At 42.3% G+C, this 44,059-nt stretch carries 38 protein-coding genes (1 of these 38 running past the window's edge); 22 read left to right on the forward strand and 16 right to left on the reverse strand.

From position 1 onward, the window contains the following. Positions 1 to 1,172, reverse strand: the 5' portion of a protein-coding gene (locus U5J89_RS07255; protein ID WP_322574941.1) for an adenylate/guanylate cyclase domain-containing protein. The gene continues 802 nt to the left of window position 1, outside the view; only the first 1,172 of its 1,974 coding nucleotides appear in the window; its start codon is at positions 1,170 to 1,172; the stop codon falls past the left edge of the window. A gap of 137 nt (positions 1,173 to 1,309) precedes the next feature. Further along, a complete protein-coding gene (locus U5J89_RS07260) occupies positions 1,310 to 1,921 on the reverse strand; it encodes a TetR/AcrR family transcriptional regulator (protein WP_322574942.1) in 612 nt (203 codons plus the stop codon). A gap of 237 nt (positions 1,922 to 2,158) precedes the next feature. Here U5J89_RS07260 and U5J89_RS07265 point away from each other — a divergent pair, with 237 nt between their 5' ends. The 4 genes from U5J89_RS07265 to msrB all read left to right on the forward strand — a co-directional run bounded on the left by U5J89_RS07265 (position 2,159) and on the right by msrB (position 5,077). Continuing rightward, the gene (locus U5J89_RS07265) at positions 2,159 to 3,295 is read left to right on the forward strand and encodes a nodulation protein NfeD (protein WP_322574943.1); all 1,137 of its coding nucleotides are present in this window, start codon (positions 2,159 to 2,161) and stop codon (positions 3,293 to 3,295) included. Next, positions 3,201 to 3,497 carry an NfeD family protein gene (locus U5J89_RS07270; RefSeq protein WP_322574944.1) on the forward strand — a complete coding sequence of 99 codons (297 nt, stop codon included), beginning with the start codon at positions 3,201 to 3,203 and terminating at the stop codon, positions 3,495 to 3,497. Before U5J89_RS07265 ends, U5J89_RS07270 begins: the two co-directional genes overlap by 95 nt. A 41-nt stretch (positions 3,498 to 3,538) precedes the next feature. Further along, complete coding sequence (locus U5J89_RS07275) at positions 3,539 to 4,369, forward strand: slipin family protein (RefSeq protein WP_322574945.1); 831 nt, start codon at positions 3,539 to 3,541, stop codon at positions 4,367 to 4,369. A gap of 147 nt (positions 4,370 to 4,516) precedes the next feature. Next, positions 4,517 to 5,077 carry a peptide-methionine (R)-S-oxide reductase MsrB gene (gene msrB, locus U5J89_RS07280; RefSeq protein WP_322574946.1) on the forward strand — a complete coding sequence of 187 codons (561 nt, stop codon included), beginning with the start codon at positions 4,517 to 4,519 and terminating at the stop codon, positions 5,075 to 5,077. A 4-nt stretch (positions 5,078 to 5,081) separates the two neighbouring features. Here msrB and U5J89_RS07285 read toward each other — a convergent pair whose 3' ends face one another. The 3 genes from U5J89_RS07285 to U5J89_RS07295 all read right to left on the reverse strand — a co-directional run bounded on the left by U5J89_RS07285 (position 5,082) and on the right by U5J89_RS07295 (position 9,598). After that, complete coding sequence (locus U5J89_RS07285; protein ID WP_322574947.1) at positions 5,082 to 6,101, reverse strand: metal-dependent hydrolase; 1,020 nt, start codon at positions 6,099 to 6,101, stop codon at positions 5,082 to 5,084. Between the two features lie 134 nt (positions 6,102 to 6,235). Further along, entirely contained in the window at positions 6,236 to 8,902 is a 2,667-nt protein-coding gene (locus U5J89_RS07290; RefSeq protein WP_322574948.1) for a DUF5916 domain-containing protein, read from the reverse strand. Positions 8,903 to 9,232: 330 nt separating this feature from the next. After that, complete coding sequence (locus U5J89_RS07295; protein WP_322574949.1) at positions 9,233 to 9,598, reverse strand: DoxX family protein; 366 nt, start codon at positions 9,596 to 9,598, stop codon at positions 9,233 to 9,235. A 372-nt stretch (positions 9,599 to 9,970) separates the two neighbouring features. Between U5J89_RS07295 and U5J89_RS07300 the strand changes: the two genes are divergently transcribed. Continuing rightward, on the forward strand, positions 9,971 to 11,251 hold the full coding sequence (locus tag U5J89_RS07300) for a hypothetical protein (protein ID WP_322574950.1): 1,281 nt from the start codon (positions 9,971 to 9,973) through the stop codon (positions 11,249 to 11,251). 633 nt (positions 11,252 to 11,884) lie between these two features. Here the strand turns inward: U5J89_RS07300 and U5J89_RS07305 are convergent. Next, positions 11,885 to 12,253 (reverse strand): response regulator, encoded by a 369-nt coding sequence (locus U5J89_RS07305; protein ID WP_322574951.1) that lies wholly within the window; start codon positions 12,251 to 12,253, stop codon positions 11,885 to 11,887. 389 nt (positions 12,254 to 12,642) lie between these two features. Between U5J89_RS07305 and U5J89_RS07310 the strand changes: the two genes are divergently transcribed. Both U5J89_RS07310 and U5J89_RS07315 read left to right on the forward strand, forming a co-directional pair. Continuing rightward, complete coding sequence (locus U5J89_RS07310) at positions 12,643 to 13,245, forward strand: YceI family protein (protein WP_322574952.1); 603 nt, start codon at positions 12,643 to 12,645, stop codon at positions 13,243 to 13,245. A 136-nt stretch (positions 13,246 to 13,381) separates the two neighbouring features. Then, entirely contained in the window at positions 13,382 to 13,942 is a 561-nt protein-coding gene (locus U5J89_RS07315) for a YceI family protein (RefSeq protein WP_322574953.1), read from the forward strand. A 25-nt stretch (positions 13,943 to 13,967) separates the two neighbouring features. Here the strand turns inward: U5J89_RS07315 and U5J89_RS07320 are convergent, their stop codons facing one another. The 3 genes from U5J89_RS07320 to U5J89_RS07330 are packed head-to-tail and all read right to left on the reverse strand — an operon-like array spanning position 13,968 to position 17,152. Further along, a complete protein-coding gene (locus U5J89_RS07320) occupies positions 13,968 to 15,326 on the reverse strand; it encodes a sigma-54 dependent transcriptional regulator (RefSeq protein ID WP_322574954.1) in 1,359 nt (452 codons plus the stop codon). Positions 15,327 to 15,329: 3 nt separating this feature from the next. Continuing rightward, positions 15,330 to 16,634 (reverse strand): two-component system sensor histidine kinase NtrB, encoded by a 1,305-nt coding sequence (locus U5J89_RS07325; protein ID WP_322574955.1) that lies wholly within the window; start codon positions 16,632 to 16,634, stop codon positions 15,330 to 15,332. Between the two features lie 44 nt (positions 16,635 to 16,678). Further along, a complete protein-coding gene (locus U5J89_RS07330) occupies positions 16,679 to 17,152 on the reverse strand; it encodes a DinB family protein (protein ID WP_322574956.1) in 474 nt (157 codons plus the stop codon). 354 nt (positions 17,153 to 17,506) lie between these two features. Here U5J89_RS07330 and U5J89_RS07335 point away from each other — a divergent pair, with 354 nt between their 5' ends. The 3 genes from U5J89_RS07335 (at position 17,507) to U5J89_RS07345 (ending at position 18,306) form a co-directional block, all read left to right on the forward strand. After that, positions 17,507 to 17,740 carry a helix-turn-helix domain-containing protein gene (locus U5J89_RS07335; protein ID WP_322574957.1) on the forward strand — a complete coding sequence of 78 codons (234 nt, stop codon included), beginning with the start codon at positions 17,507 to 17,509 and terminating at the stop codon, positions 17,738 to 17,740. Then, a complete protein-coding gene (locus U5J89_RS07340; RefSeq protein ID WP_322574958.1) occupies positions 17,676 to 17,915 on the forward strand; it encodes a hypothetical protein in 240 nt (79 codons plus the stop codon). Before U5J89_RS07335 ends, U5J89_RS07340 begins: the two co-directional genes overlap by 65 nt. 97 nt (positions 17,916 to 18,012) lie before the next feature. After that, positions 18,013 to 18,306, forward strand: coding sequence for a hypothetical protein (locus tag U5J89_RS07345; protein WP_322574959.1), 294 nt, complete (start codon positions 18,013 to 18,015; stop codon positions 18,304 to 18,306). 570 nt (positions 18,307 to 18,876) lie between these two features. Here U5J89_RS07345 and U5J89_RS07350 read toward each other — a convergent pair. Further along, a complete protein-coding gene (locus tag U5J89_RS07350) occupies positions 18,877 to 19,449 on the reverse strand; it encodes an NUDIX hydrolase (protein ID WP_322574960.1) in 573 nt (190 codons plus the stop codon). Positions 19,450 to 19,527: 78 nt separating this feature from the next. On the opposite strand from U5J89_RS07350, the gene U5J89_RS07355 reads away from it, so the two are divergent. From U5J89_RS07355 to U5J89_RS07370, 4 genes are all read left to right on the forward strand, one after another. Beyond that, a complete protein-coding gene (locus U5J89_RS07355; RefSeq protein WP_322574961.1) occupies positions 19,528 to 20,118 on the forward strand; it encodes a CDP-alcohol phosphatidyltransferase family protein in 591 nt (196 codons plus the stop codon). A 164-nt stretch (positions 20,119 to 20,282) separates the two neighbouring features. Beyond that, positions 20,283 to 21,236, forward strand: a complete 954-nt coding sequence (gene ftsY / locus U5J89_RS07360) for a signal recognition particle-docking protein FtsY (RefSeq protein ID WP_322574962.1) — start codon at positions 20,283 to 20,285, stop codon at positions 21,234 to 21,236. A gap of 137 nt (positions 21,237 to 21,373) precedes the next feature. Further along, entirely contained in the window at positions 21,374 to 24,457 is a 3,084-nt protein-coding gene (locus U5J89_RS07365; RefSeq protein WP_322574963.1) for a CHAT domain-containing protein, read from the forward strand. Positions 24,458 to 24,841: 384 nt separating this feature from the next. Next, on the forward strand, positions 24,842 to 27,700 hold the full coding sequence (locus tag U5J89_RS07370) for a CHAT domain-containing protein (protein WP_322574964.1): 2,859 nt from the start codon (positions 24,842 to 24,844) through the stop codon (positions 27,698 to 27,700). A 133-nt stretch (positions 27,701 to 27,833) separates the two neighbouring features. Here the strand turns inward: U5J89_RS07370 and U5J89_RS07375 are convergent, their stop codons facing one another. Continuing rightward, entirely contained in the window at positions 27,834 to 29,546 is a 1,713-nt protein-coding gene (locus tag U5J89_RS07375; RefSeq protein ID WP_322574965.1) for a M28 family peptidase, read from the reverse strand. A gap of 20 nt (positions 29,547 to 29,566) precedes the next feature. After that, positions 29,567 to 30,325, reverse strand: a complete 759-nt coding sequence (locus U5J89_RS07380) for a segregation and condensation protein A (protein WP_322574966.1) — start codon at positions 30,323 to 30,325, stop codon at positions 29,567 to 29,569. A gap of 152 nt (positions 30,326 to 30,477) precedes the next feature. Between U5J89_RS07380 and U5J89_RS07385 the strand changes: the two genes are divergently transcribed. The 5 genes from U5J89_RS07385 to metK all read left to right on the forward strand — a co-directional run bounded on the left by U5J89_RS07385 (position 30,478) and on the right by metK (position 34,656). After that, positions 30,478 to 30,819 carry a hypothetical protein gene (locus tag U5J89_RS07385; protein WP_322574967.1) on the forward strand — a complete coding sequence of 114 codons (342 nt, stop codon included), beginning with the start codon at positions 30,478 to 30,480 and terminating at the stop codon, positions 30,817 to 30,819. After that, on the forward strand, positions 30,800 to 31,024 hold the full coding sequence (locus U5J89_RS07390; protein ID WP_322574968.1) for a hypothetical protein: 225 nt from the start codon (positions 30,800 to 30,802) through the stop codon (positions 31,022 to 31,024). The genes U5J89_RS07385 and U5J89_RS07390 overlap by 20 nt, the downstream gene beginning before the upstream one ends. A 103-nt stretch (positions 31,025 to 31,127) precedes the next feature. Next, entirely contained in the window at positions 31,128 to 31,946 is an 819-nt protein-coding gene (locus U5J89_RS07395) for a tetratricopeptide repeat protein (protein ID WP_322574969.1), read from the forward strand. Positions 31,947 to 32,018: 72 nt separating this feature from the next. Beyond that, positions 32,019 to 33,032 (forward strand): Holliday junction branch migration DNA helicase RuvB, encoded by a 1,014-nt coding sequence (gene ruvB / locus U5J89_RS07400; RefSeq protein WP_322574970.1) that lies wholly within the window; start codon positions 32,019 to 32,021, stop codon positions 33,030 to 33,032. 475 nt (positions 33,033 to 33,507) lie between these two features. After that, positions 33,508 to 34,656: a methionine adenosyltransferase gene (gene metK, locus U5J89_RS07405; RefSeq protein ID WP_322574971.1), complete on the forward strand. Its 1,149-nt coding sequence runs from the start codon at positions 33,508 to 33,510 to the stop codon at positions 34,654 to 34,656. Between the two features lie 90 nt (positions 34,657 to 34,746). Here the strand turns inward: metK and U5J89_RS07410 are convergent, their stop codons facing one another. The 3 genes from U5J89_RS07410 to U5J89_RS07420 form a co-directional block, all read right to left on the reverse strand. Continuing rightward, entirely contained in the window at positions 34,747 to 35,436 is a 690-nt protein-coding gene (locus U5J89_RS07410) for an AsmA family protein (RefSeq protein WP_322574972.1), read from the reverse strand. A 128-nt stretch (positions 35,437 to 35,564) separates the two neighbouring features. Beyond that, a complete protein-coding gene (locus tag U5J89_RS07415) occupies positions 35,565 to 38,177 on the reverse strand; it encodes a M14 family metallopeptidase (protein ID WP_322574973.1) in 2,613 nt (870 codons plus the stop codon). Between the two features lie 159 nt (positions 38,178 to 38,336). Continuing rightward, positions 38,337 to 39,476 carry a hypothetical protein gene (locus tag U5J89_RS07420; RefSeq protein ID WP_322574974.1) on the reverse strand — a complete coding sequence of 380 codons (1,140 nt, stop codon included), beginning with the start codon at positions 39,474 to 39,476 and terminating at the stop codon, positions 38,337 to 38,339. Positions 39,477 to 39,628: 152 nt separating this feature from the next. Here U5J89_RS07420 and U5J89_RS07425 point away from each other — a divergent pair, with 152 nt between their 5' ends. The 3 genes from U5J89_RS07425 (at position 39,629) to U5J89_RS07435 (ending at position 42,750) form a co-directional block, all read left to right on the forward strand. Continuing rightward, the gene (locus U5J89_RS07425; protein ID WP_322574975.1) at positions 39,629 to 40,813 is read left to right on the forward strand and encodes an RtcB family protein; all 1,185 of its coding nucleotides are present in this window, start codon (positions 39,629 to 39,631) and stop codon (positions 40,811 to 40,813) included. Positions 40,814 to 40,892: 79 nt separating this feature from the next. Further along, complete coding sequence (locus tag U5J89_RS07430) at positions 40,893 to 42,206, forward strand: Nramp family divalent metal transporter (RefSeq protein WP_322574976.1); 1,314 nt, start codon at positions 40,893 to 40,895, stop codon at positions 42,204 to 42,206. Beyond that, entirely contained in the window at positions 42,199 to 42,750 is a 552-nt protein-coding gene (locus tag U5J89_RS07435; RefSeq protein ID WP_322574977.1) for a DUF1697 domain-containing protein, read from the forward strand. Before U5J89_RS07430 ends, U5J89_RS07435 begins: the two co-directional genes overlap by 8 nt. An 18-nt stretch (positions 42,751 to 42,768) precedes the next feature. Here U5J89_RS07435 and U5J89_RS07440 read toward each other — a convergent pair whose 3' ends face one another. Beyond that, entirely contained in the window at positions 42,769 to 43,860 is a 1,092-nt protein-coding gene (locus U5J89_RS07440; RefSeq protein ID WP_322574978.1) for a Gfo/Idh/MocA family oxidoreductase, read from the reverse strand. Between the last annotated feature and the right edge of the window lie 199 nt (positions 43,861 to 44,059).

Consider the following 44,059-nt stretch of genomic DNA (forward strand, 5'->3'; position numbering starts at 1 on the left):
GCACGGCGGGGTTGCATCTGGCCGTAAATACCCAAAAACATGTAGCATTGGGCCAATCCAATGCTCGATTTTAGATGCGAAGAATCTTTCTCAATTGCCTGATTAAAACACTTCATTGCTTTTCGAACCGAGGTGAGCGAATGCTTTTGCAACTCAAAACGACCTTCCAAATAGCGTTCGTAAGCTCCCTTTTTATTACGGGATTTTTTTGCCTTTGGCTTGGGTCTTGACTCCTCACCTTCAAACCCTTTTTGAACTTTCTCTAATATCTCTTGAGAAATACCATCCTGTATTTCAAAAATATCCTTCAAATGGCGTTCATACGTTTCTGACCATAAATGAAACCCACCCCCGGTTTCAATAAGCTGTGCCGTAACACGAATCTTATCTTGATTTTTCCGTACGCTTCCCTCAAGGATGTGACTTACCATTAGGTCTTCGCCAATAGTTCGTATATCTATATTTTGCCCCTTATACGCAAATGCCGAAGTTCGGGAGGTTACATCGATGCCCTTCATCTTGGTTAACCCGTTAATAATTTCCTCGGTAAGCCCGTCACCAAAATACTCAAAGCCCCTCTCACTACTCATATTTACAAATGGCAACACAGCCAATCGGTTTTTAACCCTACCGCTTTTGGCTTTTACGTCACGAACCGTTGGTACGTTAATTCCGTCATTCGTAACGGCAAAAATCGAAAGGGGATATTTAACATTCTTCAGTTCAAAGGTGCCAAGCTCCTTTGTTTTTATATCACGATGATTGCTAATTTCATTCTGAACCTTCTCAGAAATCAATATGCCTCCGGAAATTCCGAGAGGTTCCAATCGAGAGGCAATATTTACGGCATCGCCATATACATCTTCATCATTGTAAGCGATATCACCCACATGTATCCCAATACGAAGCGGCAAATACGGATTGGCTATGTCGTTCTGAATTTTAATGCCACACATAACAGCATTATAAGCACTGTTAAAAATAGTAAGTGCTCCGTCGCCGTAGTAGTGAAGTATTTTGCCATCAAATGCTGTAGCTCTCTCGTTCAGCACCTGGCGATGCCGTTCCTTTTGTCTATTAGCATTATCTTCGTCTTCCTGCATCATAGCTGTATAACCGACAATGTCGGTAAACATAACAGCTGCAAGCAAACGCGTTGTTTGTGCTCCCATGATAGCCGTATTAAATTGCATTCTGAGGTATCAGGCCGAGCCTTACCCTACAGGGCATTTTGAAATATAAAAATACATAAACCTATGTATAAATGTCGGTTAGAGTGTATTAATTTTTTGATGGGCAGAACAGCATCTTAGGCCGTCAGCCAGTTTAGAATTGTATCCAAAATTACTCCCTTCCTTTTCTGTGAAAATCCTTTTTCTGATGCAGCATTCTCGATACCAAATAACGACTCGTGTATCGGACCCGCAACAACAGGATAGTAACAAAGCGAAAAAATATTCATAAGTAAATCCTGTACGCTGACAGAAGCTATTTCATAATTTGCCGCAGCGCCGCTTAGCTCTTCTTCAAATGTTGTAACCTGCAGTGATACCTGATCCTCAAAAATAGGCTGCAGCCAGTCTGGCTTTCTACTGATTTCCGTAATCACAAACGCCAAAACCCTCGGACTTTCATCTGCTTTTTCCAAACTGTTTTCGATCAACAACTCTATTTTTTTAAATAAGGGTACATCTTTCGAAAGAACATCATTCAGATCCTCAAAAATCACCTGCACCGATTGTTTATATACATGCTCGAAAAGTTCTTTTTTAGTATTAAAATAATAGTGTATCATCGCCTTGGTTACTCCAATATGATCGGCAATATTATGGAGACGTGTTCCCTCAAACCCATGCGTTAAAAACTCATTCCGAGCTGCCTCAATAATTTCTTGGCGGGTATTTTTAGACTGCTTACTCATAGAACTAAATAGTTAGTTAGGATGGTTACCTGAACCTAACTGTTACTTTTGTGAAGAGCAAGCATATTAATCGGAAGGTTAGCCTCATCAAATGTCAAAACGGAAATATACCGCCTGTCTCAACAAATATTTTTAGGCAAACCAAAATTCGTTTGAATATGGGTTACTTATTTTTGAACATAGTTATAAATTGTTTTCCGATGTTGTTTCCAATTTCCTTTTTGATACCTTTACAGTATGAAACAGCTAATCATTATCACATTACTTACTTTCTTCACGGGCGGTACTTCAGTTCAGCCTGATACAACCGTAACCGATTCTGTTCAACAATCAAACTCCCAACCGGTAGTAACAATGATTTCTGTAGAGGGAGCCATTTCTCCTACTACAACCAACTACATCAACAGGGGAATAAAGACCGCCAGCGAACAGGGTTCCGAAGCCCTTATTATTCAGCTGGATACTCCCGGCGGGCTGTTGGAATCCACAAAAAATATCGTGCAGTCCTTCCTTCAATCCGATGATTTACCCATTATCGTATATGTTGCCCCCGAAGGAGCTCGTGCGGCCAGCGCCGGAACGTTTATCACGATGGCCGCCCATATTGCAGCAATGGCTCCCACTACTACCATAGGAGCCGCATCTCCCGTACAGATGGGAGGCGGACAATCCGACTCTGTAATGCAGAAAAAGATTTTTAATTACTCCGAGAGTTTTATTGAGAGCATCGCCAACAGGCGCGACCGCAATGCGGAATGGGCACGGTCAGCGGTTCGAGATGGAGAGTCGATTACCGCTGAAGAAGCACTCGAGTTAAATGTGATCGACCTAATCGCCTCTGATACGGAGGAACTTTTACAAAAAATTGATGGACGCACATTCAATGGCGATACGCTGATTACAAATAACGCAACCATTAAAGAAGTGCCAACGAATTTTGCCGAACAATTCCTCGGTTTTATCATGCGACCCGAGGTGATGCTTATTTTAACGATGATTGCCATCTATGGAATTATTGGTGAGGTAACAAATCCGGGGGCCATCGTGCCCGGTGTAGCCGGTGTTATTGCCTTGGTGTTGGTACTTTATGCCTCTGCAGCCATGCCAATCAATATTGCAGGTTTTGCGCTAATTGGTCTAGCCATCATTTTATTTGTCGCTGAAGCTTTTACCCCCACCTTTGGATTACTCATTGCAGGGGGGTCCGTATCTTTCTTCCTCGGAGCACTTATGCTTTTCCAAGATTTACCCGAATCGATGGAGCTTTCATGGGCCTGGCTTGTTCCCGGCCACCATATTAACGGCGCTCTTTTTTGTCTGGATTGTAACCGAAGGAATTCGAGCTCAATTCACGGACAGCAAAACCGGTATTAGCTCAATGATCGGCAAACAGGCCGAAGTTGTTGACAAGATTGACAACAGTCACGGAAAGGTTTTTGTGAACGGTGAATACTGGGATGCCATTAGCGACGGAAGTACTATTGAAGAAGGTGAATTTTGCGAAATTACCGAGATTGAAGGACTTAAAATGAAAGTAAGGCCACTATCAGAAACATCAGATACAAATAACGTATAGCAAATTTTAACAGCCATTACTAATCCCTAAAAAAGAAGCTTATGGAAAGTTCGAACCAATTTTTTGATTTAATAACGTGGATCATCACTATTGCTGTGTTAACAGCAATACTGCTGCCTCAGATTTTTAAGATCCTTCGGGAATATGAACGTGCTGTTGTGTTTCGACTCGGTAAATTTCATAAGACCAAGGGACCGGGACTTATCATGCTGATTCCCTTTATCGATAAAATTGAGCGCGTTGACCTGCGAGTGTTAACAATCAACGTAGATCGACAGGAGGTTATCACCAAAGATAACGTAACGGTACACGTTGATGCTATTACCTTTTTCCGCGTTATCGACGCCGAAGCGGCAACCATACAGGTAGAGAAATATATCCACGCCACATCGATGTTAGCCCAAACAACCTTGCGCAGTATTGTAGGACAGGTGGAACTCGACGAGCTGCTGGCCGAGCGCGATAAAGTAAATAAAAACATCCAGGAAATTATTGACCGACAGACCGATCCATGGGGTATCAAGGTGGTTTCTGTAGAAGTACGCGATGTAGTACTTCCCGAGAATATGAAGCGTGCTATGGCACGTCAGGCTGAAACCGAGCGAGATCGTCGTGCGAAAGTAATTAACGCTGAAGGTGAATTCCAGGCCGCTGAACGATTAGTCGAAGCAGCCACCATGATGAGAGAAGCCCCAATAGCACTACAACTTCGTTTCCTGCAAACGATGAGCGACATCAGCGAAGAAAATACCACCTTTGCTTTCTTACCGTTACCTATGGAAATGCTCGAGGTATTCAAAAATATGTCGGGCGTAGATGTGCCACCGCAAATTAGCGATGACTCAAATGAATCAGATAATGAAGAATCATAGTTAATACATTGAATAGTAAATGAGGTTTTATTTGAGGTAATTAACTGGCGCAGGCCCTCAGGCATGCGCCAGTTTTTTGTATTACGAATGATCTATTAGCCTCTGATGTTATTTCTACATAACAAAAAACTTAGTTCCCGTGACCTTATGAGATTTTTATCAGTTCTATTAATCATTTTCTTCCTTCCCATTATAAGCTGTCAGGCGCAGCAAGAAAATAACCGCACTACTAATCCTGAGGTAGCTAAAAGCAGTTCGGAGATCAAACCTCATAATCCCTATTATTCCCGCACTGATACGGCAAAACTAAACCTCCCTGATTCGGTTTGGAAAAAAGTTCTCAAACCCAAAGTCTATCACATTGCCCGTGAAAAAGGAACCGAGCGAGAATATTCGGGCAAGTATTGGGATTACGAAGGCAAAGGTACTTATCATTGCGCAGTTTGTGGCAACAAACTTTTTGAATCGGAAGCAAAATATATGAGTCACTGCGGCTGGCCCAGCTTTTTTGAACCGGTTGGACTAAACAGCGTTAAATTTAAACCGGACAATTCATTTGGCATGCAGCGCACGGAAGTGCTTTGCGGACGCTGTAACTCGCATCTCGGTCATATCTTTAACGACGGGCCCCCTCCAACCGGCAAGCGCTACTGCATGAACTCAATTGTGTTGGATTTTGTACCGAACGACAGTACACAAACAAATTGAATTTTTAGTTTCCAATTACGCGATTGAGTAATCGGTCCCACATTTCAGCTCGCATATCAAAACTGGGCTCATATTGCTTGAAACCCGTAACCTTGGTCGAATCGCCATTAAATTCCAGTCTGTAATTCCAAACATAGGGCGCTGACTGTTCGGTAAGCCATAAGTCTGATCGACCAAATCGCAGGTCGTGAACAATGAGGCCTTCGGGCTTTTTCTCTGCAGCATAGTATCCACGAGAAAACCAAATAAGTCGCTCCACAGGAAGCTGATTTCGATACGGCTGCAACAGCTCCCCATTTTGAGGAACTGACTGGAAATCGATTTTATCATCTTCATCAAAAATAGAATACAATCCGGCATAAAGCGTGTCATTGGCCTCAGCATAACCCGTCCACAGAAGAATATTCAAAGGAGATGGGGTTGTCATATATCGCTCGGGGCTAATCTGCTGCCGATTAAAATTGTACTCAAACACATTATTTATATGAAATTTAACCCCAAAACCCAGCAACAGGTACAGGGAACTTATCCCAATACCCAACCAGTTTGCCCATCTGCGATGTTGTGATTGCCTGTTTAAAAATAGGGCGATCCCAATCCCGGCTAACAATGGCAGAGTATAAAAGGGATCAATAATAAAAATGGAATTAAAGCTGAGAGAGTAGTTACTAAATGGCTGAAAAACCTGGGTGCCGTAGCTCGTGCAGACATCAATAAAAATATGGGTGAGAAAAACCCAAAAAACCAGCCACGACCAGTCTCTCCATGTGGCATCATTCTTTTGATAACGCTGCAACAGCCATCCAAATAAAGGGGCAGCCACAACACAGAAAAATAGCGAATGCGTGATGCCGCGATGAATAGCCAAGGCCTGTACTTCTGATACAAAAGGTGAAGCGAGAACATCGAGGTCGGGCAGTACGCCAAATGCCGCACCCCACAAAGCGGCCTTATTGCCGATCTTCTTTCCCAGCAGAGCTTCCCCAACCGCTGCACCAAGCGTAATTTGTGTAATCGTATCCATGAAAACTTACATCTAATTCATTGGCGAAAAAAATTCTGCCTCGATCAACTCAAAACAATTATAATTGTAAATGGGAATAGAGAAAACCGGTTAGATTATATTCAATATCACACACGAATGATAACATCTCATTTCTAATTGGCCGAAAACCAGTACGTAAACTTGATTGCAAATAGATTATCCCCGGTTTCACCGAGCGCATTCACAAGATCTCCCAGTTCTACAAATCGATTTTCTTGTGTCCTCGCAAAACGATTTTGCTGCCATACCAGAAAGAAGGTACTTCCAGGCCGCCATTGATAACGTAATACAATACTACTTCTGAATGATTTAACAAGAAAATCATTATCAGGAACCGTAAACTGGGAAGAACCGTCACTAACTAAAAAATCATCGTTCGAATTCTTACCTAGCACATCATAATGATCTAATTGATACGACCTTGGACTTGGCAATTCTCCCGGCTTATAATAATTACCACTGGCCACAAAGGGTTCAGCATACATTTCGATAGTTAAATCCGGCGTAAAAGCATAATTGAGTCTCGTCTGCAGTGATAGTGTCGTGCGGTCGATGTTAGAGAATATATATCGCTTGCCGAATGTTTCACTTCTACCTCCGGATAAAGTAGTTATGTACTGACGGGTGCTGGTCTCTCGAGAAAACCGAGGAGAAAGCTGAAGCTCCCATTTTCCACCCGTGCGAACTTCAACTGATGGACGCATGCCCAATTCCCAACCACCAAATTCATCACTATCATAACTTATAAAAGCCTGACCAAATACATTGGCACTTCTATTTGTAAATATACCTGTTCTAAGACCATAGCTTGTCGGTGACCCCATTAACGGTCCACCTCTTGTCAGACGATCATCAAATGTTCTGGGACTATATTCAATATTCAGAAAGTTAAACCAGAAGTTTTTCCATTGAATACGCGTGCTCAATTCAATTTCCCTTTCCCGGAGAGTACCTCCATAGTTCCAGTTGCTACTTCCGCTAAGCTCAAAGCGGTAGGACTGATACCATGAGCTCGGTGTGTTTTCCCTGTATGTTATCTCTGCTCCGGTGGTAATTTCATCAGTAGTAAATAAAATACCGACATCATTTAGATCAAATCCCGGTGATTTAGTACTTGTCTCAATTTCCCAGAGCCAATGCTCTCCGCTATTCTTTGAAAATTCCAGTTTCCCCCGATATCCGGAAAGAGAAGTCTTAGTTGAATCTATATCAAGATGAGAAGCATCAGGCCGCTGAAGATAACGTGCGCTGGAACGCTGAGTTCTCATAATTGCTTCTGGTTCGCCCGAAATATAACTGAATCCCGCATCGCCAGAGAGCACATATTTACCCTCTTGGAACCGAATATTCCAGTCACTTCCTCCCGTTAGCGCCGAGCGATTAAGCATCTTTGCTAATTCCGTGCCTTCTTCAAGATTACGACTTACACCAGTTAATACTACACCCGCGGTCGATGCATTTTCTCCAATTTCTTGCTGTAGCCTCACCACACCATATCCCGTGAGTGGTTCAACCTTTACTTCATTAAAGGTATCAGTATCCACATTATATACTTCTGCATCTTCTCGCGCCGTTACAGCTGCTATTCCTCCCACGGATAATCCAGAAGGAAATCTACCAGATAGTTTAGAGGCACCCAATATGGATGTATTATCTGTCTGATCCACAAAATCAATATCATCGCCAGACGGACGCAATGAGGGAGCTGCCCCAATTCTGCGGGAATAAAAATATCTATCAGACCGGCCACCCCCACCTAACACGCTAAATAGCTGCTGGTTCTCGGTAAAAAATGGACGTTTTTCCTCAAAGAATGTTTCAAATGCTGAAAGGTTTACTTGAGCCGGATCAGCTTCAACCTGTCCAAAGTCGGGATTAATGGTACCATCCAGCTTCAAGTTTGATCCCAACCCAATTTTAAAGTCTCCACCTATTCTCCCTTCCATATTATACTTATCGTTAAAGGGATCCTGCGGATTCGGATTACCATCCAAAAACATATTTCCAGCAAGATAGGGAATCAATTCAATTTGCTGAACGTTGGGGATCTCACTTATGCCTTTCAAATAACCAAAGCGAGAGGCCCATCCGGTTTCATCTTGAGGAATCATAACCCAATATACATCCTCATTTTTATGCGGTAAAAACCTGTTAATATTTAATCCCCAAACCTGATTTTTTTTCTCGCTGTATCGTAACTGGGAAAATGGTACTCGCATTTCAGCAGTCCATCCTAGGGAATCAATATGACTTTTAGCTGTCCAGACGGGATCAAACGAATAATCTCTGCTCCGAAAATTCATTTCATCTTCAGGCTGAGTATAATCGGCTCTGACACTTGAGGCTGTAATAACAAAACTTCGAGCAGTACGCCGATCAAGATAGGCATCCAGAGAAACAACCAATCGCTCGGCATTACCCGTATTATCTCGGCGACTAAGCTGGGCCTGAATCTTTTTAGGCTTGGGGCTATACATTCGAGCGCCTATATAAAGCGCTTTATCATCATAGGCAAAAGCTACTTTAGTCTGTTCGGTAGCCTCTGCCCCTTCATTAGGTTCCCGCTGAATAAAGTCGGTAGCATAAGAGGTCTTTTCCCAAATATCCTCAGTTAGCTTTCCGTCTATGTTTATTTGGCTACCCTTGATTTGTTGAGCTGATATAGTTCGTCTTTCCTCAGTTTGAGCATGAGCATAAAGACTGATACTCAGTAAGAATATTAAGTTTATCAGAAAATAATTTTGGGGACATCTATTTAGGTTGAGTAAAAATGAAATCAAAAGATTGTTAAATAATTATTGTCAATTAATATTTTCTTTTTCAAAAGACTATAGTTCTAAAATACTTTTTTACCGGCTTTTCGTTTCACATATCCGTTATAACGGTGTAAAAACAGTTTTTAAAATGTAAAAACCTGATAATAACAAAATGAATACACCACAAGCTGGGGTAATAAATTTAATAACTGCATTACTTATTTAATGATTTATTATCAACCGGATATAACTTAACTACTGTGTTCAAATGAAATATCTTCCTACTTATTTAACAAAAAAAGACCCGCAATTATAGATTGCGGGTCTTTTCTACCAATATGTTGTGGTTTAACTTTAAATCTCGTCTGTCACTTCAGCTTCCGTTTGGCCGGCAATAAACCAAGCTCCACCTGCCAATGCTAAATCTTTAAGCAGGCTGGGCATACTGGATTGCATTTCACCACCAACTACAGCCGGCAGATGTATAGCTAACACAAAAACAAGCAACATTACACCCAGCAATATTGCTGCTAATCGTGCCTTCTTTCCAATAATCAGAGACACACAGGCAGCCAGCATAGCCAATCCCGTTAAGTACACCCAGAATACTCCTCCCGGAAGGGGTACCATTCCCGCCATTTGTCCTGCATTTACAAAGTGCAGAATTCCAAACACTCCAAATGGCAACGCATATAAATAACGACCTATCTTAGAAAACATAATAATGTATCCTTTTAATTAAGGTTGAAGTATACAAACTTATAAAAATATAGTTTAATGTTAAGGTTTTTAGTTTTGAAGCCTGCAATAATGAATAATAAAGAGATATTTTCAACCTTATGCACATCTGCAAGCATACCCATCATAACCTAATGCAATAATGCAATAGATTGATATTCTGCTTTTAGGACTCCTCTTTAATCCAAAAAAATATTTCTTATTTTAGCCCTTCATATCATTTAAACAGATATTTCACAAATCAATTAAAATAAAATTGAACTAAAATACTCTTTTGGAACAGAACTTGCAGGTACTATACATGAACAAACAACTATAAATCTTCACAATCATTAATTAACCAGAGGTTCTATTATGAAGACGTTACAACACATAACCAAGTCGTTAAGCTTGGTATTACTTTTAATCTTCGGGGCTGTCGGAATTGCTTCTGCTCAATTCGATCGGGATATGCAATATTATACCAATCCTGATCAAACGGGGCTAAACCAATTTGAGGCACCCTTTGAAACAGACGTCGAATTTGACGGACTAAATGTCCGGCTTGGCGGCGCCAATACGCTACAATTCCAGGGTATTTCCCATGACAATGATGCGGGATCCCTTCCGGAATTAGAAAGCAATTTTAACTTGGCTACTTCTAACTTAGATTTTGACGTAGCCCTTGCAAATGGCCTGCGCATGCACTTGCGAACATATCTATCCTCCCAGCACCATGAAGACGCTTGGGTAAAGGGTGGATATATACAGGTTGATCGTCTTGACTTCATCAGCGAAGGATTTGCTTCCGGCCTGATGGAAAATCTACGATTCAAGGTAGGACACATGGAATTAAACTATGGTGATGCTCACTTCCGACGAACGGATAACGCTGCTGCTATCCATAATCCATTCGTAGGCAACTACATTATGGACTCCTTTACAACGGAGGTTTCCGGTGAGGTTTATATCCACAGCAATGGCCTCTTTGGTATGCTAGGCTTAAGCAATGGAAAGCTAAACCAAAGCACTATGAAGTCAAATTCCAGTGTCACATTTTACACCAAGCTGGGTATTGACAAGCAAGTAAACGAAAATCTTCGTTACCGCTTAACAGGTTCATATTTAACCAGTGGTGAATCTGTATATCAATATCTATACCATGGAGACCGTGCTGGATCTCGCTACTACAACGTCATGGATGACGGTTTCACGAGCGGACGTTTCGCCCCCGGATTCACGGTATCCTCATTTGCTCCGAATGGACCGATTGCCGGTGAAATGTCTGCAATCATGATCAACCCCTTCATTAAGTTTGGTGGACTGGAATTCTTCGGACTGTTCGAAACCACTTCCGGTCAGCTGGCTACTGAATCCAGCGATCGTTCTTACAACCAATACGGTGCTGAACTGCTCTACAGATTCGGAGCCGAAGAGGATGTATATCTTGGAACCCGCTACAACCTTGTAGACGGATCTGATACCAATCAGGAAATTTCCCGATTCAACATAGGCGGCGGTTGGTTCTTAACCAAGAACGTTCTCGCTAAACTTGAGTATGTAACACAATCATACAGCGGTGACGGCTATGCCGGAACCAAGTATGAAGGTGGCGAATTTAACGGCGTAATGCTCGAAGCCGTAATTAGCTTCTAACAAGTATTTAACCATAGGAGCCTAGACTTATCCTTAAGTCTTAAGTTCCGATCCCCTGATGCGGTGTTGCCAGTGAAACGGCAACACCGTTTTTTATTTGTATTCGTTTGTGAAATAGCTATGTAACGTTCTTCAAACGATCATTAACAAAATAGTTGCCTATTGAGCCATTAATATTTACCTGCGGATAAAAGCAAGTACCAAAGAATCACCCGCGGATAAATCCGTGGGCTAAAATAGCCCTATTAAAGCTCACTTTAGTGAGCTTTCTGGGTTTGAACAATAGCCTGATGATTCATCTTCAGGCGTTGGGTTGGAAAGCTTTAAAAAGTACTTTCGGACCCGTTGATTTTATAAGAGGCCTTTCAAAACCCTACTTTCATCACCCCTTGTCCCGCCCATGCGGGAAATATAATGCAGCCTGCCTGCGCGGAGCCTTTCAGTATATGGCAATCGTGTTGAAAAATCTTCGGTCACTTACGCTTCATCGCACAGCCTACACCTGCGTGCCGAAGCACTTTAATGCATAGGTACGTAGCCAAGCTACTTTAGCGTAGTAGGGTTCGACATAACTACAGGGAAAAAATATGAACAGTTATCATACCTAAGTTAATTCGACTCAACTTACTTTCGTTATTGACGGATGGGAGAGAGGTGATAGTTGATCTTGTCGATCAGCTCTTTAAAATCAAGGGGCTTAATAACAAAGTCATGCGCTCCGTCGATAAGCGCCTTTTGAGTTACCTCAATCTCAACATACGAGCTCATCACAATTATCTTAACCGCTGGATATCTTGCCTGTAGAAAAGAGAATAATCCATTACGGTCGAGTAGCTGGCTGTCTACGATGATCAAATCAATAGTTTTGGTTGTCAATACCTTTTGAGCTTTTGATGCGTTACATGATGTATAACACCGAAAGCCCTCTTCGCTCAGGATAAGCTGCAAAGAGTCACGCACTACTTCTTGTTGATCAACAATAAGAATTGAATGAGGCTTCATGAAAAGCAAAGTGGTTGACATTACTACGTTATTCATTATTAGTAATGCAATTACAAGACCACTTTTGCTATCAACGGCAAATTGATTAATTATAGCCTTTAAATCATTTAAAGACGGGTTATTATATTTCAAAATAGCAGCCTGTCATAACAGTTTGCAATGCTGCAAGAAGGTTAATAAGGTACTTTGCATTACTGCAAGTATATGTGTTTTAAACACATGCATGAATTCTTTCTATATTGTTTTGAGCATAATAAAAGTGGGTATAGTAAGATCTAAGTACTCTTTTTTAGTAAAAGATAGCATAAATAAAAGTTTGGAACGATCGTTGCAGTATTAATTACTGACAATTTACAATAACCCATTAATCACAGTTAAAAGGGGCAACTATGAAATCTTTATTTACCAGTTTTTTAATCTTTTTATTCGCTATATCAGGCAATGTGCTGGCACAGTCTGATTCTTATGAAATACTTGAGAAAAGCACAATACAAGTTGAGGGAACTTCTACCCTACACGACTGGACATCCGACGTGGAAGAGTTTAGTTCGTACATTAAATTTAATACAGCTGCATTAGAAGGGGATACCTTAAGCAATCCAGTGAAATCACTTTCACTCACCATTCCGGTTAAAAGTATCGAGAGCGGGAAAGGAGGCATGAACCGAAGAACCTACGATGCACTTAAGTCTGATGATTTCCCCAACATAATGTTCCAAATGAGTTCTGCCGAGCTGATTAACGCCGACTCTGCTATGACATCTATAGAGCTTAATGTGGAAGGAAATCTGACTATTGCCGGAACAAGCAAAAAGATTTCGCTACCCGTTACTGGTACCAAGCAAGATGACGGTTCGTTTAAATTTACCGGCGAATATGAAATCAACATGAAAGATTACAATGTAGATCCACCATCAGCCATGCTCGGAACTATTAAAGCTGGAGAAGTGGTTACAATACCTTTTGAAATCTATGTAGCTAAATCCCAATAAAGACACATTAATGCGTCCCGCTACATCTTTAATGTCCTCCTCTATATTGGAACTTGTTAGATGGCAGTCTATGCTGCTGCTAACTCCTTTAATAATTCTTACTAATATATCCCCAAGCGGGGCGCAATCTTATCTTTTGGATAACGTCATCATTGAAGAAGGAGGAAAAGTTTGGATCGAAGGCGAAGCCGGCATGATAAGCTACCAATGCAATGCCGAAAACCTATCAGGAGTGGGTAAAGTCAACAATACTAATAGCTCCCTGGACAATATTACCCAAGACGACGAGCAAATTGAGATTTCAGTTTCCTTACCGGTCGAGTCCCTTAGTTGTGGCAAACGTGCTATGGACAAGGACATGTATGAGGCACTTAAGTCGAATAGTTATCCCAACATCAGTTACAAGCTTTTAAGTGCCCAACTGGCCGAGAATAATAGTGATACCACAGGATGGATGAACATTCATACCAGAGGTATTATGGAAATTGCAGGCGTGCAGGATACCACTTCTTTTATGGTGCAGGGAAAATTATTGAGTGAGAACAGGTTTCAGGTCAAAGGATCCAAGCACATCCATATGGATACTTACAATATTGAACGTCCCACAGCTATGCTGGGGCTTATCAAAGCCAGTAAAGATCTGAGCGTTCACTTTGATGTGATTGTGCAGCTTGAAGATACAACACAGACAAAATAGTTAATCAAGTGTTTTGTAAAGCCCTCTAATCATCAACGCCCAGCCGCTCCATTTTACGGTACAGGGTAGAGGGATCGATACCCAGCAGGCGTGCGGCCTCAGATTTATTCCCGTCCGTCCGTTTTAACACGCTTTGTATGTGATGTTTCTCAAAGACCTGAATGGCCTCATCCAACTTATCGCTATCCATTTGAAAGTCTTCACTATCTGATGATTCTTTAAATGAAGCCGGAAGGTCTTCAAGCGTTAGAAAATCACCATCACTTAACAGCACAGCCCGCTCAATTACATTTTCAAGCTCGCGTACCTGACCTTTCCACTGATAGGCCATCATGGCACCCATGGCCTCACTGGTAATCCCTTTGAGGTTGCGTTTAAGTTCTTTATTGTATTTCTGTAAAAAATGATGGGCCAGTAGCGGTATATCTTCACGCCGCTGCTCCAATAGTGGAAGAGAAATTTCAACCACATTTAACCGGTAGTACAAGTCGTCCCTGAAATTGCCCTCTTCAACCTCTTTCTGGATATCTTTATTCGTCGCTGCAATAATCCGGGTATCAAACGATACCATCTGATTGGAACCCACCGGCTTTACCTCTCGCTCCTGGATAACGCGCAGTAAATTTACTTGAAGATTTAGCGGAATCTCGGCTACCTCATCCAAAAAGACCGTGCCGCCATGTGCTGCTACAAATACACCGTCCTTATCAGCATTTGCTCCAGTAAAGGACCCTTTTTTATGACCAAATAGCTCTGACTCTACCAGATTTTCGGGAATCGCGCCGCAATTAATAGCTAAAAAAGGTTTGTTAGATCGGTCGCTATTGGAATGTATAGCCCGCGCAACCAACTCCTTCCCTGTACCGCTTTGCCCGGTAATCAACACGTTGCTTGTTGCTTGGCTAACGCGCTCCACCATTTTATACACTTTTTTCATGGCAGAACTCTCACCAATTATATGGTTAAAGTTATACTCCTTATCGATCTGCTCCCGCAAATATTTATTTTCCTGCGCCAGACTCTTCTGTTCCAGTAAGTTTTTTATCCGGATGAGCACTTCATCAAATTCCAGCGGCTTTAGAATATAATCTGCAGCCCCTTTGCGGAGTGCCTGAATAGCAGTTTCAATGGTACCATGAGCCGTAATAATAATGGTCAACGTATCCGAAGAATGCTTTAAGGCGTATTCGAGTACTTCAATACCGTTGGCTTTCGGCATTTTTAAGTCGGTGACAATTATATCATAGCTCGCCTTATCTATTGCATCAATAGCCTCACTGCCGTCTTTTACCGCTGTACAGTTATATCCTTCATCCTCCAGCACTATGGTCAGTGATTCCCTGATGCTGTCTTCATCGTCTGCAATTAAAATCGATCCGTTCATATATTAACTTTTAGTCGGTAGATTGATAATAAATGTTGTTCCTTCCCCGTAGTCCGATTCCACTTGAATCGAGCCGCCAATTTTGTTGATAATACCGTGACTGACCGAAAGCCCCAAACCGGTTCCACTTCCTACTTCCTTCGTTGTAAAAAATGGTTCAAAAATACGAGATTTATGTTTTTCTTTAATTCCTTTTCCAATATCCGATACCGTGAGTTTTGCCATTCCATCCTGTTCCTCGGTTACGATTGTCACCTTGGGATTTTCTTCGTCCTTCATGGCATCAACGGCATTCAACAAAAGATTTACTAATACTTGATGAATTTGATCAGGCACACAGGAAACCTGTGGCAATCCGGGGAAAAGATTCATCTCAAAATCCACATCGCGACAGCGGGCATCGTGTTTAAGTAACCCTACTGCCGACTCGATAATTTCATTAATCTGCACATTTTCGGCCTGCATACTCGAAGGACGCGAAAAGTCAACCAGGTCGCGTACAATTTTATTGATGCGCTGGATATGGTCACGCACTTTTTTTAGTTGATCTTGAATAAAATCATCATCCGTCTTTCGCTGGCAAACCTGGACAAGTGAAGAGATTGCCGTCAGCGGATTACCGACCTCGTGAGCCACGCCGGCAGCCATATGTCCCACCGTGGCAAGCCGCTCAGATTGCTGGATCTGTTCTTCTTTCATCTTTATATCCGTCAAGTCGCGTAAAATCTGGGAGCGCCCCACAATTTCATCGTCTTTATTGAGAATAAAAGATTCCGTCAAATTAACCAGCTTCTTTTCACCCGTTTTTGTTAGTCGTTCTGTCTCATAATTGGTGACATTCCCTTTGTACTTCATCCCAAATTCAATGCACTCCAGCTCCTGCATCTCAATAAGTTCATCGGGGATTATTTCGGTTATCTCTTTTCCAAGGATCTCTTCACGCTGCCAACCGAGCATATCCTCTGCTCCTCTATTCCAGGAGGTTATGGTATTATCCAGATCAATAGAAATAATGGCATCGGCCGAATGCTCAATGATATCACTGTAACGCATTTTCGTGGCTTCGAGCTGATCCTCGTAATACTCGCGGTAATTGTACACAGTCCATGCGGCCCAAACCATCAAAAAGAGAGAAACAATAACGCCTCGGCTAAAGTAGAGCCACTGCATGGTATCTTGAGACGTATTCTTAAATAAGGTTTGGTCAATAATTTCAAACGCACCAAATACAATCCCTATAATAATAAGAGAGGTAAAAAGCAGATATCCCATCCGCGCTTCGCGCAAAAAACGAATAATCTCTTTCATACCACACTCACTTTTATCTTTCTCATGGTCAATAAAACAATTAATTACCAGCTACCCAGTAAACGTCGAATGAGCACTATCTGACCAATATGATATGCATTGTGATCAACTATAAGAACGGCCTCTCGGAACAATGTCTGCCCGTCGCCATAGGAAAAGGGCTGTTGTACATTATTTTGGGAATCCCGTATCATCGCGCGCATCTCTTCAATGCCGTCTTGAACCGCCTGCACAGATGACTCAAACTGTTCTCTATTATCAGGCTTCGACTTTTCCGGCCAGTAATCATCGGGCCAGTCGAGCGCTTCATAGTCGGGATTTTTGCAAAACTCCAAGATGTCATTCTGTGCAATTCGAATATGCTCGATGAGCTCCCAGATCGTGTGGGGAACATCCTCAACACGAATACCCGCTTGCTTAAAGGTTAATCCCTGCACCGCTTGATTAAAATCAACATGCGCATTTTTGCCCTCAAGCTGCTCAAGTAATAATGTTTGTACTGTTTTATCTGATCCCATAATCTTATGCTCTGATCAAAATTCTTCAGACCTTTAATGTAATAACCGCAGATCAAAAGTCCTCATTCCGAAAATAGAAGACGCAGAAAATTGAAGAATGGAAATAGGAAAATAGTGCTGAGAATGGAGTTAAAATAATAAGAGCCCCGCATTTGCAGAGCTCTTTTTCAATCAACTGTTTACAATATAATGGAATTACCCCATACGGAACAAGTATTTCTGATATTTATAGATTAATATATAACTAATATATAATTAACAGTAAATAAACTTTATCCATTATATAATTGTTATTAGCTTTCATAGGGAATCAATGCTCATGTAATTCTAAACAATTAATATTTTTTGTGCTCTATGCCTAAACAAATCGGCAACCTTACACTTTATTCTGTTGATGACCTGCATGAACAGCTGGGACTCAGTAAAATGACGATCCGGGCCTATCTGAGGGAGGGGAAAATACGCGCCCGCAAACTGGGTGTTAAATGGTATGTAACCGAAGAGGCTTTACGGGAATATTTTAATGAATCCTCCGGGTGGATCCAGTCCCCAGAAAAAGAAACCCAAGAATTACCGTTATGTTGTTAAGGGGATTAACGATTTAGTCAGTGAGCAGGAAGAATGTGAAACGATCGACGAGACTATAGAATGTATTGAAGAGCAGGCTATCATAAGTCTGTTTCAAGTGGCCATTCTTGACAGGGAAACCGATGAAGTCGTGGAACTCATCAAAGCGCGCGATTTCCTGGATCGTCACAAATAATTTTCGTTGATCACTCAATCCCCTCAATGGGTATTTATCAAAAAGAGACTTATGTTAAGCTTCTCAGTAAAAAACTATTTTAAACTGACTACCTGCTATGCTTAAAAAAGACGATACTAAACTCGAAATTTTTGGATTCGGAGACGATGACAGCGAAGAAGATACCTTTTACTGTTTAGTAAATACTACCAAAAGCCCGGATGGGATAAACCTGGAAAAGCTTTCCAACGCCGATCCCCGAAAGTTTGACGAAGTACTCAACGAAATGGGCTGCATCTTGCTGTTGCGCGGCGATGAAGTAGAGGAGCTAATCAACCGCGGCGATATAACGGATACGAACTTACATAAATCGCTGTACGAACTGGCTGTTGAAGAGGACATTATCAGTTAATCCGAATTATCCCGGAGGTGGTATAATGTATAGGGAACTTTGCAAAATCCCATCATGTCATGATATCCCGATAAGATTTCGGAATCAGTATCTGTAATTATCGTCCTTTAAAGAGATTCTTATTTTAGACCCTGAACCAAATTCAAGGTGACACAGCATTTTGCAAAGCTCCCTATAACAGAAACGATTCAAAAAAATTTTAAGCTTTAAATCCCCAACGCCTAAAGATAAATCATCAGGCTATTGTGCCCCCGAAGCTCACTTAAGTGAGCTTTTATAAAAAAACTTTAGCCCACGGATTCATCCGTGGGTAACTATCTGAGATAGAGCCATCGGGGTATCTTAGCAGGAATCGAAGGTATACAAAATAGCTTTATTCGTGAATAACCAACCGCTTCGTCGCTGAACGCCTACTAGGCCGAAGCACTTGGCTGCGAAGGCCGTGCTATGAAACGTCGGCGACCTTTACTCCTTCCCAGAGGGAAAAATGACTTTTTTGCGAAACTCCATCGCTCATCTATTCCGACCATTAGGACTCAGGTACCTAGACCATTTATCCATTGAAAACTGCTAACTTTCCACTGAAAACGGCCCCTCTTGCTGCCACCAGTGCCAGGCACGCAGAATAGCAACCATTGTTTTTCCATCTGATATTTCGCCATTATGCACCATCTCTACAGCTGTTTGAAAGGGCAATCGCTCTTTAATTAAAAACTCATCGTCATCAACCTGCTGCTCAAATGAGGTGATATCCCAGGCGGTATAAAGATGAATGATTTCATCGGAATAGCCGATACCCGGATAATAATGTCCGATATATTGAAATTGCTGACACGTCAACCCCGCTTCTTCCTGCAGTTCGCGCCGAGCCGTGGGGCCGGCTTCTTCATCGGGGTCAATTTTACCGGCGGGCACTTCGTAAAAAATCTGCGCCATCGGATATCGAAACTGCTTAACCATCATCACGTCTCCATTTTCAAAAATGGGCACGACCGCCGAGGCTCCGGGATGCTTAATCCATTCCCGAGTTGAAGTAGTTCCGTCAGGCAGCTCCACTTCATCAAAATAAACATGAAGCAGGCGTCCGCTAAATACTTTTTGAGAATTAAGTCTACGTTCAACAAGTTTATCAGAATCGTACATAGAATTTTTTTTATGTATCTTTTAACTGTTCAATCAAGACGGTATAGGCGCGAATTATAACAAACAATTAGGTTTCCATTGTCAGAAACATTTAACATAGATCACAAACAGATAGACGTTAAACAGGACCTGTTTACATGGTCAAACCTGATTTCACTGTCTCGCATTTTAATTGTTGTACCCGTTGTTTACCTGCACTACACCAATGGCCAGCAAATTACCTGGCTCATTACTGCACTTGTAATATACGGTATTGTATCTGATTATTTGGATGGTTTTGTTGCCCGAATGACCAACCAAGTTTCGGAATGGGGTAAAATTCTCGATCCTGTTGCCGACAAATTTTGTGCTTTTTTCTTGTTTCTTTATGCCACCTACATCGATATTATTCCGCTCTGGTTTTTCCTGCTCGAAGTCGGTCGCGATGCCGTCATTGTAATCGGATCAGCATATATCCAGCACCTGCGCGGCAAAGTAGCCATGGCTGTTATGTCGGGCAAAATAAGCGTTAATGTATTGGGGCTATACTGGATGGCCGCCTTTTTCTTTCCACTGGAAATAGAGGTACATTTTATGCTTATGGGTGCTTCGGTAGCCCTTATGTTTTACTCCTTCTTTGATTATCTTTATCGTTTCAATCTTATTCGCAAAGGAGTGGAATTTAACTGAATTTATTATTGATTTTGATGTCATTTCGAATAGAGTTCTGTCGCATCTAACAGACAGAACGAAATGCTGAAATCTGATCTGGGCAAAAAAGATTTCTCGACTTCATCCGCAGCAAGCGGATTTCGTTCGAAATGACAATCTACTTTAAATTTATAAGAATAATTATGGGTTTTTTAGAAAAAATTGGTCTCAAGAAAAAGGAGAAAGTCGAAAAGGGGGTTGAAAAAAGCCGCTCCGGCATCATGAAAAAGATCGGCAAGGCCATTGCCGGCAAAGATACCGTAGATGCCGCCGTACTCGATGAACTGGAGGAGATCTTAATCACCTCTGACGTAGGTGTTTCTACCACCCTCGAAATTATCGATCGCATTGAAGCTCGCGTTGCTCAAGACAAATATCTCAACAGTGATGAGCTGCAGCGTATCCTGCGAGAAGAAATTATTGGACTTCTCAAAGATCATTCGCCCGATAAACCCGCTGCATTTGATGCTGAATTTCCCGAAAAGCCTCACATTGTAATGGTAGTAGGCGTTAATGGAGTTGGCAAAACGACCTCCATCGGCAAGCTGGCCCATCTTTATAAAAAGGCGGGCAAAAATGTAATGCTGGGCGCCGCCGATACATTTCGGGCAGCAGCCGTTGACCAGCTTAAAATATGGAGCGAACGCGCCGGAGTCCCCATCATTGAACAGGGACAAAATGCCGATCCCGCGGCCGTTGCTTATGACACCGTGGAATCGGCCAAGGCTAAAGACGCCGATATTGCGTTAGTGGATACCGCCGGACGTCTGCACAACAAAAAGTCACTAATGAACGAGCTGGCAAAAATTAAACGAGTAATGGGTAAAGTGGTCGAAGGGGCACCCCATGAGGTACTGCTGGTCCTAGACGCATCCACAGGACAAAATGCGATGCAACAAGCCAAAGCTTTTACCGATTTTGTAGACATTACCGGCCTTGTGCTCACCAAGCTGGATGGCACCGCAAAAGGTGGAATCGTTATTGGCATATCAAACGAACTGGATGTGCCCGTGAAGTATATTGGCGTGGGCGAAGAGATCGAAGACCTACAAGTATTTGATCGGGAGCTGTTTGTCAATTCCATGTTTAAGGACTAAAAGCTTCCTTTGCAAAAAATCGCGTATTCGTATCACTGTATAATTTCTTGATTTTTATTTTTCAACTTTTAGTGATACCCTTTGTCTGAAAGATCTTTTTTAGCCAATTCTTTTAGAATAGCTGGTATAAAACGGCAATGACTGCTTATCGCGGCATTTTTTTATCTCTTATTCTACTGCTAACTCCTTTGTTGGGATGGGGCCAAGAACGTATGAAGCATAGTCCTGCCGGTGAACCCCTCTTGCAAAAGGGAGATTCTTTGCAACATGCAGCCCGCTATGACTCTTCTACCCATTATTATCATCAGGCAGCTGATTTTTTTGAGGAGCATTCCGACATAAAGGGACAACGCGACGCGTTTTTCCAGATCAGCCTAAATAAGGCCGACCAAGACGATCTTATGGCCGCTGCAACATTTCTTGAAGAAGCCTGGGGGTTATCTGCTAAAAACTTTCCCGACGATAATATTTTCAAGCTCCGCTATTATCATCAAAAGGGAGTTTTAGCAGAGGCCAAAGCCGAGTATCAAACCGCACTTGATTGGTATCAAAAAGGGCTGGCACTCGCAGATTCGGTCGAGGATGGCACATTATTTAGAGTCCGAATGAATACCGGTATTGGAGAAGTATATTCATCAGAGGGAAACTACAAGCAGGCTATTACCCAATTTTCAGATGCCCAAAATACCTATCACCGCAGTGGACTTGAGGATCAAGCGTTGTTAAGCCGAATTTATAACGGGCGCGGTACGGCCCATCAAAAAATGGGACAAAATAAACAAGCACTTAAATTTTTTCGACTTGCTCTTGAGATAGATAAGGATCGACTTCCGGATCCCCATCCCGAACTGTCCATTCTATATAACAATATGTCACTGGTGTACTATTATCAAAGTGATTACCAGCGGGCACTTGAATACATGATGAATGCAACCAATGTGTTGGCCTCTTTTCATGGAAAAAACCACCGTCTGGTTGCGGCCGGATACAACAACATTGGAGTCGTCTATTCCCAAATGGGGGAGATGGAGCAGGCCGCCAAATACCTTGAGAAATCATTGGAAATAAAAGAAAAAGTACTTGGATCTAACCATCCTGAAGTCGCTGTCGGATACCAGAATCTGGGTGCCACATACTCAGATATCGAACAGTATGATAAAGCCATAACCTACTATCAAAAGTCAAAAAATATCTACCAAAAGCGTTTCCCCGATGGTCATCCTGAGCTGGCCAATGTTTATGCCAATCTGGGTCAGGCTTATGAAAAGAAAGAAGCTTATAACAAAGCGCTCGATTTTTACTTTCAAGACCTCGATATCAATCGTCGGATGCTTTCGCCCAATCATCCCTTTATTGGAGACACCTACTCTAAAATCGGCAAAACGTATGCCGGAATGGGAAATTATCAACAAGCACTTAATTATTACCGTCAGGCGATGAAAGTGCTTCTAACTAATTACAGATCAGAAACTCCATTCCAAGAACTCTCACTCGAAAATGTTGTTTATCCCGAACTGCTGCTTAACACTCTGCGATTTAAAGGGGAAGCGCTCTACGAGGCAGGCAATCAAAATGGAAACCCAAAACAACTCGAACAATCCCTGCAAACCTACCTGCAGGCCGTGGGTTTTATCGATGAACTTCAACGATCGCTGGACCGCGACAGATCAAAATTTTTACTTCGGGAGCGCACGGTTGATATCTACCGGAAGGGATTCAAGACTGCTCATACTCTCCTTCAACAAACTGGGGATACAGACTATAAGCATCACCTATTCCATTTTGCTCAGAAGAGCCGAAACCAGATTCTGCTGGAGCAAATACAGAAGCTTGATAATCAAAAATTTGCGCAGATTCCCGACTCACTTATTGAGCGAGAAAACAAATTGCGCGCATCCATTACAGATTTCCAACAACAGCTTTCGGGGTTTACAGTTCGGGGAATGGCCGGTGATTCCCTGACAAGGATATCTCTGCAGGATTCTCTTTTTCATGCTCAGAAATCATTACAAAATCACATTCAAAAGCTGGAAAGTAGCTACCCCAAATATTATGGACTGAAATTTAAACCACCTGTTGCCAAAATTTCAGAAATACAGCAAAACCATTTAACTCCCTCTCAAACGTTAGTCTCGTATTTCTTTGGGCAGGAATCTCTGTATGCGCTTGTAATCAGCAGGGAATCTTTTGAAATACAGGAGATCAACGCCGACTCACTGCTGGATAAAACCATTTCCAATTTTCGAAATACAATCCTCGAAACCACTTCGGTGGATACCTTTGCAAATCAAAGTCATAGGCTATATCAACAACTTATTGATCCTATAACAGATTATATTACAGGCCAAAACCTACTCATCATCCCCTCGGGTCCGTTACACTATTTGCCTTTTGAAACGTTACTTACCCAGCCGATATCAGATACTAAAAAGAAACGATTCCATAAGCTGCCATACCTGATCAATAAGTATAATATAAGTTATGCGCCTTCGGTGGGGTACCTGGAACTTCGTGCCCATCAGAAAATATCTCCCAAAAAGAAAACACTTGCAGCTTTCGCACCTGACTTTAAAAATATTACAGCTTCCCAACGCCGGGAAGTTTACCCCGGGAGTAGTCGTCCTATTTCTCCGCTTCTTTTTAACAAAATAGAATCACAATATTTGGAAAAGCTGTTTAACAGACCCGATGGATTCTTTTCTTTTCTCAAATCAAAAAAAGATGAGGCTGACTTATTTGTCGACGAAGAAGCCACCGAATCAACATTCAAACAGGCGTCTCTTAATCAGTATCGGTATATTCACTTAGCTACCCATGCCTTTCTGCAGGAGGAACAGCCCGAACAGTCCGGAATACTCTTTTCACCGGCCGACGAGCAGGAAGATGGTATGCTCTATGTCTCAGAGATTTATAACCTACAGCTACAGTCTGACCTTGTTACGCTTAGCGCCTGTAACACCGGCATGGGTAAACTTAAAAAAGGAGAGGGTGTCATAGGTTTAAGTCGCGCCTTCCTATATGCAGGAGCCCGAAACTTGCTGGTATCTCTTTGGAGGGTAAGCGACAGATCTACAGCACAATTAATGCGTAACTTTTACGCCCGGCATCATGATGGTGTTGCCATGCCCAAAGCATTACAAAAAGCCAAGCAAATGATGATCAATCAAGCTGAATATGCCCATCCTAAATACTGGGCACCGTTTGTTTTTATCGGTCAATAAAAAAGCCACGCCTCCGAAAAGACATGGCTAAAAAATAATTCCCTGGTTTACTTATATGACATTACTTGTATCTTCATCGTCATCATCTGTTGTATCATCTGCCGGATCGGGAATGGCCAATGAAAATTGGTAAAGTTCTGGATCAAACATAATAATCTCCTGATTATATTTTGGTTAATTGTGAATACCCCTCCTTATCGAAGAAGCACTTAAATATTTTATAATTCCCACTCAACCCCAAACTTTTTATCTTTTCATAGATTCTGTGTATATATTCATGGACTTAACTTTAGAAGTAAAACCATTGTGTTTTACACTGATTATTAGGGTATGAAACGGCTTCTCATTTGCCTTACATTTTTTATTTGCCTCCCTCTATCAGGTATGGGGCAAAGCATACAGCTTGCTGACTCTCTCTTCAAACAGGGTAAGGAATATGACAACAAAGGAAAAATGGCGGAGTCAGAATTCTATTATCGTGAAGCCTATAACTTATACCGGCAATTCCAGGATACGGCTTCTTGGCTGAAAGCCGGAAAAGAATATGCCAGCGCTATGGTCTATCGGTCTAAAAACGAGCAGGCTATGGAACTGTATAAGAAACTCTTAGAAGTTGACCATCCCGCCAATGACACATACAATCGAGGCGACCTTTACACTAGTATGGGGTGGTCGTCTAACAGAATGGGAAAGACAAATCAGGCCCAAAAATATTATGCCAAAGCTCTGCCACTAGCTCAAGAATCGGACGACAGCCTTTTAATCGGGACGGTCTATAATAATTTGGCAAGTGTCCACTCTCGCAGGGGTAACCATTCCAATGCCCTCAAAAACTATCAACAAGCCCTTAACTATTATACAAACAAACGATTCAGAGCCATTGCCTTATCCAATATCGGGGGCGTTTATGCTGAGCTCTCTCTCTATGACAAGGCCTTGGAATATTACCATAGAAGCCTGAATATACGCCAGGAAATTGATAGCGTGCATCTGCTTGCTAATATCTATAACCGTATTGGAGCGGCACAAAGAAACCTTGCCAATTACGACCAGGCATTGGTTTCTTACAAACAAGCGTTAGATAATAGCCGTCAGGCTTCCACCCCTCAACTTACTGCAACCATCCTTAATAACCTCGGAGTGCTTTATAAAAAGCTGAGTGAATACGATAAAGCCATCGATTATTACGAGCAGAGCCTGACGATGAAGAAGGAGATTTCCGGACCACTGGATATTGCTACAACGACCAATAACATAGGTCAACTTTATTGGGAAAAGGGTAACAAGAAAGTAGCTGCAGATTACTATCGCAAGGCGCTCAAGCTTCGGGAACAGGTTGGCAATCCTTATGATATAGCTACTTCTTTATCCACTATGCTCCGCTTAACTGTTGATCAAGAAGATTATAAGCAGGCTACTACCTTTGCCAGCCGACTGAAAGCCATGGGCGATTCCACCGACAGCTATGACATGCTGGAAAAGGCTACAACCTATTTAGGCAGAATTGATCGTGCCAAAGGTCGGGATCAAGAAGCACTGAACCATTTTAAAAAAGCATACAGCTACAGTCAATATTTACCAGGCAGAAGGCAGCTTACCCCGCTCAAAGACCTCAGCCAACAATATCACCAAGTAGGTTCAGACAGCTCTATTATCTACGGACAAAAAGCTATTAATATCATTGAAGAAAACCGGGCAAATGCCGGAGCCCTTTCTGATTTTAAATCGGGCTATTTTGTCAAGCATTCCGATTTTTATACCGAGGTGGCCTCGTGGGTATTAATCTATACTTCGGATGTTGCCCGGGCTTATAAACTGGTTGAACAGGCCAAGGCAAGAGCACTCATCGATGAGTTGGCAAAGGCCTACCAAAATATTGATGAGCAGCTACCCGAAAAAGTTCGCCTCGAACGCAATCAGAAAAGAAAACAGATTGAACAGCTTTACAGTCAGCTCGAAAGCGCCATTAATACTCAAAAACGAGAAGAGCTCCGAAAAAAAATTCGGGACGCCCAACTTGCATATGCCTCCTACGAAAATGAGTTGCGGAATAAACATCCCCAGCTAAAATCTCTGCAATCTCCAAAACCGATAAGTCTTAGACAAGCCCAAAACAGCGTTGACGAGCAAACCGTTATCTTGGAATATGCTCTGGCCGGCAACAAGCTATTGGCTTTTTTAATTAGTCAAAGTAAAGTGCGAATTGAAACGCTGTCACGACCCGGCAATAGTGAGGAACTTGCTACACAGCTCACTACTATGGTAACTGATTTTAAGGATGCTATTCTTTCAAACGCTCCGCGTACGCGGTTGCGATCCGAATCTGCGGCACTTTATGAATTCCTTTTAAAGCCCTTTGAGAATGATCTTGACAACTATTCAAACCTGACCATTGTTCCAGATGGTGCGCTTGCCTACCTGCCGTTTGAGGCTATTTCGCAGGGCGACCAGTATCTAATAGAAAATTATAACATCAAATATATACCTTCTCTTACCAGCCTTACACTTTTAAAAGATCCGGAATCACTAAACCGGAAAGATTTACTTGCCGTTGCAGGCTCCAATTTTATAGGTAATAATGAACGTACTTTGCAACGAAGTAATCTGAGCAACCTGCCGTCTACACTTATCGAAGTTGATTCCATTGCCACACATTTCCAGAACGCATCTATTCTAAAAAATGAACAGGTATCAGAAGAGGAACTGAAAAATTTATTGCGACAAAATAACTACCAATACGTCCACCTGGCTACACATGGCATTATTGATGAAAATCAGCCCAATCGCAGCGGTTTGGCACTTTCAACCAAAAGCAAAATTTCGGCCTCATCCACCGAGGATGGCATGCTGCGGAGCTCCGAAATTTTCGGGATGAATATTAACTCGGATATGGTCGTACTCAGTGCCTGTAACACGGGACTTGGCAAAATGGTTGACGGAGAGGGCATGCTGGGCATGCAACGATCTTTTTTCTATGCCGGCACCTCAACGGTTGTGGTAAGCCTGTGGAATGTGTACGACCGATCAACAGCATCATTTATGAACGAATTTTACAAATCACTTCTTCAACAAGACACAAGCAGAGGGTGGATTGATAGTGCCCTTCGCTGGATTGGGTGGGACCAATCTATCCCTTTTGGAGGCAAGGCTAAAGCCATGCGCGAAGCCAAACTCAAAATGATTAAACATCCCCTGTTTAATCATCCGGTTTACTGGGCGCCTTTTATTGTAGTAGGCCGGTAAAGATGTTAAGGTTAGATAATAATTTGGATAAGGAAAATTATAACCCCGATTAACAGATTACCAGGACAAGCTGTCTAATCCAAAATATTTTTTCCGACACCCTAAAATCCTTTCGCATCTTGACTCAAACTCCCTAATTATCACTCTTCGTAATCTCAATAAACTGCTGATTGTCAACAGCAGGGGCATGGTCGGCATTGGCAATCATAACGGTCGTGGCATACATCGTACGCAGAATGCTTGTCATTTTTTCAAAACGGATTTTATGTACTTCATCTGATGGACGGTGATAATCTTCATGGATACCCGAAAAGAAAAAGGCAAAGGGTACTTTTTTACGGCCAAAATGCCAGTGATCACTTCGCCGATAAAACTGTTGGGGATCGTTCAAATCGTTGTACCTTTTATTCAGCTTTATTTGTCCCGATTCCTGATTGGCAACTTTAATAAGGCTATCCAGATCCGAAGAAATCAGTTCCGCGCCAATGATATAGGCATACTTTTCAATGCCTTTGCTTTTGTGGGTCGAATCTACACGGCCAATCATGTCGGTATTCAAATTTGCCACCGTTTTTTCCATTGAAAACACAGGGTGGTCGGAATAATACCGTGAACCAAGCAGTCCTTTTTCCTCGGCAGAGACATTCAAAAATAAAATAGAGCGCTTGGTTTTTATCCCGTTCCTTTCAGCTTCAGCAAATGCTTTGGCAATATTCAAAAGCCCTATTGTTCCGCTTCCGTCATCGTCTGCGCCGTTGTAAATACGATCACCGGTAGAATCCGGCTCTCCGATACCTACATGATCGTAGTGGGAAGTCAGTACCACCACTTCATCTTTTAATTCCGGATCGGCTCCTTCATAAAAGGCCAAAACATTTTGGGAACTAATGGTTTCTGTGGAGGAATAAGGAATTTGTGTCAATTCATAGCTCAGCTCTTTGGGCTGAAACTCGGTAATATTTTCGACCAGCTTCTGACGATACCCTGTTATTTCTTCTACAGAATTCAATCCCAATAACTTTGCAGCTAATGCTGGGTTTATCACATTATATCCACCGCTAAATCCGCTTGAAGAACTCCCACTTTTGTCCCGATAAGCCAACCTCATACGTCCGACTTCTCCAAAGCTGCCCTGCATTTTTTGTGCTATTACATCAAATTCTCGAGGTTCCTTAGCCGGTATAATCAAAATTCCCTCCGCTCCCTGACGCATTATCATCTGAAATCGTGCCCGAGCATCTATCTTGGGATTAATAAGCGTATCCCCATCTACAACGTTTGGGGTATTTTGAAATACCATGACCCACTTATCTTTTAGATCAACACCATCCAAATGGGCAACATCGTGTTCCTTATCATTGACACCAAAGCCCGCAAATACAACTTGTCCTTTTAGAGTATCAGTACCACCAAAAAGTTGTGCGAAATTTGCCGTTTGGTCGCTGCTGGCTACCGATCGATCAACCTGTACTTTTGTAGAATCATTCTTCTTATACAATTTAAAAACAATGCTGTCACTTTTTGATGCATTGAGGTTAAAGCTCTGAAAATAACTGCCGTTATCACCAACCGGGGCTAATCCCAGCTGCTCATACTCTTCGGCAAGAAAATTTGCGGCCTTCTTTTCGGCAGGCGTACCCGTTTCGCGTCCTCTCATAGAATCATGTGCAAAAGCCATCAGATGGGACTTTAAATAATCCGTCGATATTTCTTTTTGGAAACCCAATAATTGCTCAGTGTCGGTAATAGGTTCCGAAGATTGATTCTGGCTCGACGGCTCAGATCCCGCACAGCTTGCGGTAAATATTAATAGTCCAATAAGAACAGATTGCAAGTGCAATTTCATAAGTAACGCTATTTTCTTTATTAATTCTGATTAGTTTCAGGTGTGCCAATAATTTCATCAACCGGCTTTAAATCCAGATAAAACTCCGTTGGATCATCATCTTCTATATACAAGTTGATCTGACGCTCTTTGAGCATCTCCAAAATCGCCAAAAAAGTGACGACGATCTTTGTCAGGTTTTGAAGTTCATCACACATCGCCCTAAAAGAAGTGCGTCCATTTTGCTGCAGGCGATCCAACACATACTCACTCTGCTCTTCAATGGTAAATTCTATCTTTTCGACATGGTGCACGCTTTCCTGTTTTTTGATATCGGCCAATACCTTCTTAAAAGCCGCCATCAAATCAAACATGGTTACATCCTTCAGGGCTTCGCCGCTGGCCTGCTTATCCACTTGGTCGACCTCAGTATATCCGCGAAAATATGATTTCTGTGCTTCTTCAGCCACATCTTCCATCTTCCCGGCCATCTCCTTGTAACGCTTATATTCGAGCAGGCGCTGTACCAGTTCGTACCGGGGATCGTGCTCATCGAGCTCTTCATCGGATTCTTCCTGGGGAAGCATCATCTTGGCCTTAATCGACATTAGCATGCTGGCCATCAAAATAAACTCGCTGGCGACATCTAAATCCAGCTCTTCCATTAAATTAATATACTCCAGGAACTGATTGGTTATATAAGAGATGGGAATATCGTAGATATCAAGCTCATCGCGTTTTATAAAAAAGAGAAGAAGATCGAGTGGACCTTCAAAATTTTTAAGTTGAACTCGATACATTAACCACCGTTCGGATTTGGGCTTTCCAAGTAATTTTAATGGGATAAAAAGAAATTATTCATAGCTTTTCTACTCAAAGTTAATGTAACTGTTGTTTATTGCCTAACTTTTTATAGTTTTTATAACAACATTGGCTTTTTGAATAATAGACTATGGACTACGCGAATTTAGTTTCAGCCGTACAAGAGAACAACACGCAAGAGGCAAACAAAATCATAGAGGCGCTCCGCCCAAGGTTAATAGCATTTCTTCGCATTCACATGAACGCAAATCGGTCTGATGCCGAGGATTGTGCACAGGATTCTCTTCTTACTTCGCTTGAGGTAATCAAGGAAGATCGAGTAAATAACCCTGATCAGGTGGTTTCATATATTCTGTCGATATGCAGAAATAACTACCTGAAAATGCAGAAGAAAAAACGCCCTGAGGCAACGGATGAAATCCCCGATGAATCACCAACAGGCCCCTACACAGTTGCAATCACTGCTGGATGAAGAACAGGAACGCCTGCTTGAGTATTGCTTAAGTCAGCTTAAAGAGAAATACCAGGAATTTATGCAGTATTGGTTTGATCATCCCGACTCACATGCTAAAAAAGTAGCAAAACACTTTGATATTAGCGTTAACAACGTTTGGACGCGGAAACATCGGCTTATTCAAAAGCTTAACGACTGCTACCAAGAAAAAAGTAAATTATAATGTAAGGATTGGGTTTCTCAAGGGTCTTACATACAGACCTTGAGATATTAAGATGGTTTAACACTATTTAAAGCACATAATTTAAAATTTGAGAATGAACAAAATGTCAAGAGACATAGAACTGGAAAAGCAAATTGATGCCTATGTTAAGGGCAAACTGTCAGAGGAGGAAGCCCAAGAACTCTGGGAAAAACTTCTCCAGCATCCCGACTATATTGAGCTTTTAAAGACTGAGTTGGGTGTAAAGTCTATTCTTGAAAAACGTTCTTCCAACAATAACTCCACCTCTGCCGAAGAAAGCAGTATTATTTACTCTATTCAGAATTCCTGGAAATGGATGGCGGCCGCTGCTGCAGTTGCACTGTTAGTTGTTTCAATCAACTTCTTTCAACTAGATACAAACAAATCATTACAGAGCGAAGTACCCGGCCAATTTAATCTGGCAGAGAATCTTTCCTCTGCGGAAGTATTTCGCAGCCAAAAAACAGCAACACTCCCAGCAGATTCACTGCTCAACCGGGGATTCGAAGCCGCACTTTCCGGTGATATATCAAAAGCTATTGCTGCCTACGATAAAATTATAAACAAATATGGCGACGAATCTGCCGCTACAAAGGCGTATCTAAATAAAGGTATTATACAGTACAATAGCGGGAAATTCGGTGAATCAATCGAATCATTTAAGGCCGTTATAAAAAGAGATACTAAAAGAGATGTCTTAGAAGAAAAAGCGTATTGGTATATGGGAAATGCCTTTATCAATATTGAGCAACTGGAAAAAGCACGGGAAGCTATTCATAAAGTTTATTCCATGGATGGCATTTATCGTAAACCCTCTTTCAGGCTGCTTAAAAAACTGGATTATAAATTGGGGAATGTTGATTTCGATAACTTTGAAGAGCAGATTAAGGAAGGCAAATAAGCTTTCGAAACTTTGCAAATAATGAGTTAATTTACTTGCCGTAAAAGTTGGTTAACTCATTCCACATTTATTTTGCAAAACCCACTGTTAGACGCTTCTGATAATGACCAAGAGTTTGAACGCACGCTGCGGCCAACTCGCATCAGCGAGTTTATCGGCCAAAAGAAAGTTATTCAAAATCTTTCGGTTTTTATTGAGGCTGCCCAAAAACGTGATGAGGCTTTAGATCACGTTATTCTTTCGGGACCTCCCGGCTTGGGGAAAACGACATTAGCCCATATTATTGCCAATGAGATGGGCGTTCAAATTAAACCGACCACGGGACCTGTTCTTGAAAAGCCAGGTGACCTTGCCGGCATGCTCACCAATCTCGAAGAGGGCGATGTCCTTTTCATTGATGAAATTCATCGACTTAATCCGGTTGTAGAGGAATACCTGTATTCAGCCATGGAAGACTACCAGCTGGATATTGTAATCGATTCGGGTCCCAATGCCCGCAGTATCCAAATCGAACTCAACCGCTTTACACTAGTGGGCGCAACCACGCGAAAAGGACTGCTTACCGCACCGCTGCGTGCTCGCTTTGGTATCGACATGCGGCTCGACTACTACGATGTTGAACTCCTGCAGCGCATTGCACTCCGCACGGCCAGCATTTTGAATATGGGTATCACTGAAACAGGAGCACACGAAATTGCGCGCCGTAGTCGGGGCACACCTCGAATTGTCAATAAACTGTTACGGCGTACGCGTGACTTTGCCCAAGTAAAAGATATGGATACTATTAACGATGAAATTGCCGATACAGCTCTAAATGCTCTTGATGTTGACGAGAATGGGCTGGATGAAATGGATATCCGTATTTTAAAAGCAATTATCGAAAATTACGAAGGAGGTCCCGTGGGATTGGGAACGCTGGGTGTTGCTGTAGGAGAAGACAAAGGTACTATCGAAGAAGTTTATGAACCATACCTAATTAAGGAAGGGTTTCTGCAAAGAACACCAAAGGGACGAATCGCAACCCGCCAGGCTTTTGAGTATTTAGGAGTAAATCCCGATAAAAAAGAAGGGGATTTATTTAATTAGATACATCAAAAAATAAGTAATTAATTTCCATGATATTTGATTATCAAATTTCATTATTCCCTGTTAATCACGTAACAGAATAGAAACAACAACTCCCGATCTCTTATTAAAACTAAGAACGTTTCCTTTCGAGCGTTTTAACCGGTGTCCTGTTAATATTACGCTACAAGCGTAGCGTGGCGATGTTAACATGGATTAACGGTGCAGACTTAGAAATTAACGGCAGCGTATGCTGACTGACCAAGCTGGAAATATTGAACTTCTAGGCACAAAGGGAGTCGTTCATATTATTGATGGCGTATTATTGCAAAGCTTAAAACAGCGTTTTTATTACCTGCATAACTCTTTATTAAAAAACGTACACTCTAAAAATAATGGGGCTTTTTTTACTGACAGATCATCCTGCATAATTATACATATTTTTGTAGCTTCAAGGCTTCTTAATAATCACTATTACACGAACTTTTTTACTCAAATGAAAAACCTTTTCACTTCCGAATCTGTATCAGAAGGGCACCCCGATAAAGTGGCTGATCAAATTTCTGATTCCATCCTCGATGCAATGCTAGAACGCGATCCCGATTCACGGGTTGCCGTAGAAACATTGGTAACAACCGGGCTTGCCGTTATTTCCGGAGAAGTTACGACCGAAGCTTATGTAGATGTTCAAGAAATAACACGTGATGTCATCCGAAATATCGGATACACCAAAAACTCGTATCGCTTCGATTCGGAATCGTGTGGCGTTTTGACAACCATTCACCAGCAGAGTCCGGATATTGCACAAGGCGTTGACGAAGGCGAAGATAAAGAAATGGGAGCCGGTGACCAGGGTATGATGTTTGGCTACGCTACCAATGAAACGGATACCTACATGCCGATGACGCTTCAGTATTCCCACGATTTACTTCGGGAGCTGGCGCACATCCGCAAAGAAACAGCATTGCTGCCATATCTTGCTCCCGACAGTAAGAGTCAGGTTACGGTAGAATATGATGACGAGGGAAATCCCAAAAGAGTGGATACCATTGTTATTTCTACACAGCACGACGAGGGCGTTGATCAAATAAAAATTAAAGAGGACCTGAAAAAGCATCTTATCCCGGAAGTTATCTCGGAAGAGTTAATGGATGCAGAAACAATTCTCCATGTAAATCCCACCGGAAAATTTGTGATTGGAGGTCCACATGGAGATACCGGGCTGACAGGACGAAAAATTATTGTCGATACGTATGGCGGACGCGGTGCACACGGCGGCGGTGCTTTCTCCGGAAAGGACCCATCAAAAGTAGATCGGAGTGCGGCCTATGCTTCAAGACATATTGCAAAGAATGTTGTTGCCGCTGGTCTGGCCGAAGAATGCCTTATACAACTTGCTTATGCTATCGGTATTGCAGAACCTGTTTCGGTTAATGTAAATACTTATGGCACCGGAAAAGTAAAAGATGCTGAATTAGCACAAGCTATTAAGCAGACGTTTGATCTGACACCCGCAGGCATTATCAGTCGATTCAATCTAAAACGACCTATTTATTCAAAAACCGCAGCATACGGACACTTTGGTCGCAGTGAATTTCCCTGGGAAAAACTGGACTATACCGATAAGCTGACCAATGCTTTATAAGCACCCAGTTTCCTAAAATTTATCAATTGAAAAAAGAGACATCTCTAAATATGGGGTGTCTCTTTTTTTATAAGGATGATAGGAAATCTGCTATCCGTCAAGCATATCTTGCAACGTGTCTTTTGCTTTATCCATCAAACCCTGAGAGGCTGCTTCTTGCAGAGCCTTTTCCAAAACAGGTTTAAGTATTTGCTGTATCGTCTGTTCCATGGTATTGTTACCACTGCGACCAATACCCTCCATTTCTATTTTAGAAAATTCGGCTTTTACAGACTTCTCACTGCCAATATCAGCTGCTAATGTAACCTGCCCATTTTCTACCAACAAGTATTCAACTATTAGATTTGTATCCGAAGGGGATGATTCTCCCATGTTACCGGTAAGCGCATCTAAGTTATTACCCGTTGCTTTTTGCTCATAATAAAGCTCCGGCTTTTGTACGCGGATTTCTTTAACAATAACTGTATTCGAAAGAAGAGAGGACACTTTCAACTTTATAGAAATCTCTTGCAGCTTGGCGGCAGGCTTATCGCTAAAGCCTTCGGGATTGTGAATCGTAAATCCCTTTATGGTTCCGGAACCGTTTAAAAGGGATATTGAAACATCTTCAACATCAACCGAGGTATTAAGTACCTCCGCCGTAGTACTTTCCAGACTGGATTGTACCATGCTGTCAATGCTCAACGATAGGATTAGCGCTCCTGTAGCACCAACTATAATAATAGCAAAAAGGACCTGAAAAACAGGTTTTAAATCTAATTTTGACTTAAATAAACTCATATGAACTAACTCATTTTTTGATTATTGGAATATAACAGGGTTCAACCAAAATATTTGAGAAAATAAAAAAGGCATGGAAATTAAAATTATTTCCATGCCTAAAGAAGTTAATGCACTATTATTATGGATTAATTACCCGCTCCTCCATCGATTGTTTGGCCAAAAAAGATGGCATTCATGAATAGCTTGTTCGTACCAAACCAAAAGGCCCTGAAATTGGGATTATCAGTCATCGAGATGACACGTCCACTGCCAACATCACTGACCACAACAGCCGCGGTACCCGATAGTTTTTCAAGGTTTTCATCAGAAATATAGCCGCTGGCCAATGGATCTTCGGTATAATATAATGGCGTGGCATAGGGATTTTCGGCCTTTTTTACGAAAAGTGTACTATTGCGGAAAACCGTTAAATCTTCATCATTATAGCCATATCCCAGCGGGTGTGTTAGATCGAGCTTGGTATCAAAAATAGTACCTCCAATGTATTGTGCGCCGCGAGCCTTACTCATATCCGCGTAGGGCTTGGGCGTTACCTCCTTCTCTTCTTCGGACTCTTCATCCTTAAGATATTCAATGTTTGCCAGCCCATTCCGCTCGGCCCAATTGTTGGCATACTTTGTAGTGATGAGCGTACCCCCGTTATGGGTCCAGCGTTTAATCTTTTCAATAGCCCGATCAGATAGATTATCATAATTGCCATTAACCATCACAATTACATTATACCGACTCAAGTCAGCTTGCTCGGTGCGATCCATTGGAAAAAGAGTGGGAGGCATATCAAAGCGTTGATCCAAAAGATGCCATACTTCACCCACTTCATACGAGCTTGCACCATCACCGGAAAGTACAGCAACAGATGGCTTTTCAAGATCTTCAAAAGAACCGCTGCCCAAATCAATTCCGCTCGGAGTAAGTCCTGTCCCAACCGAATAAACCGTTAGGCCATCTTCATCTGCAGCCTGTTTAACGAGCTTATGGATCTTTTCCTGATCTACCGACTGTGGCCCCAATGGTACCAAAATAGTTCCATAATCAAATTTTTGGGTACCCTCTGCCGTAACGCCCGTAAATGGTTTCGATGCAACTTTCACCCGTACTCCCGCATCAAGCAGACGATTTACCGCTCGTGGTGCGTAGTATTCATCCCATTCAAATACATAGGCATAGTCACTTTCACCGCCCAGCACTTCACCGGTTGGGAACTCCGGCAATCCATCTACTTTATTACCGAGAAGATTATCGCTATAATCACGGCCTTCCAGTTCAGCAAATGGCAGATTAAAAGCGTATGGCATGGTCCAGGCCGAGACATCATAAAACAAGCTATCGGTAAAGGTAGTACGTTGCTCAAATAACGCTTTTACAAACCGGTACTGTTTTTGATCTGATGGAATCACATACGATGATCCACTTTTAAAAGTCTCTCCATCAACAGTGATGTCCATTTTTAAATCATATAAATCTACTTTGTGTCGACGCAACAGCTCTGCTAAGTGATAGGTTCGGGCCTGGTCTTCTTCGATACCAAAAACGTAGCCCTCAATATCGGCATCCTCACCTTCGCGCTTGGCCTGCTTATAAAAGTTACGCTGATAATTCAGGATCTCCTGCCGCAAATTCTGTGAAGCATCCCAAGTTGATAGCGAAGTTAAAAACTGGTTCTTTATCGTAAAGGGAAACTTCAAAACACCGTGTTCACTTTCCTGTGCATGTCCGCGAGAGCTGGCTTGTTCAAACAAAATACCGATACTACCATTTACATCGGGATAGGTTGAGCCTTTCCCATAATAGAAATCATCGAAGCTTTCCTGAGAGTAATATAGACGCTTATTTTTATCAAAAATCTCTGCATGATAGTCTGCAATAGCCTTCGTTAAATTTTGGTTTTTCTCCGGAGTAATGGGATGGGTGCGCGATTGTATTCCAGGCTGGAAAAAGAATGTAGAGTTCGTGCCCATCTCATGATGATCAGTCAAAATATTGGGCTTCCACTTGTGGAAATTATTAATGCGTCCCTGGCTTGTGGGATGCTGAACCAACATCCAGTCGCGGTTCAAATCAAACCAATAGTGATTGGTTCGGGCACTCGGCCAGCGCTGGTTAAGCTCCATGCTATTGGGATCAGCCACCATGTTTTTACTCTTGTGCGTATTCGCCCAGCTGGCGAATCTATTTAATCCGTCGGGATTTAGACTTGGATCCAGTAAAATTACGCTATTCTGCAATTTTTCTTCGATCTCCTTGCCCTGTGCCGCAGCCATATAATAAGCCACAAGCATCGACGCATTCGAACCACTCGACTCGTCGCCATGGATGCTATATCCCATATACAACACAATGGGCATTTCGGCCGTATTTAATTCATCAGATTTGGCCGGATTCGTAAGCGAAACGTGCTCTTTTCGAATCTGATCGATATTATTATGATTAGAAGGAGATGTAATGGTTAAATAAACCAAGTCCCGATCTTCATACGTTTCGCCAAATTTATGAAGTGTCACCCGATCGGATGCTCCGGCCACTGCTCGCATATACTGTACCAGCTGATCATGGCGGACGTGCCATTCTCCGGGTACCATACCCAGTATTTCTTGAGGGGTAGGAATAGACTCATCGTATTCAACATCCTGCGGCAGATAATATTCCATAGAGGCCTCGGCATCAGCCGGACTTTGGGCCTGCACTCCAACCCCTGCAAGTAAGACCAATAGCGAAACGAGAAGTGTACGTAATTTCATAATCCAATAGTTTTAATTAGCAAAAGCTGTTCGTGCCTAAGTGTAAAGGTTATGAATGAAAAATGTTTTAAAAAATAAAAGGCATCGACCGTTTTGCCGATGCCTTTTCAAATATATTGCTGAAATAACTAGACATGCTATCAAATCTATGCAAGATCGTTATGCATATCGAAATATAGCCGCAATTGAAGAACCATTGGGCATATCTTCTTTATCGAGTGCATATACATTACCACTTTGGGTTAGCGTTTTGATAGCAGCCATGTTTATCAAATCGTGCTCCCCGTTCTGAGGTTCTGCACTGTGATGTACGGTATCGCGTTCCATATCAAACCAACCCCAGCTGTGCTCTCCAATCGGTACAAACAATGATTCAACCTTTCCATAGTAAGCCGCCTCTACAATTTGGGATAAATTGTCGGACTGTTTTTCCGATCCGGATAGGTCGCCAAAACGCTCAATATCATCGTACATACTCTGCAGAAAGTACGATTTAATAACTTTCCAGCCCTCATTTTTTATTTCTTCGTTGTTTTTTGGGTCAGCATTTCCGGATACAGTTTGATCCATTAGTCGACTGTAATTATTGACCTTTTTGTATTCAGCAATTGCTTCGTTCACCCCAGCCAAAATAAGCGGATCATTTCGTTTACGAAGAATCGAAGTCACTTCATTTTCAACAGCTTTTAAGTAATTTATGACTTCCTCGGTGTTGGTATCACTCGATCCACCCTGTCCGTGAAAGATCGCCTGGGCATTTGCCCCTTGTCCGGCATGATGCTGAAGATTATCTTCATAAACATCGTACTTCAAAAACTCTTCCAGGCTTTCGGGTGCTTCTTCGAGCTCAATTTCCTCAACATTAGCACGTGTACACTTTAGCAGTCGCATTTTCTTTTGACTGAGAGCTAAAATACAGAACGTCCCTTCCAACGTAATCATGGGCACCAGCGGAGTGATTAAAAAATGATCATCAACCATCACCCGCTCTTTAAATGCATGCGGAATGCGGTAATATTCAAAATCATCATCACTTATAAATAACGCTAAGCCCTTATCATTATGTCGCCAGAAGTTGGGTTGATCCAACAGCTTTATTGCATCATCCAGCAACTCGTCAATTTCTTTTTGTCTGAGTTCTCTGTTTTTCAATTGCTCAACAGCCTGTGTGAGCAAATTCTTTAACCGGATAGGATCTTGCTGAACTTCCTCACCGGCTTTATGCGTGGGTAAATAAATTGATACACAATAGGTACTTTCTTTATTAGCAAGGTCGAGGATGTTTTGGCGCGTAATCATAAATTCCTCCAAAGAATATTTTATTAACTACCAGCTTGTTATGTACAAACAGTTTTACATATTTAAAAATTCAAAGGCAGCTAATCATTTTAAAACTGATTTCTGTTATTATTGTATAAGGAAGTATAACAAATAAAGCTATAGATATTACAATGGTTTCTCAATTAACCGAAGAAAACTCCATCTTCGGCCAACCCGATGAAAATACGCTTGAGCAATATCATGATGTGCTGATGCGGGCCGAGCGCGGTGCCCTTATGGCAGATGCGCATGTGGGATACATAATGCCGATTGGAGGAGTCATGGCTTACCAAAACAAAGTTTCTCCCGTTGGTGTGGGTTTCGATATCGGCTGTGGTAATATGGCTGTAAAACTGGACAAAACAACCGCTGATTTTGATACTTCTGCTGCTTTAGACATCATTGAGGACCGTATCCAATTCGGCTTGGGCAAGGAAAATCCAGACGCCCCGACCGATCATTCCCTTTTTGACGCCCCCGAATGGGATGCTTATCCAAATAAAAAGATAGCCTCATCACTAAAACAGACCGCACGCGAACAACTTGGTACCGTTGGTTCGGGCAACCACTACGTAGATCTGTTCCATGACGAAGAGGATTATATCTGGATAGGAGTCCATTTTGGCAGTCGGGGCTTTGGATATAAAACAGCTCAGGGATTTATGAATCTTTCACAAGGTAAAGAGTGGAACGCCAATTTTGAACAGAAAGAAGTACTCCTCGATCTCGACACGCCGCTGGGACAAGATTATTTTGCCGCCATGAACCTTGCCGGTTGCTATGCCTATGCTGGCCGCGAATGGGTCTGTCACACACTTGCTGAAGCATTTGATGCTACCATTTTGGATGAGGTTCATAACAATCACAATTTCGCGTGGAAAGAAGAACACTTTGGACAGCATCTGGTTGTGGTTCGGAAAGGAGCTACTCCGGCATTCCCAGGTCAACGCGGATTTGTCGGAGGTAGCATGGGCGATATCTCAGTCATCCTCGAAGGCAGGGAGTCAGAACAAAGTAAAAAGGCTCTTTACTCAACCATCCACGGGGCGGGTCGATTAATGTCGCGAACGCAGGCAAAAGGTAATTACAGAGGGCGTGATCTCTCTCAATCAGCTATTAAGCCAGATATGATTTACGATCATCTTCAAAAAATGGGCGTTGAGCTCCGCGGCGGCGGACTCGATGAAGCACCGCAGGTATACCGTCAGCTTAAAGACGTGCTAAATTATCATCAAAACACCATTAACATTCATCATTACCTCAAACCCATAGGAGTAGTAATGGACGGACCCGAGCAATTCAAACCAAATTCCTAAATCCTTCTTTTTAGTTTCACTCCCAATTTTGTTATTGTTCTTTCAAATTTCACAAATTTCTCAATCACAGATTCCTGTTATGGCTGAAGAGTCACAATCTGCTGTGCGTGATACAGAAAAGAATAAAAATCAGAACACTGATCGCTGGCAGGGAATAAAGCAGAGTTTGGGACCCGGCCTGTTGATGGCAGCAGCAGCTATTGGCGTTTCGCATCTTGTACAATCTACTCGGGCTGGGGCTACTTATGGTTTTGCTCTTATCTGGGCGGTAATTCTGGCCAATTTCTTTAAATATCCCTTCCTCGAATATGGCCCGCGCTATGCTATTGCCACCGGCGAAAGTATGATCGAAGGGTACAACCGTCTTGGCAAATGGGCCATTGGCATTTTTGTAATCTTTACCCTTGGCACCATGTTTGCCGTACAAGCTGCAGTCACCATTGTAAGTGCCAGCTTGGCTGCCGAGCTTACCGGTATTGCTCTATCTCCATTGGCATGGAGCGCTATCTTACTGGCCATCTGTATAACTATACTTATATCTGGACAATATTCTGCCCTCGACGGTGCCATAAAATTGATCATGGTCGTACTTGCCATATCAACAATTGTCGCCCTGGGAGCCGCTCTTTTCCAAGGGGGACAGCACGAAGTTACAAACTACTATCCAAGTATATGGAATGTGGCTGGAGTATCGTTTTTAATTGCCTTAATGGGATGGATGCCAATCCCAATAGACGCAGCAGCCTGGCATTCGCTGTGGACGCTTGAGCGCGAAAAACAAACCCAATACCGTCCCAAGCTTAAAGAATCACTGCTCGATTTTAATATCGGATATATCGGTGCTGCACTGTTAGCACTTGGATTTCTCCTGCTCGGTGCGCTCGTCATGTACGGAAGCGGAGAAGAGTATGCCAGCAGCGGAGCCGTTTTTGCCAACCAGCTGTTGGGATTATACACCGAAAGCCTAGGCGACTGGCTCTACCCGGTGATCATCATCTGTGCCTTTACCACCATGTTTAGCACCACGCTTACCGTCACCGACGCCTATCCGCGCGTAAGCCGACGCATGCTCGAAGTGCTATTACCCGAAACGTTTACCAAGGTGGATGATTTGCGCCTCTATCGTACCTTAATTGTTATTATTTCGCTTCTCTCACTGGGTGTACTTTATTTTCTGGGCGACTCATTTACCCTTATGGTTGACCTAGCGACCACATTGTCATTCTTAACCGCGCCGGTATTAGCTTACCTAAATTATAAATTAGTCACCGCCAGTCACATGCCCGAAAACTGTAAACCTAAACCCTGGCTAAAGTGGCTTAGCTGGAGCGGATTGGTATTCTTGACCGGCTTTGCCTTTTTATACCTATATTGGATCATACGGTTTGGATAAATTAACTACTTATATAGCCCTGCTTCGCGGTATAAATGTTGGAGGACATCGTCCACTTAAAATGGACGAGCTCCGAGAAATGTTTTTGAGAATGGGTTTTGAAAATATTTCTACTTATATCCAGAGTGGAAATGTCATTTTTAATACTCCCTCGCAGGATGAACACTCCCTTTCTAATCGGATAAAAGACCACATAGCAGATACGTTCGATTATAAAATACCTGTTGTAGTTTATACTGCCCAAAGTTTAAAGCAAATCCTAGAGCAGTTCCCTTTTATTGATCGAGAGGGATGGAAAAACTATATCACTTTTTTATCGGCCCAACCCTCAAGAGGTAAAATTAAGAATCTGGAAGCACTATCTAACAATATCGAGAATTTTAAGGTCGGAGACCGGGTGGTTTATATTCAGCTTGATAAACAATCTGATAAAAAAACTCGGTTTTCAAACAGATTCATACAACAACATTTGGATACATCTGCTACAAACAGGAACCTGAAATCTGTTCGAAAACTTGTGAAATTATCATCTGTAAATTCATAACTCTTTGGTCAAGAGTTTTTATAGTTTGATTTTTGCACCATCTTTGTCGGATGATTCCATAATTGCCTGAACAATTCGAATATCTCGTAATCCATCTATACCCGGGACAATAGGATCGCGATCTTCTTTAATAGCCAAGGCTTCATTATCCATCTGGCGTGCCTGCTGGTGATGAGGGTCGGGTGGCAATTTCTTGCCGTCGCTGGTCTCGCCCTTAACGCCGCTGTATGTCTGAAATGGTTGCAGGCGATACCATCCATCCGTACAATCCACATTCAGATAATTTGTTGATTTGCCAAAGCTGGTTTCACCAAAAGCTTTAACACCATCGGGGAATTCGAGTTCAAACTCCGTAAACTCATCCACTTCGTTGTAGATATCGCGCTCCGACCACTGTTTCCCTCGAACCGCAATGGGCTCCATATTTGTGGAGTAACGGGACGCATTAATAGGATAAACCCCCATATCGTACAGCGCGCCACCACCCATTTCGGCATCTCGCCGCCAGCTATCAGCCGAATGCCTTCCGTTATAGCCTGCTCCACTTTTTACTTCACGAACTGCACCATAGGTTTCCTCTTTTCCATATCGGATAATCGTGCGATTATTAGGTTCATGCTGCAACCGGTAGCCAATGGACAGTGAAACACCATTTTTATTAGCTGCATCTATAATTGACTGACATTCCTCGACGTTCATCGCCATCGGCTTTTCGCACCACACATGCTTGCCCGCTTCTGCACCAATGATAGAATATTTGGCATGAACGCCCGGAGGTGTTACTACATATATAATATCAATATCGTCATTATTGGCTACCTCGTGCATATTTTCATAGTTATACACATTGCCATCGGGAATATCATATCGATTTTGCCAGCGAGGTACTTTATGGGGGGATCCCGTTACAATTCCCGTCAGTTCGCAGTGTTTCGTTTTTTGCAACCCGGGTGCCAGACGACCGGTACTATAGCTGCCCAATCCTACAAGGGCCACTCCCAGTTTTTCTTTCTCTTTGGACAATAGAATGTTGGGAAATCCCAAAGTGGCAGCAGTCAATCCCAATCCGGTTGTCTTAAGAAAATCTTTCCTCGAAATATGTTCAGCCATAATCTCTCTGTTTATGTGTTAGCTTGCAGTATAGCCAAAACGGAATCCTATGACTTATCATTTATTAAAACAGATCATTTCGATCCCCTGAAAGTTTAGGGGGTCCAAATCTGTACCTACCGCTTCATTTAGCTTTCTTATAAAATAGGCAGACAGCTCCGGGGATTTCCATTCTTTATTCTGATGAAAGGTTTTTAAT

It is taken from the genome of Fodinibius sp. (assembly GCF_034521915.1).
Lineage (GTDB): Bacteria > Bacteroidota > Rhodothermia > Balneolales > Balneolaceae > Fodinibius.

Coding starts and splice junctions, on each gene's coding strand:
- U5J89_RS07420 (WP_322574974.1), bottom strand. CDS start 39,476: ATGATTACGCGCCAAAACATCCTCGACCTTGCTAATAAAGAAAGTACC.
- U5J89_RS07380 (WP_322574966.1), bottom strand. CDS start 30,325: ATGTATCGAGTTCAACTTAAAAATTTTGAAGGTCCACTCGATCTTCTT.
- U5J89_RS07370 (WP_322574964.1), top strand. CDS start 24,842: ATGGGGCAAAGCATACAGCTTGCTGACTCTCTCTTCAAACAGGGTAAG.
- U5J89_RS07345 (WP_322574959.1), top strand. CDS start 18,013: ATGCTTAAAAAAGACGATACTAAACTCGAAATTTTTGGATTCGGAGAC.
- U5J89_RS07415 (WP_322574973.1), bottom strand. CDS start 38,177: ATGAAATTACGTACACTTCTCGTTTCGCTATTGGTCTTACTTGCAGGG.
- U5J89_RS07430 (WP_322574976.1), top strand. CDS start 40,893: ATGGCTGAAGAGTCACAATCTGCTGTGCGTGATACAGAAAAGAATAAA.
- U5J89_RS07440 (WP_322574978.1), bottom strand. CDS start 43,860: ATGGCTGAACATATTTCGAGGAAAGATTTTCTTAAGACAACCGGATTG.
- U5J89_RS07410 (WP_322574972.1), bottom strand. CDS start 35,436: ATGAGTTTATTTAAGTCAAAATTAGATTTAAAACCTGTTTTTCAGGTC.
- metK (WP_322574971.1), top strand. CDS start 33,508: ATGAAAAACCTTTTCACTTCCGAATCTGTATCAGAAGGGCACCCCGAT.
- U5J89_RS07395 (WP_322574969.1), top strand. CDS start 31,128: ATGTCAAGAGACATAGAACTGGAAAAGCAAATTGATGCCTATGTTAAG.
- ftsY (WP_322574962.1), top strand. CDS start 20,283: ATGGGTTTTTTAGAAAAAATTGGTCTCAAGAAAAAGGAGAAAGTCGAA.
- U5J89_RS07300 (WP_322574950.1), top strand. CDS start 9,971: ATGAAGACGTTACAACACATAACCAAGTCGTTAAGCTTGGTATTACTT.
- U5J89_RS07305 (WP_322574951.1), bottom strand. CDS start 12,253: ATGAAGCCTCATTCAATTCTTATTGTTGATCAACAAGAAGTAGTGCGT.
- U5J89_RS07350 (WP_322574960.1), bottom strand. CDS start 19,449: ATGTACGATTCTGATAAACTTGTTGAACGTAGACTTAATTCTCAAAAA.
- U5J89_RS07385 (WP_322574967.1), top strand. CDS start 30,478: ATGGACTACGCGAATTTAGTTTCAGCCGTACAAGAGAACAACACGCAA.
- U5J89_RS07320 (WP_322574954.1), bottom strand. CDS start 15,326: ATGAACGGATCGATTTTAATTGCAGACGATGAAGACAGCATCAGGGAA.
- U5J89_RS07295 (WP_322574949.1), bottom strand. CDS start 9,598: ATGTTTTCTAAGATAGGTCGTTATTTATATGCGTTGCCATTTGGAGTG.
- U5J89_RS07335 (WP_322574957.1), top strand. CDS start 17,507: ATGCCTAAACAAATCGGCAACCTTACACTTTATTCTGTTGATGACCTG.
- U5J89_RS07260 (WP_322574942.1), bottom strand. CDS start 1,921: ATGAGTAAGCAGTCTAAAAATACCCGCCAAGAAATTATTGAGGCAGCT.
- U5J89_RS07265 (WP_322574943.1), top strand. CDS start 2,159: ATGAAACAGCTAATCATTATCACATTACTTACTTTCTTCACGGGCGGT.
- U5J89_RS07340 (WP_322574958.1), top strand. CDS start 17,676: ATGAATCCTCCGGGTGGATCCAGTCCCCAGAAAAAGAAACCCAAGAAT.
- U5J89_RS07330 (WP_322574956.1), bottom strand. CDS start 17,152: ATGGGATCAGATAAAACAGTACAAACATTATTACTTGAGCAGCTTGAG.
- U5J89_RS07425 (WP_322574975.1), top strand. CDS start 39,629: ATGGTTTCTCAATTAACCGAAGAAAACTCCATCTTCGGCCAACCCGAT.
- U5J89_RS07285 (WP_322574947.1), bottom strand. CDS start 6,101: ATGGATACGATTACACAAATTACGCTTGGTGCAGCGGTTGGGGAAGCT.
- U5J89_RS07310 (WP_322574952.1), top strand. CDS start 12,643: ATGAAATCTTTATTTACCAGTTTTTTAATCTTTTTATTCGCTATATCA.
- U5J89_RS07325 (WP_322574955.1), bottom strand. CDS start 16,634: ATGAAAGAGATTATTCGTTTTTTGCGCGAAGCGCGGATGGGATATCTG.
- U5J89_RS07275 (WP_322574945.1), top strand. CDS start 3,539: ATGGAAAGTTCGAACCAATTTTTTGATTTAATAACGTGGATCATCACT.
- msrB (WP_322574946.1), top strand. CDS start 4,517: ATGAGATTTTTATCAGTTCTATTAATCATTTTCTTCCTTCCCATTATA.
- U5J89_RS07365 (WP_322574963.1), top strand. CDS start 21,374: ATGACTGCTTATCGCGGCATTTTTTTATCTCTTATTCTACTGCTAACT.
- U5J89_RS07375 (WP_322574965.1), bottom strand. CDS start 29,546: ATGAAATTGCACTTGCAATCTGTTCTTATTGGACTATTAATATTTACC.